Source organism: Pseudomonas sp. MD330_10, assembly GCF_042610415.1.
Lineage (GTDB): Bacteria > Pseudomonadota > Gammaproteobacteria > Pseudomonadales > Pseudomonadaceae > Aquipseudomonas > Aquipseudomonas rhodesiae.
This window is the reverse complement of record NZ_JBHGZU010000025.1, coordinates 1-57,161: the sequence shown is the minus strand read 5'-3', so window position 1 is coordinate 57,161 and position 57,161 is coordinate 1. Positions and strand designations below refer to the sequence as shown.

General features: G+C 61.3%; 53 protein-coding genes (1 of these 53 running past the window's edge). 29 read left to right on the top strand and 24 right to left on the bottom strand.

Annotated elements, in window-relative coordinates:
* The 10 genes from ACFZPT_RS25235 to ACFZPT_RS25190 form a co-directional block, all read left to right on the top strand.
* Positions 1–1,885, top strand: the 3' portion of a protein-coding gene (locus ACFZPT_RS25235; RefSeq protein ID WP_034095354.1) for a Tex family protein. The gene continues 440 nt to the left of window position 1, outside the view; only the last 1,885 of its 2,325 coding nucleotides appear in the window; the start codon falls outside the window, past its left edge; it ends in the stop codon at positions 1,883–1,885.
* A complete protein-coding gene (locus tag ACFZPT_RS25230) occupies positions 1,885–2,268 on the top strand; it encodes a PaaI family thioesterase (protein WP_034095353.1) in 384 nt (127 codons plus the stop codon). The genes ACFZPT_RS25235 and ACFZPT_RS25230 overlap by 1 nt, the downstream gene beginning before the upstream one ends.
* 214 nt (positions 2,269–2,482) lie before the next feature.
* Complete coding sequence (gene gshA / locus ACFZPT_RS25225) at positions 2,483–4,066, top strand: glutamate--cysteine ligase (RefSeq protein ID WP_034095352.1); 1,584 nt, start codon at positions 2,483–2,485, stop codon at positions 4,064–4,066.
* Positions 4,067–4,308: 242 nt separating this feature from the next.
* Positions 4,309–5,286, top strand: coding sequence for a taurine ABC transporter substrate-binding protein (tauA, locus tag ACFZPT_RS25220; RefSeq protein WP_099312105.1), 978 nt, complete (start codon positions 4,309–4,311; stop codon positions 5,284–5,286).
* Positions 5,287–5,303: 17 nt separating this feature from the next.
* Positions 5,304–6,083, top strand: a complete 780-nt coding sequence (gene tauB / locus ACFZPT_RS25215; RefSeq protein ID WP_099312107.1) for a taurine ABC transporter ATP-binding subunit — start codon at positions 5,304–5,306, stop codon at positions 6,081–6,083.
* Complete coding sequence (gene tauC, locus ACFZPT_RS25210; protein WP_034095349.1) at positions 6,080–6,916, top strand: taurine ABC transporter permease TauC; 837 nt, start codon at positions 6,080–6,082, stop codon at positions 6,914–6,916. Before tauB ends, tauC begins: the two co-directional genes overlap by 4 nt.
* Before the next feature lie 13 nt (positions 6,917–6,929).
* On the top strand, positions 6,930–7,766 hold the full coding sequence (gene tauD, locus ACFZPT_RS25205; protein WP_034111315.1) for a taurine dioxygenase: 837 nt from the start codon (positions 6,930–6,932) through the stop codon (positions 7,764–7,766).
* Between the two features lie 386 nt (positions 7,767–8,152).
* A complete protein-coding gene (locus ACFZPT_RS25200; protein ID WP_152331795.1) occupies positions 8,153–9,127 on the top strand; it encodes a hypothetical protein in 975 nt (324 codons plus the stop codon).
* A gap of 54 nt (positions 9,128–9,181) precedes the next feature.
* Positions 9,182–10,114 (top strand): hypothetical protein, encoded by a 933-nt coding sequence (locus ACFZPT_RS25195; RefSeq protein WP_052448290.1) that lies wholly within the window; start codon positions 9,182–9,184, stop codon positions 10,112–10,114.
* Positions 10,115–10,171: 57 nt separating this feature from the next.
* Positions 10,172–10,915 (top strand): hypothetical protein, encoded by a 744-nt coding sequence (locus ACFZPT_RS25190; protein WP_379555894.1) that lies wholly within the window; start codon positions 10,172–10,174, stop codon positions 10,913–10,915.
* Between the two features lie 62 nt (positions 10,916–10,977).
* Here the strand turns inward: ACFZPT_RS25190 and mgrA are convergent, their stop codons facing one another.
* The 3 genes from mgrA to epsC form a co-directional block, all read right to left on the bottom strand.
* Complete coding sequence (gene mgrA / locus ACFZPT_RS25185) at positions 10,978–12,015, bottom strand: L-glyceraldehyde 3-phosphate reductase (protein WP_099312109.1); 1,038 nt, start codon at positions 12,013–12,015, stop codon at positions 10,978–10,980.
* Between the two features lie 139 nt (positions 12,016–12,154).
* Positions 12,155–14,116 (bottom strand): choline transporter BetT, encoded by a 1,962-nt coding sequence (betT, locus tag ACFZPT_RS25180; protein WP_167389851.1) that lies wholly within the window; start codon positions 14,114–14,116, stop codon positions 12,155–12,157.
* Between the two features lie 336 nt (positions 14,117–14,452).
* Positions 14,453–15,379, bottom strand: coding sequence for a serine O-acetyltransferase EpsC (epsC, locus tag ACFZPT_RS25175; RefSeq protein ID WP_034095345.1), 927 nt, complete (start codon positions 15,377–15,379; stop codon positions 14,453–14,455).
* Between the two features lie 166 nt (positions 15,380–15,545).
* On the opposite strand from epsC, the gene ACFZPT_RS25170 reads away from it, so the two are divergent.
* From ACFZPT_RS25170 to ACFZPT_RS25115, 12 genes are all read left to right on the top strand, one after another.
* The gene (locus ACFZPT_RS25170) at positions 15,546–16,541 is read left to right on the top strand and encodes a D-cysteine desulfhydrase (RefSeq protein WP_034111311.1); all 996 of its coding nucleotides are present in this window, start codon (positions 15,546–15,548) and stop codon (positions 16,539–16,541) included.
* 277 nt (positions 16,542–16,818) lie between these two features.
* Positions 16,819–17,613 (top strand): cystine ABC transporter substrate-binding protein, encoded by a 795-nt coding sequence (gene tcyJ, locus ACFZPT_RS25165; RefSeq protein WP_034095344.1) that lies wholly within the window; start codon positions 16,819–16,821, stop codon positions 17,611–17,613.
* Positions 17,613–18,278, top strand: a complete 666-nt coding sequence (tcyL, locus tag ACFZPT_RS25160) for a cystine ABC transporter permease (protein ID WP_034111309.1) — start codon at positions 17,613–17,615, stop codon at positions 18,276–18,278. Before tcyJ ends, tcyL begins: the two co-directional genes overlap by 1 nt.
* A 3-nt stretch (positions 18,279–18,281) precedes the next feature.
* Complete coding sequence (gene tcyN / locus ACFZPT_RS25155; RefSeq protein ID WP_099312113.1) at positions 18,282–19,028, top strand: L-cystine ABC transporter ATP-binding protein TcyN; 747 nt, start codon at positions 18,282–18,284, stop codon at positions 19,026–19,028.
* 316 nt (positions 19,029–19,344) lie between these two features.
* Entirely contained in the window at positions 19,345–20,106 is a 762-nt protein-coding gene (locus ACFZPT_RS25150) for a hypothetical protein (RefSeq protein ID WP_047881479.1), read from the top strand.
* A gap of 186 nt (positions 20,107–20,292) precedes the next feature.
* Positions 20,293–21,534 (top strand): SfnB family sulfur acquisition oxidoreductase, encoded by a 1,242-nt coding sequence (locus tag ACFZPT_RS25145; RefSeq protein ID WP_099312115.1) that lies wholly within the window; start codon positions 20,293–20,295, stop codon positions 21,532–21,534.
* Positions 21,535–21,558: 24 nt separating this feature from the next.
* Complete coding sequence (locus ACFZPT_RS25140; protein ID WP_099312117.1) at positions 21,559–22,752, top strand: SfnB family sulfur acquisition oxidoreductase; 1,194 nt, start codon at positions 21,559–21,561, stop codon at positions 22,750–22,752.
* On the top strand, positions 22,752–24,104 hold the full coding sequence (locus ACFZPT_RS25135) for an LLM class flavin-dependent oxidoreductase (protein ID WP_099312119.1): 1,353 nt from the start codon (positions 22,752–22,754) through the stop codon (positions 24,102–24,104). The genes ACFZPT_RS25140 and ACFZPT_RS25135 overlap by 1 nt, the downstream gene beginning before the upstream one ends.
* 75 nt (positions 24,105–24,179) lie before the next feature.
* The gene (locus tag ACFZPT_RS25130; protein ID WP_099312120.1) at positions 24,180–24,989 is read left to right on the top strand and encodes a MetQ/NlpA family ABC transporter substrate-binding protein; all 810 of its coding nucleotides are present in this window, start codon (positions 24,180–24,182) and stop codon (positions 24,987–24,989) included.
* A gap of 2 nt (positions 24,990–24,991) precedes the next feature.
* Entirely contained in the window at positions 24,992–26,107 is a 1,116-nt protein-coding gene (locus tag ACFZPT_RS25125) for a methionine ABC transporter ATP-binding protein (protein ID WP_099312122.1), read from the top strand.
* Positions 26,097–26,741 carry a methionine ABC transporter permease gene (locus ACFZPT_RS25120; RefSeq protein WP_034095335.1) on the top strand — a complete coding sequence of 215 codons (645 nt, stop codon included), beginning with the start codon at positions 26,097–26,099 and terminating at the stop codon, positions 26,739–26,741. Before ACFZPT_RS25125 ends, ACFZPT_RS25120 begins: the two co-directional genes overlap by 11 nt.
* A gap of 39 nt (positions 26,742–26,780) precedes the next feature.
* Complete coding sequence (locus ACFZPT_RS25115; protein ID WP_379555890.1) at positions 26,781–27,413, top strand: class I SAM-dependent methyltransferase; 633 nt, start codon at positions 26,781–26,783, stop codon at positions 27,411–27,413.
* A 676-nt stretch (positions 27,414–28,089) separates the two neighbouring features.
* On the opposite strand, the gene ACFZPT_RS25110 is transcribed toward ACFZPT_RS25115, so the two are convergent.
* The 12 genes from ACFZPT_RS25110 to ACFZPT_RS25055 form a co-directional block, all read right to left on the bottom strand.
* The gene (locus tag ACFZPT_RS25110) at positions 28,090–30,276 is read right to left on the bottom strand and encodes a glycoside hydrolase (RefSeq protein WP_099312124.1); all 2,187 of its coding nucleotides are present in this window, start codon (positions 30,274–30,276) and stop codon (positions 28,090–28,092) included.
* A gap of 257 nt (positions 30,277–30,533) precedes the next feature.
* Positions 30,534–33,593, bottom strand: coding sequence for an efflux RND transporter permease subunit (locus tag ACFZPT_RS25105; protein ID WP_034111294.1), 3,060 nt, complete (start codon positions 33,591–33,593; stop codon positions 30,534–30,536).
* The gene (locus ACFZPT_RS25100; protein WP_034111293.1) at positions 33,590–34,660 is read right to left on the bottom strand and encodes an efflux RND transporter periplasmic adaptor subunit; all 1,071 of its coding nucleotides are present in this window, start codon (positions 34,658–34,660) and stop codon (positions 33,590–33,592) included. Before ACFZPT_RS25100 ends, ACFZPT_RS25105 begins: the two co-directional genes overlap by 4 nt.
* Positions 34,657–35,739 (bottom strand): efflux RND transporter periplasmic adaptor subunit, encoded by a 1,083-nt coding sequence (locus tag ACFZPT_RS25095; RefSeq protein WP_034095330.1) that lies wholly within the window; start codon positions 35,737–35,739, stop codon positions 34,657–34,659. Before ACFZPT_RS25095 ends, ACFZPT_RS25100 begins: the two co-directional genes overlap by 4 nt.
* A 208-nt stretch (positions 35,740–35,947) precedes the next feature.
* Positions 35,948–36,799, bottom strand: coding sequence for a transporter substrate-binding domain-containing protein (locus ACFZPT_RS25090; RefSeq protein ID WP_034095329.1), 852 nt, complete (start codon positions 36,797–36,799; stop codon positions 35,948–35,950).
* Entirely contained in the window at positions 36,796–37,572 is a 777-nt protein-coding gene (locus tag ACFZPT_RS25085; protein WP_034095328.1) for an amino acid ABC transporter ATP-binding protein, read from the bottom strand. The genes ACFZPT_RS25090 and ACFZPT_RS25085 overlap by 4 nt, the downstream gene beginning before the upstream one ends.
* On the bottom strand, positions 37,569–38,228 hold the full coding sequence (locus tag ACFZPT_RS25080; protein WP_034095327.1) for an amino acid ABC transporter permease: 660 nt from the start codon (positions 38,226–38,228) through the stop codon (positions 37,569–37,571). The genes ACFZPT_RS25085 and ACFZPT_RS25080 overlap by 4 nt, the downstream gene beginning before the upstream one ends.
* Positions 38,209–38,874: an amino acid ABC transporter permease gene (locus ACFZPT_RS25075; protein ID WP_034095326.1), complete on the bottom strand. Its 666-nt coding sequence runs from the start codon at positions 38,872–38,874 to the stop codon at positions 38,209–38,211. Before ACFZPT_RS25075 ends, ACFZPT_RS25080 begins: the two co-directional genes overlap by 20 nt.
* 463 nt (positions 38,875–39,337) lie before the next feature.
* Positions 39,338–40,120, bottom strand: coding sequence for a MetQ/NlpA family ABC transporter substrate-binding protein (locus ACFZPT_RS25070; RefSeq protein ID WP_034095325.1), 783 nt, complete (start codon positions 40,118–40,120; stop codon positions 39,338–39,340).
* Positions 40,121–40,248: 128 nt separating this feature from the next.
* On the bottom strand, positions 40,249–41,175 hold the full coding sequence (locus ACFZPT_RS25065; protein WP_034111285.1) for a sigma 54-interacting transcriptional regulator: 927 nt from the start codon (positions 41,173–41,175) through the stop codon (positions 40,249–40,251).
* Between the two features lie 50 nt (positions 41,176–41,225).
* Complete coding sequence (locus ACFZPT_RS25060) at positions 41,226–41,807, bottom strand: alpha/beta hydrolase (RefSeq protein ID WP_040265266.1); 582 nt, start codon at positions 41,805–41,807, stop codon at positions 41,226–41,228.
* A 126-nt stretch (positions 41,808–41,933) separates the two neighbouring features.
* Positions 41,934–42,776 carry a LysR family transcriptional regulator gene (locus tag ACFZPT_RS25055; protein WP_099312146.1) on the bottom strand — a complete coding sequence of 281 codons (843 nt, stop codon included), beginning with the start codon at positions 42,774–42,776 and terminating at the stop codon, positions 41,934–41,936.
* Between the two features lie 106 nt (positions 42,777–42,882).
* Here ACFZPT_RS25055 and ACFZPT_RS25050 point away from each other — a divergent pair, with 106 nt between their 5' ends.
* The gene (locus ACFZPT_RS25050) at positions 42,883–44,079 is read left to right on the top strand and encodes a CynX/NimT family MFS transporter (protein ID WP_047881488.1); all 1,197 of its coding nucleotides are present in this window, start codon (positions 42,883–42,885) and stop codon (positions 44,077–44,079) included.
* Positions 44,080–44,152: 73 nt separating this feature from the next.
* The gene (locus ACFZPT_RS25045; protein WP_047881489.1) at positions 44,153–44,614 is read left to right on the top strand and encodes an HIT family protein; all 462 of its coding nucleotides are present in this window, start codon (positions 44,153–44,155) and stop codon (positions 44,612–44,614) included.
* A gap of 44 nt (positions 44,615–44,658) precedes the next feature.
* Here the strand turns inward: ACFZPT_RS25045 and ACFZPT_RS25040 are convergent, their stop codons facing one another.
* Positions 44,659–45,738, bottom strand: a complete 1,080-nt coding sequence (locus tag ACFZPT_RS25040; protein ID WP_099312126.1) for a fatty acid desaturase — start codon at positions 45,736–45,738, stop codon at positions 44,659–44,661.
* Between the two features lie 101 nt (positions 45,739–45,839).
* On the opposite strand from ACFZPT_RS25040, the gene ACFZPT_RS25035 reads away from it, so the two are divergent.
* Positions 45,840–46,844 carry an AraC family transcriptional regulator gene (locus ACFZPT_RS25035; RefSeq protein WP_034095319.1) on the top strand — a complete coding sequence of 335 codons (1,005 nt, stop codon included), beginning with the start codon at positions 45,840–45,842 and terminating at the stop codon, positions 46,842–46,844.
* On the opposite strand, the gene ACFZPT_RS25030 is transcribed toward ACFZPT_RS25035, so the two are convergent.
* Positions 46,841–47,206, bottom strand: coding sequence for a response regulator transcription factor (locus ACFZPT_RS25030; RefSeq protein WP_034095318.1), 366 nt, complete (start codon positions 47,204–47,206; stop codon positions 46,841–46,843). The genes ACFZPT_RS25035 and ACFZPT_RS25030 overlap by 4 nt on opposite strands.
* A gap of 100 nt (positions 47,207–47,306) precedes the next feature.
* Between ACFZPT_RS25030 and ACFZPT_RS25025 the strand changes: the two genes are divergently transcribed.
* Both ACFZPT_RS25025 and uraH read left to right on the top strand, forming a co-directional pair.
* Positions 47,307–47,780: a heme-binding protein gene (locus ACFZPT_RS25025; protein WP_099312128.1), complete on the top strand. Its 474-nt coding sequence runs from the start codon at positions 47,307–47,309 to the stop codon at positions 47,778–47,780.
* Between the two features lie 23 nt (positions 47,781–47,803).
* Positions 47,804–48,214 carry a hydroxyisourate hydrolase gene (gene uraH, locus ACFZPT_RS25020; protein WP_099312130.1) on the top strand — a complete coding sequence of 137 codons (411 nt, stop codon included), beginning with the start codon at positions 47,804–47,806 and terminating at the stop codon, positions 48,212–48,214.
* 1 nt (position 48,215) lies between these two features.
* Here uraH and ACFZPT_RS25015 read toward each other — a convergent pair whose 3' ends face one another.
* Positions 48,216–48,902, bottom strand: coding sequence for a Crp/Fnr family transcriptional regulator (locus ACFZPT_RS25015; RefSeq protein WP_099312132.1), 687 nt, complete (start codon positions 48,900–48,902; stop codon positions 48,216–48,218).
* 83 nt (positions 48,903–48,985) lie between these two features.
* Here ACFZPT_RS25015 and ACFZPT_RS25010 point away from each other — a divergent pair, with 83 nt between their 5' ends.
* Positions 48,986–49,513: a DUF962 domain-containing protein gene (locus tag ACFZPT_RS25010; protein WP_099312134.1), complete on the top strand. Its 528-nt coding sequence runs from the start codon at positions 48,986–48,988 to the stop codon at positions 49,511–49,513.
* 79 nt (positions 49,514–49,592) lie between these two features.
* Here the strand turns inward: ACFZPT_RS25010 and ACFZPT_RS25005 are convergent, their stop codons facing one another.
* The 6 genes from ACFZPT_RS25005 to dibA form a co-directional block, all read right to left on the bottom strand.
* A complete protein-coding gene (locus ACFZPT_RS25005; RefSeq protein ID WP_034095313.1) occupies positions 49,593–50,573 on the bottom strand; it encodes a sulfate/molybdate ABC transporter ATP-binding protein in 981 nt (326 codons plus the stop codon).
* Positions 50,574–50,576: 3 nt separating this feature from the next.
* Positions 50,577–51,446, bottom strand: a complete 870-nt coding sequence (gene cysW / locus ACFZPT_RS25000) for a sulfate ABC transporter permease subunit CysW (RefSeq protein WP_034111277.1) — start codon at positions 51,444–51,446, stop codon at positions 50,577–50,579.
* A gap of 13 nt (positions 51,447–51,459) precedes the next feature.
* Positions 51,460–52,278, bottom strand: a complete 819-nt coding sequence (gene cysT, locus ACFZPT_RS24995) for a sulfate ABC transporter permease subunit CysT (RefSeq protein WP_034095311.1) — start codon at positions 52,276–52,278, stop codon at positions 51,460–51,462.
* Positions 52,279–52,354: 76 nt separating this feature from the next.
* The gene (locus ACFZPT_RS24990) at positions 52,355–53,365 is read right to left on the bottom strand and encodes a sulfate ABC transporter substrate-binding protein (protein ID WP_034095310.1); all 1,011 of its coding nucleotides are present in this window, start codon (positions 53,363–53,365) and stop codon (positions 52,355–52,357) included.
* Between the two features lie 65 nt (positions 53,366–53,430).
* Positions 53,431–53,613 carry a sulfur starvation response protein OscA gene (gene oscA / locus ACFZPT_RS24985; protein WP_007941032.1) on the bottom strand — a complete coding sequence of 61 codons (183 nt, stop codon included), beginning with the start codon at positions 53,611–53,613 and terminating at the stop codon, positions 53,431–53,433.
* A gap of 176 nt (positions 53,614–53,789) precedes the next feature.
* A complete protein-coding gene (gene dibA, locus ACFZPT_RS24980) occupies positions 53,790–55,703 on the bottom strand; it encodes a phosphodiesterase DibA (RefSeq protein WP_099312136.1) in 1,914 nt (637 codons plus the stop codon).
* 165 nt (positions 55,704–55,868) lie between these two features.
* Here dibA and desA point away from each other — a divergent pair, with 165 nt between their 5' ends.
* On the top strand, positions 55,869–57,053 hold the full coding sequence (gene desA, locus ACFZPT_RS24975; protein WP_034095308.1) for a delta-9 fatty acid desaturase DesA: 1,185 nt from the start codon (positions 55,869–55,871) through the stop codon (positions 57,051–57,053).
* The last annotated feature ends 108 nt before the right edge of the window (positions 57,054–57,161 follow it).

The window sequence follows — 57,161 nt, the reverse complement described above, 5'->3', positions numbered from 1 at the left end:
AAAAGGCGTCGCCGACACCAAGGCCGCGCTGGAAGGCGCCAAGTACATCTTGATGGAGCGCTTCGCCGAAGACGCCAGCCTGCTGGAAAAACTGCGTAACTACTTGAAGCAAGAAGCCATCCTCAGCGCTCGCGTAATCGCCGGCAAGGAGGAAGAAGGCGCCAAGTTCCGTGACTATTTCGAACACGACGAACCGCTCAAGAGCATGCCTTCCCACCGTGCCCTCGCCATTTTCCGTGGCCGCAACGAAGGTATTCTCAGCTCCGCGCTGAAAGTCGGCGACGAACTGCCGGGCACCATGCACCCGTGCGAAGGGATGATCGGTCAACAATTCGGCATCCAGAATCAGAACCGTCCTGCGGACAAGTGGCTCAGTGAAGTCGTGCGCTGGACGTGGAAGGTCAAGCTCTACACCCACCTGGAAACCGACCTGCTCGGCGAGCTGCGCGACGGCGCCGAGACCGAAGCGATCAACGTGTTCGCCCACAACCTGCACGACCTGCTGCTGGCCGCCCCGGCCGGCCCGCGCGCTACCCTGGGGCTCGATCCGGGCCTGCGCACCGGTTGCAAGGTCGCGGTGGTGGACGCCACCGGCAAGCTGCTGGACCACGCGACCGTGTATCCGCATGTGCCGCATAACAAGTGGGACCAGACGCTTGCGATCCTCGCCGCCCTGTGCGCCAAGCACTCGGTAGACCTGATTGCCATCGGCAACGGCACCGCGAGCCGTGAAACCGACAAACTGGCCGCCGAACTGATCAAAAAATACCCAGCCATGAAGATGACCAAGGTCATGGTGTCCGAAGCGGGTGCGTCGGTGTACTCGGCATCGGAGCTGGCCTCCAAGGAATTCCCGGACCTGGACGTGTCGATCCGTGGCGCGGTGTCCATTGCCCGTCGCCTGCAGGACCCGCTGGCCGAACTGGTGAAGATCGACCCTAAATCCATCGGCGTCGGCCAGTACCAGCACGACGTGTCGCAGTTGAAGCTGGCACGCGGACTGGACGCGGTCGTCGAAGACTGCGTGAACGCCGTGGGCGTGGACGTCAACACCGCCTCGGTGGCGCTGCTGGCGCGGATTTCCGGCCTCAACGCCACCCTGGCGCAGAACATCGTCAACCACCGCGATGAAAATGGCGCCTTTAAAACCCGCGCCGCGCTGAAAAAAGTCGCGCGCCTGGGCGAAAAAACCTTCGAGCAGGCTGCCGGTTTCCTGCGCGTCATGAACGGCGACAACCCACTGGACGCCTCGGCGGTCCACCCGGAAGCCTACCCGCTGGTGCAGCGCATTGCCGCCGAGACCGACCGCGACATCCGCTCGCTGATTGGCGACGCCGCGTTCCTCAAGCGCCTGGACCCGAAGAAGTACACCGACGAAACCTTCGGCGTGCCGACTATCACCGACATCCTGCAAGAACTGGAAAAACCGGGCCGCGACCCACGTCCCGAGTTCAAGACCGCCGAGTTCCAGGACGGTGTCGAAGACCTCAAGGACCTGCAACTGGGCATGATCCTCGAAGGTGTGGTGACCAACGTGACCAACTTCGGCGCCTTTGTAGATATCGGCGTGCATCAGGACGGTTTGGTGCATATCTCCGCGCTTTCGGAGAAATTCATCAAGGACCCGCGCGAAGCGGTCAAGGCCGGTGACGTGGTCAAGGTCAAGGTCATGGAAGTGGATATCCCGCGCAAACGCGTTGGCCTGTCGATGCGTATGAGCGACACCCCCGGTGAAAAAATCGATGGCGCGCGGGGCGCTCGTCCTGGCTCGGCGCCGCGTCAGTCGCAGAACAGCGCACCGCGCAAGGAAACCACCACCGCGGCGCCTAGCAACAACGCCATGGCCTCGCTGTTCGCCAATGCCAAACAGTTGAAGAAGCGTTGATGGAGATCCCGGCCGGCTTGACCCAGAGCGCGTTCAGCGAACTGATCGGCTGCCGCCTGCAACGCCTGGAGCAGGGCGTTGCCGAGGTGGCCCTGAGCCTGGAGCCGCATCTGCGCAACCGCGCGGGCAAGCTGCATGGCGGGGCGATTTTCAGTCTGGTGGACATCACCATGGGATTGGCTTGCTCCAGCTCCCATGGTTTCGACCAGCAGAGCGCGACCATCGAATGCAAGATCAATTACATCCGCGCCGTGGAAGACGGTGAGGTGCTGTGCACCAGCCGCATCGTTCACGCCGGCCGGCGCACGTTGGTGGTCGAGGCGGATGTGTACCAAGGCGAAAGACTTGTCGCAAAAGCACAGGGCACGTTCGCTGTCCTATAGCTCCCCACCCTCGATTTGAGTTAATTTCGGCGCTGCTGAAACAGCGTCGGAATTTTCTCGCTGTGCTATAGCCCAATTCATGGAATGAAGTAGGCTTTTTCAAAGCGGGTCAACTTGACTCAAAACCAGGCGATCACGCCAGTTTTAACTTCACCCTTGTAGACCGTCCTGCCCACCCCCATATTGGGGCGACTGACGCGTGAAGGAATCCAACTTGAGCGAACTTCTCAACCGCCGCCTGGCCCTGCTCGGCAAGCGCGAACACCTCTCCCTGCTAGAGCAGTGCCTGCACGGCATCGAGCGCGAATGCCTACGTGTCACGGGTGAAGGTCGCCTGGCACAGACGCCGCACCCCGAAGCCCTGGGCGCTGCGTTGACCCACGAACAGATCACCACTGACTACTCGGAATCGCTGCTGGAGTTCATCACCCCAGCCCTACCCAACCCGGCCGATACCCTTAGCAGCCTGGAAAAAATCCATCGGTTCGCCTACACCAAGCTGGGCAGCGAATACCTGTGGAGTCCTTCGATGCCGTGCCCATTGCCGGCCGAAGAAGATATTCCGATTGCCTACTACGGCACCTCCAATATCGGACAACTCAAGTATGTGTATCGCAAGGGTCTGGCCCTGCGTTACGGCAAGACCATGCAGTGCATCGCCGGCATCCACTACAACTTCTCGCTGCCGGAAAAATTGTGGCCGCTGCTCAAGCAAGACGAGGGCTATGTCGGCACTGATCGCGACTTCCAGTCCGACGCGTATATTGCGCTGATCCGCAATTTCCGCCGCTATAGCTGGCTGCTGATGTACCTGTTCGGTGCTTCGCCGGCCCTGGATGCCGGGTTCCTGCGCGGACGTTCGCACCAGTTGGAAGTACTCGACGCCGACACCCTGTATCTGCCTTACGCCACCAGCCTGCGCATGAGTGACCTGGGTTACCAGAGTAACGCCCAGGCCGGCCTGACGCCCTGCTACAACGACCTGGCAAGCTACACCGACAGCCTGCGCAAAGCGGTGGCAACGCCCTACGCGCCGTACGTCGAAATCGGCACGCATAAGGACGGTGAGTGGGTGCAGCTCAACACCAACATCCTGCAGATCGAAAACGAGTACTACTCCAACATCCGCCCCAAGCGCGTGACTTACACCGGCGAACGGCCGATCCAGGCGCTGATGGCGCGGGGTATCCAGTACATCGAAGTGCGTTGCCTGGATATCAACCCGTTCCTGCCGATGGGCATCGACCTGCCGGAGTCGCGCTTCCTTGACGCGTTCCTGCTGTACTGCGCCCTCAACGAGAGCCCGCTGTTCGCCAACAACGAGTGCAGCAACGCCACCTCCAACTTCCTCAGCGTGGTCAAGGAGGGCCGCCGTCCGGGCCTGCAATTGCAGCGTCAGGGCCAGGCCGTGGACATGAAGGAATGGGCCACCGAATTGTTGGAACAAATCGCTCCGCTGGCCGCCCTGCTCGATGAAAGCCACGGCATCACCGAACACAGTCACGCGTTGGACGCCCAACTGGCCAAGGTCAATGACCCGTCCCTGACACCGTCGGCCCAGGTGCTGGCGGCGATGGCCGAGCGCAAAGAGAGTTTCGCGCAGTTCTCGCTGCATCAGAGCGAAGTGCACGCCGAATACTTCCGCCGCGAGCCGTTGCCGGCTGAAGAGCAGGCACGTTTTGAGGAGCTGGCACGCACATCGCTGGCGCAGCAGGCGGAACTGGAGCAGAACGAAGTGGGCGATTTCGACGTGTTTGTCGGCTCGTACCAGGCGAGTATTCTGGCGATCAGTAACTAAGACCGAACTCGGTCCATTAGGAGGGGGCTTGCCCCCGATTGTACTGGGCCAGTCAACCCACCAGTGGCTGAACTACCGCCATCGGGGGCAAGCCTCATCCCACATTTACCCCAATCAAGCTCAAGGTTCGCTTCACCCTTACCCACATAAGCTAATTCGAAAAAGTTATTTATTTTTCGATTCTTAGATCATTTAGTCTCCTCTCACGCCGAGCCTCGGCCGCCTGATTGAGGAGATTCCCCTTGAAACTGCTTACCCCTCTGCGCCTGTTGGCCGCATTGTCCCTGGCCGGTGCCAGCCTGTTTGCCCAGGCGGCGGATGTAACCATTGCCTACCAGACCACCGTCGACCCGGCCAAAGTCGCGCAGGCCGACGGCGCTTACGAAAAAGCCACCAACGCCAAGATCGACTGGCGCAAATTCGATAACGGTGCGGACATCATCGCCGCCATTGCCTCCGGCGACGTGCAGATCGGTTACCTCGGTTCCAGCCCACTGACCGCCGCGATTACGCGCAAAGTGCCGGTGCAAACCTTTCTTGTCGCGACGCAGATCGGCGCCGCCGAGGCGTTGGTGGCGCGTGACGGTTCGGGGATCAACAGCCCGCAAGACCTGATTGGCAAGAAAGTCGCCGTGCCATTCGTGTCCACCGGCCACTACAGCCTCTTGGCCGCGCTGAAGCACTGGAACATTGACCCGTCCAAGGTGACCATCCTCAACCTCGCACCGCCGGCGATCATTGCAGCCTGGAAGCGCGGCGATATCGACGCCACCTACGTGTGGGACCCGGCACTGGGCGTAGCCAAGGAAAACGGCAAGGTGCTGATCACTTCCGGCGAACTGGCCAAATTCGGCGCACCGACTTTCGATGCCTGGATCGTGCGTAAGGATTTCGCCGAGAAGCATCCGGAAATCGTCAAGGCTTTCGCCAAGGTCACGCTGGATGCCTACGCGGACTATCGAAAAGACCCGCAAGCCTGGCTGGCCAACACAGGCAACGTCGACAAACTGGTCAAGCTCTCCGGCGCCAAGTCCAGTGATATCCCACAACTGCTGCAAGGCAACGTCTACCCGCTGGCCGCAGACCAAATCACCCTGCTCGGCGCACCGACCATCCAGGCCGTAACCGACACCGCCGCATTCCTCAAGGAACAGGGCAAAGTCGACGCGGTACTGCCGGATTACGCCCCATACGTCAGCGCACAGTTCATTAGCCACTGATTCGGGAGTTCATCGCGATGGCCTTGCTACAACTGGAGCGCATCAGCGCACAGTACCCAGGCGCCCCGGCACCGGTGCTGGCGGATATCTCACTGGACCTGGGGCCCCAGCAATTGCTGGTGGCTCTCGGCCCGTCCGGCAGTGGCAAGACTTCACTGTTGAACCTGATCGCCGGCTTCGTCGAACCCAGCGCCGGGCGTATCAGCCTCGACGGCTTGCCGGTCAAAGGCCCGAGCGCCGAGCGTGGCGTGGTGTTTCAAGACGATGCACTGCTGCCCTGGCAGGACGTGCTGGCCAATGTTGGCTTCGGCCTGGAATTGGCCGGCGTGCCTAAAACACAGCGTGAAGCCCGCGCGCGGGAAATGCTGGCACTGGTGGACTTGGCCGGTTTCGACCACCGCCGCATCTGGCAACTGTCCGGTGGCCAGAAGCAACGTGTCGGCCTGGCCCGCGCATTGGCCGCCGACCCGCGCGTATTGCTGATGGATGAGCCGTTCGGCGCCCTGGATGCCTTCACCCGCGAACAGATGCAGGAGCTGCTGCTGCAAGTCTGGCGGCGCACGGCCAAGCCGGTGTTTCTGATCACCCACGACATTGAAGAAGCGGTATTTCTCGCCACCGATCTGATTCTGCTGGCGCCCAACCCTGGCCAGATCGTCGAACGTCTGCGCCTGGATTTCGGCCAACGCTATGCCGCCGGCGAGTCGGCGCGAGCGATCAAGTCCGATCCGCGCTTTATCGAAACCCGCGAACATGTCTTGGGCAAGGTGTTCTCGCAACGGCAGGTATCCCCATGAGCAGCTACGAACTTCCTGTCATCACCACCGAGCCGGCAACACAAACGCCCATTCCGGTCCGCCGCAGCCTGAGCACGCGCTGGATCAGCCTGTTGACCCTCACTACCTTGCTGATCGCTTGGTGGGCCGTGACTGCCACCGGTGTAATCGAGCCGCTGTTTCTGCCGCCGCCGGCCGCTGTGCTGCAAAAAGGCTGGTTGCTGGCGACCAGCGGTTATATGGATTCCACCTTATGGCAGCACCTGGCCGCCAGCCTCAGCCGCATCGGCCTGGGCCTGGGTTTTGCGGTGTTGACCGCCGTGCCGGTGGGGATCGCCATCGGAGCCAACCGCATCGCCCGTGGCATCTTCGACCCGTTGATCGAGTTTTATCGGCCTATTCCACCGCTGGCCTATCTGCCGTTGATCGTGATCTGGTGCGGCATCGGCGAGCTGTCCAAGGTGCTGCTGATCTACCTGGCGATCTTTGCACCCATCGCGATCGCCACCGCCACCGGTGTACGCACCGTCGACCCGGCCAAGCTGCGTGCGGCGCAGTCCCTGGGGGCAACGCGCGCGCAATTGATTCGTCATGTAATTCTGCCAAGCGCCCTGCCCGACATTCTCACCGGTGTGCGCATTGGCCTGGGGGTGGGCTGGTCGACGCTGGTGGCCGCTGAACTGATCGCGGCCACCAGTGGGCTGGGGTTTATGGTGCAGTCGGCGGCGCAGTTTTTGGTGACCGATGTGGTGGTGCTGGGGATTTTGGTCATAGCCCTGATCGCCTTCGCCCTGGAAATGGGCCTGCGTGCCCTGCAGCGTAAATTAGTGCCCTGGCATGGCCAGGCACACTGACTGTGAGAATCCCATGAGCAACGTTACCGTGAGCCCCTTGAGCACCGCCCTGGGCGCCCAGATCAGTGGCGTCGATATCACCCGGCCGCTGTCCCCCGAACAGCGCGACGCCATTGAACAGGCGTTGCTTACCCACTCGGTGCTGTTCTTTCGCGACCAGCCGATCACCCCGCAACAACAGGCACGATTCGCGGCGAATTTCGGTGACTTGCACATCCATCCGATCTACCCCAACGTGCCGGAACAACCCGAAGTATTGGTGCTCGACACCGCCGTCACCGACGTGCGCGACAATGCGGTGTGGCACACCGACGTGACGTTCCTGCCCACCCCGGCTCTCGGCGCGGTGCTCAGCGCCAAGCTGCTGCCGGCGTACGGCGGCGACACGCTGTGGGCCAGCGGGATCGCGGCGTATGAGGCGCTATCCGCGCCGATGAAACGGCTGCTGGACGGCTTGACCGCCACCCACGACTTCATCAAGTCCTTCCCTCTGGAGCGCTTCGGCAACAGCGCCGAAGACCTGGCGCGCTGGGAAGCTGCCCGCCAAAAGAACCCGCCATTGTCCCATCCGGTGGTACGCACGCACCCGGTGAGTGGGCGCAAATCGCTGTTTGTCAGCGAAGGTTTCACCACCCGGATCAACGAGTTGGAAGCCGCCGAGAGCGAGGTGATTCTGAAGCTGTTGTTTGCCCACGCCACTCGGCCGGAATTTACCCTGCGCTGGCGCTGGCAGGCCCATGACGTGGCGTTCTGGGATAACCGTGTGACACAGCACTACGCAGTGGATGACTACCGACCGCAACGGCGGGTGATGCACCGCGCGACGATTCTGGGAGATGTGCCGTTCTGATTTCCGGCGCCCCGTGCAGTCCAGCTCATTACGCGCCGCCTCGCGTCGGCGCTTTTTATGCTCATAGCGAACTTTAAACAGCCAATATCGACCGCATCCGATTTATTAAAATAAAACTCGCCATATGGCCTACTCTCGGCAACCTCGTTACACAATTAATTAACATCCCCGCCTTGCTATCACTTCAGAAAAATCCTCTATAGCTATCGTTATCTCACGTTACCAATTCCGCACTGGCACTCGGAACCCCAGACAGTTACCAACCACAGATCTCACGACACTGTCGCGACGTGAAAACGCTAACGCCTCACTCATCAATACCGCAAAAGCGATATAAAACTTAATCTTATATCGACAAAAATCTTATTTAATTGAGAAACAAATAGATGAACACATCACTAACATCTACTCACCCGTCAATCGCCGCCAATAGACAAAGCGAGAATTATAACAACACGTTACCCACGGCAACTGCGCCTCACAAGCACTCTAATTCAACATCAATGAAACATACACTTGCTCAGACCACCTCAGCATCCGCACCCTCTCATATAAGTGTCGAAAAAACACTTGCACTGCTTGGCAATGCACTCAATGAAATCATGACATCACTGAATAACCTGCTAAACATACAACCATCGGTAAAAACGTTGGTTGATAACAAGCCTCTCCGGCCAGCCACCGATCTACCCCATACAACATTGGAAACCACCCAGGTAGTTGACGAGGCGACCGCCCCCCAATCACACGAGTTTCTTTCAGCCAAAAAAAGTGGCGAAAAACCGGATGACATCTGGGGCGGGCTGTTTTCTTCACCAGTGCTCACGCTGTATTCGAGCGGCGCCCCGCTCAGTTCCCATGTCGCGGGTATAAAACTGGCCATGCAACGGTTTGGTCAAAGTCCACGGGATATTTTCAGTGAAGTCACCAGACTTGACACGGGCTTCAATATAACGATGCGCGACGGCTTCAAACTTCATATTACGTTTGAAGAACTAAAACTGGCTCAAGAAGGCTGCCAGATGCTCGGTGACGAAGGCATGCTCAAAGATGCAGCCTTTCTTTTCGGCGTCTTGGTAAAACGAAAGCAGATCGAATCATTTAATGCTTCGGCGCCCTCCGACTATGCCATTGCCATGTGGGAAACCAACAAGGGGGAGTCGGCCAAAAACGTGTTGGAGTTATTGGGCATGAAAAACCATATCCAGTCAGCCAAGTCCCATGACATCGCCGCGAATAAAGGTTTAGGCATTGTTGTGAAAAGCCCTGTGGAGTCCCTCGCCATTGTCGATGGGTTGGCAGACTTCAACTGCACACCTTCCGGTGTCCGAAAACATCAACAAGCCTACCTGCTTACTTGACTATTCCTTTGAAACGCCTGGAACAAAAACATCACACCCTTAGGAATTGAGCCGATGAACACGTTCTCCAACTACCGCTCCAACGCCCTGTCCGCCAATGTTTCTCCCTCGCTGGACAACCGCAATGCGCTGCTAAAAAACCACGATTACGAGGCTCCCCAGCAACCCAATGCACACACCCAGCACAGCATCGAGTTGGTCTTAAGTTCGATGTTCACGTTATTGCAAAGCCTTGAAACTGCTCTAAAGAACTTGACCCACCCGCAACAGGCAGCGGTCATCCATCAAGACACTCCGCTTTCCACGCCTGTCCGTCCCGGCGTTGATACAACACGGCAACTCCCGACCCGTCTTAATAGCCTGCTGCAAAAAGAGGTCACGCCAACGAACGACACTGAAAACCCGCAATTCCCGGACCTTTCGTCAAAAACCAACGGCGCAGCGCCCAGCGATATCGAAAAGGGGTTTTATTCCGTGCCCCGCGAGTTTGGTGAAAACCGCTATACGGATCGCTACGCGGCAATGATCAAACTGATGATGATGAGGTTCGGACAGAGCCCTATGGATTGTTTCGAAAAAGTCACCCGAACGGGAGACACCTATGCCGTCGACATGAAAGACGGAGAAAGCGTGAACATCACCCGCGCGGAAATAAAACTTACGGCAGATGCCGCCAAATTCGCCGGCCATGACAACGGAATGATCAAGGACGCCAACTTCATGCTGACCGCTTACGTAAAGCGCGTTCAGAACACCCATGAAGATCCGGTCATTCGCTCCAACTTCGAAGCCGCCTTGCGTAGCGTCATCACTACGCAAGGGTTTGAGAAAAAGATCCTGGAAGACCTTGGCATGGTGCCGTTTATGACTCACGCCAACGCACATGAGATGTCGGAAACCAAGGCACCGTCCTACCTGTATAACCACGGCCTGGTGCTGGATAAAGAGGCGCTGCCGTATGACGGGCACGGCTACATCCTGGTCTGAGCATCCTTGCTCGTTGGCTGTAACACAGGCGGATTTCCAAGCATCAAGGCGCATTGCATGAACTTATCAGCACTCGTGGGCAGCTATGCCCAACCTTATTCCAACCTCGTCCCCCCTGCGATTGAGCACACCGGCACCGCGCGTCCTGGCGCGTATGACAATACGGCGGCACAGGTCAACCGGTTCGACACGGGGTACATGCCCATGTCCAAAACCGCCGCTGGCATCAAGCCCAAGAATATCTGGTCTGCTTTCACGCAAGGCAGGCAGGGGAATTGCGTCACTGTTTCGGCTATAAAAGCGGCGATGATGAAATACGGTCACAGCCCCCATGGCATCTTCAAGTCGGTGACCGAAACACCCACCGGCTTCGATATCGTCATGCGCGACACGTTCAAGCTGAGCCTGACCCATGACGAAATAAAACAGGCGAGGACCGGTTCGGCTTTTCATGGCGATGACCCCGCAGTAATGGCGGATGCGGTGTTTTTATATGCCGCCAGTGCCAAGCGCGCGCAGGTGAAAAACCACGAGGGCCGGGCGAAGCGAAGCTTCGAAGCCGCCATGGGCACGCTCAACGACGGTGAAGGAGACCGGGATGGGTTTAAGCGCCTGGGCCTGTTAGGCAAAACCCGCTGGACTCATTTTCGCGAACTGGACAAAGGCAACACCGGCACCGCCTCCCTCAACAACCATTCGGTGGCCGTGGTCGATGGGCACGTGGACCTCTATGGGGAAAAAATACCGTTTTCAATGTCCGAGTTTCGGCATTGGCGCGGGATGTACCTCAAGCTGGTATAGCGCCCGCGCCTGACCGGATGATCAAACGCCCTCTCGCCGTCCAGGCGAGAGGGCGCCGTGCATTACTGCGCCAGTGACGGCTTTTCCCACAAGTTAATCCCACCTTCCTGGGCAAACCGATCGATTTCCGCCAGTTCTTCAGCGCTGAACGACAAGTTGTTCAGCGCGCCGACGTTCTCAACAATCTGCTCTGGCCGGCTCGCACCGATCAGCGCGCTGGTCACCCGAGGGTCGCGAAGGGTCCAGGCCAGAGCCAGTTGCGCCAGGCTCTGGCCGCGACGCTGGGCGATCTCGTTCAGCGCGCGGACGTGGGCGAGGTTGGCTTCAGACAAGTGCCCGGCCTGCAACGAACCACCGCCGGGACGATTGACCCGTGCATCGGCCGGCACGCCATTGAGGTACTTGTCAGTGAGCAAACCCTGGGCCAGCGGTGTGAAGACGATCACGCCGGTGCCAAGCGCTTCGGTGGTGTCCAGCAGGTCTTTTTCCACCCAGCGGTTGAGCAGGTTGTAGGCCGGTTGGTGGATCAGCAACGGTACTTTCCATTCCTTGAGCAGCGCGGCCATCTCGCGGGTTTTGGCGCCGGAGTAGGACGAAATGCCGATGTACAACGCCTTGCCCTGTTGCACGGCAGTGGCCAGGGCGCTGGCGGTTTCTTCCAGGGGCGTGTCGGGGTCGAAGCGGTGGGAGTAGAAGATGTCCACGTAATCCACGCCCAGGCGTTGCAGGCTCTGGTCCAGGCTGGCCAGCACGTATTTGCGCGAGCCGCCGCCCTGGCCATACGGGCCGGGCCACATGTCCCAGCCGGCCTTGCTGGAAATGATCAGTTCGTCGCGATAGTGCTTGAAGTCTTCGCGCAGCAAACGGCCGAAGTTGATCTCGGCACTGCCGTAGGGTGGGCCGTAGTTATTGGCCAGGTCGAAGTGGTTGATGCCCAGGTCGAACGCAGTGCGTAACAGCGCGCGCTGGGTGGCGATCGGCGTGCTGTCGCCAAAGTTGTGCCACAGCCCCAGGGACAGTGCCGGCAGCACCAGGCCACTGTGGCCTACGCGACGGTACGGGATAGATTCATAGCGGTTTTCGGCAGCAATATAAGTCATCGAATCCTCTCTTGGACATCGGCAAATAAGGCCCGGGAATAAGACTATTCCCAGGCCTTTTAACCAGCTGAATCGCTTAACTTCGCCATTGCTGTTTTACAGCAAAGACCTGCCCGAGAGGAACACGCACGCTTCGTCTCTAGCGCACCAGATGCAGGAACTGCAGGTGACGCTCGTACTGGTCGAGGATGTCGTTGATGATCTGCTCCTTGGTGTAGCCCACCAAGTCGTAATCCTGGCTGCCCTCGCTCAGATGCACTTCCGCCCGGTAATAGCGGCGGTTATTGATAGCTTTCTTGCCCATGCCGCCCAGGGCAAACGACGGCGTGAAGTAGCCGCGCATCTGCACTTGATAGACAAACGGGCGCTCCTCGCCGTGGCCGATTTCCAGGCTGACGCTGTCGTTGGCCGGGTCCGGCTGGGTGACAACGTTCAGGCCCTTCTCGACAAACACCGCGGTCACTTCTTCGATGGCTGGGCGCACGGTCGATTCGAGGAAACGGTACACCTCGTCACGCGATGGAAAGTGCACCGCCTGGCTCAAGCGTTGACGCCAGCCGCCACGGCCCTTGCGTGACGCAGAGATCGGCGCCAGCGAGTGCAACTGGGCGATCTGCTTTTGCGACTCCATGTAGAACGCCTTGTGCAGCCCCCACATCATCAGCAGCAGAATCAGCGAGAACGGCAACGAGGTCAGGACCACCGCCGACTTGAGCGAATCGATACTGCCGGCGAACAGCAACGCGCTGGTCACCAGCGCCGTCATCGCGCCCCAGAACACCCGCAGCCATTTCGGCCCGTCTTCGTCGGCGTTGCCACCCTTGGACGACAGCGTCGACAGCACCACAGTGCCGGAGTCGGCCGACGTCACGAAGAACACAAAGCTGATAAACACCGTGACGGCGATGACGGCCTTGCTCCAAGGATAGGTTTCCAGCAACAGGTAAAGGCTCATCGATGGATTATCGATAGCCGATTGGCCGAGCGCCGCCATGCCGTGGTTGAGCACTTGGTCGATGGCGCTGTTGCCGAAGATCGACATCCACGCCAGGGTGAAGCCGAGCGGGATCAGCAGCACGCCGAATACGAATTCACGGATGGTGCGGCCGCGGGAAATCCGCGCGATAAACAGACCCACGAACGGCGACCATGCGATCCACCAAGCCCAGTAGAACACCGTCCAGCCGCCCAGCCAGTCGCTGGGTTTGTTGTAGGCGTAGACGTCGAAACTCTTGGTCGGCAAGGCGCCGAGGTAGTCGCCGATGTTCTGGATCAGAGTGTTGAGCAAGTGCTGGGTAGGCCCGGCGAACAACACGAACAGCAGCAGCGCGCAGGCCAGCAGCATGTTGATGTCGGACATCACCCGCACGCCCTTGTCCACGCCGGCCACGGCCACCAGGATCGCAGCGCCCATCATCAGGGTGATCAACCCGACCTGGATCCACTGGGTGTGGGCGATGCCGAACAGGTAGTCCAGACCGGAGTTGAGGTGCAGCACGCCGAAGCCCATGTCGGCCCCCAGGCCGAACACCGTGGCGATGATGCCAAAGCCATCCACCGCATAACCGATGGGGCCGTTGATGCGCTTGCCGATCAGCGGGTACAGCGCCGAACGCAACGCCAGCGGCAGGTTATGCCGGTAGGCGAAATAGGCCAGGGCCATGCCGACAAAGGCGAACACACCCCAGCCATGCAGGCCCCAGTGCAGAAACAGCACCTGCATGGCCTGGCGTGCGGCGTCGGCGTTCATCGGCGCGCCTTGGGGCGGTTGCACCAGGTGCGTCAGCGGCTCCGAGACGCAGAAGAAAAACAGCGTGATGCTGATGCCGGCGGCGAACAACATGCCGGCCCAAGACAAGTAACTGAATTCGGGCTCGTCGTGGTCGGCACCGAGTTTTATCTTGCCGTAGCCCGATAACGCGGTGACCACCACGAAGACCAGATACAGGGTCATCGCCAGCATGTAGTACCAGCCGACCGTATTGGCCGCCCAGTTTTGCGCCGCCAGTAGCCAGGCACCGGCCTGTTGTGGGATGGCGATAACGGTCAAGCCGAACAGCAGAATAACCGTGGCGGCAAAGTAGAAAACGGGCGCATTCATGCGCACCAGGCCGCTGGAAGGGGTGGACGATGCACTCATGAGCGATGCACCCCTGGGATGTGAAATGTGGCTGGGAAAAACAGACTCAGCAAAGGTAAGCCTCCTGTTGTGAGCGGGCAGCGAACCACCGGTTTAACTTGAACGAACGTTCAAGTTAAACATGAATAGGTGGTTTTGGACTAATCGCAGGGCTGAGCGGTATGACGGCTGAGCAAAGGAAATCGTTCAGCGACTGCTCACGGAAATACCGCCCCGGTGTGGAATACAGTCAGTGTATCTGTGGCTGACAGGCCACTTGTGGTGAGCCTCCTCCCACAGGTAACCCGTGCAGACTCTCTACTTCTGCGCCCCATCATCATGCTGCAGATTCGCTTGAGTGATATTCGCCCCCGCCGGCACATTGCGGGTCAGCCACACATTGCCGCCGATGGTCGAGCCCTTGCCGATGGTGATTCGCCCCAGAATCGTCGCCCCGGCGTAGATCACCACGTCATCCTCGACGATCGGATGGCGCGGGTGGCCTTTCTGCAGCTGCCCATCTTCATCGGCCGGGAAGCGCTTGGCGCCCAGGGTCACCGCCTGGTAGATGCGCACGCGCTCGCCGATGATTGCGGTCTCGCCAATCACCACGCCCGTACCGTGGTCGATAAAGAAACTCGGGCCGATCTGCGCGCCTGGGTGGATATCGATGCCGGTAGCCGAATGGGCGATTTCCGCGCTGATGCGTGCCAGCAACGGCAAACCGGCGCGGTACAAATGGTGCGCCAGGCGATGGTGAATCACCGCCAGGATCCCCGGGTAGCACAGCAGCACTTCATCCACACTGCGCGCGGCCGGGTCGCCGTGATAGGCAGCCAGCACGTCGGTGTCCAGCAAGCTGCGCAGGGCTGGAAGCGCCAGAGCGAAATCCTGGATCAGGCGAATGGCGTGGGCGTCGATATCACTGTCATCCTCACCGCCCTGGCGCGCGGCGTAGCGCAGCTCCAGGCGTGCCTGGGCGAGCAAAGCATTGAGGGCCACATCTAGGGTGTGGCCGACGTAAAAATCCTCGCTTTCTTCACGCAGGTCCGCCGGGCCCAGGCGCATGGGGAACAGCGCCCCGCACAGCGACTCAAGAATCTGCGCCACGGCCTGGCGCGAGGGCAACTCGCGCCCCCCATGCTCGCCGCTCAGGCGGCCATTGCGGGAGCGCCACTGATCGCGGGCGCCGCGCAGTTGGCTGACGATGGTCTGCAATTGCCAATGGCTGGAACGCTCACTCACGGTTTTCACTCCTGACAAAATGGCCATCACTTTACGGCAAGCGCACCGACCGACATTAAGAACCAATGGTGCGATGCTCATAACCATCGGACATAAGCGATTGACGGTTGCCCGATGAAAAGTGCCTGCCTATAGTCGGCCCATTACTTCGCCACCGTGTTTAACCATGATCAAACAACAGCTCGACCGTTTTGACCGCCTGGAACTGCTGGGCGGTGCCACCGCGCTGGAAAAACTCGAACGGCTATCGGCGTGGCTGGGCCGGGATATCTACGTCAAACGCGACGACACCACCCCGCTGGCCATGGGCGGCAATAAGCTGCGCAAGCTCGAATACCTGGCCGCCGATGCCATCGCCCAAGGCGCCGACACCCTGGTGACCGCCGGCGCGATCCAGTCCAACCATGTGCGCCAGACCGCCGCCCTCGCCGCCAAGCTCGGCCTGGGTTGCGTCGCCCTGTTGGAAAATCCTACCGGCACCGACGATCCGAACTACCTGGGCAACGGCAACCGCCTGCTGCTGGAGTTGTTCGACGCCAAGGTGGAATTGGTGGAAAACCTCGATCACGTCGACGAGCAGCTCAACGCCCTCGCCGACCGCCTGCGCAGCAACGGCAAGACGCCGTACCTGGTGCCCATCGGTGGCTCCAATGCATTGGGCGCCCTGGGCTACGTGCGCGCCGGGCTGGAGCTGGCCGCGCAGATCGAAGACAGCGGCATCGACTTCGCCGCCGTGGTGCTGGCCTCCGGCAGTGCCGGTACGCACAGCGGTCTGGCGCTGGCCTTGAGTGAGGCACTGCCGCAATTGCCCGTCATCGGCGTCACCGTATCGCGCACCGAAGAGGCACAGTTCCCGAAAGTCCAGGGCCTGGCCGAGCGCACCGCCGAGCTGCTGGGCGTGGGCTTGCCCGAGGCGTTCAAGGTGATCCTGTGGGATGAGTACTTTGCGCCGCGCTACGGCGAGCCGAATGCCGGCACATTGGCCGCGATCAAACTATTGGCCAGCCAGGAAGGTCTGTTGCTCGACCCGGTCTACACCGGCAAAGCCATGGCGGGTTTGCTCGACGGTATCGGGCGTCAGCGCTTTGAGGACGGGCCGATTATCTTCCTGCACACCGGCGGCGCGCCGGCGCTGTTTGCCTATGACGCGGTGTTCAACTGAGTAAACCAGTTAAAAGTGGGAGGGGGCTTGCCCCCGATGGCGGCCTATCAGTCAGAGATGCGCTGGCTGGACTATAGCTATCGGGGGCAAGCCCCCTCCCAAATTAGAAACAGTTTATATTCTAAAAAAGAATATGATTTTGAATTTATATTATTTTCAAGTCTTAAAAACCGGCTTTATAGTCGCGCCGCAGGCGAAGACGCGCTTCGCGCTTTAAGGCAGGATACGCCTACTGCGTCACCTGCTTCGCTCACCATAAAAAACACAGGGGCTCTTCATGTCTATTTCTGCATTCCGTCGCACGTTACTGGTTGGCACGCTGGGTCTGGCACTCGGTGCCGGTTGGTTGGGTCAGGCTGTGGCCGGCGAACAATTGGCCAATATCAAGAAGGCCGGCGAGATCAAAATCGGCCTGGAAGGTACCTATCCACCCTTCAGCTTCCAAGATGAAAGCGGCAAGCTCAGTGGCTTCGAGGTGGAGCTGTCCGAAGCCCTGGCCAAAGAGCTGGGCGTGAAGGTCAAGCTGCAAGCCACGCCATGGGACGGCATCCTCGCCGCGCTGGAATCCAAACGCCTGGACGCGGTGGTCAACCAGGTCACCATCTCTGAAGAGCGCAAGAAAAAGTACGATTTTTCCAAGCCCTACACCGTTTCCGGGATTCAGGCGCTGGTTCTGAAAAAGAATGTGGACAGCATCAAGACCGCCGATGACCTGGCCGGCAAGAAAGTCGGCGTGGGCCTGGGCACCAACTACGAACAATGGCTCAAGGACAACCAGCCCAAAGCCATCATCAAGACTTATAACGACGACCCGACCAAGTTCCAGGACCTGCGTATCGGCCGCATCGACGCGATCCTGATCGACCGCCTGGCCGCGCTGGAATATGCCAAGAAGGCTAAGGACACCGCCGCTGCCGGCGAAGCATTCTCGCGCCAGGAATCGGGTATTGCCTTGCGCAAGGGCGAGCCTGAACTGCTGGACGCTGTGAACAAGGCCCTCGACAAACTGCGCGCCGACGGCACCTTGAAGAAGCTGTCCGAGAAGTACTTCAACGCTGACGTCACTCAATAATGGAAGCAAGTTTCCAACTCGCACTGGATTCCGCGCCCTTTCTGCTCAAGGGCGCGTACTACACGGTGATCCTCAGCCTGGGCGGCATGTTCTTCGGTTTGCTGCTGGGCTTTGGCCTAGCCTTGATGCGCTTGTCGCGCTTCTTGCCGGTGCGAGGGATTGCTCGGATCTATGTGTCGTTCTTTCGCGGCACGCCGTTGCTGGTGCAGCTGTTTTTGATCTACTACGGCTTGCCACAAGTAGGCATCGAGCTGGACCCGATTCCGGCGGCATTGATCGGCTTCTCGCTGAACATGGCCGCTTACGCCTGTGAAATCCTGCGTGCCGCCATCGGCTCAATCGAGCGCGGCCAGTGGGAAGCAGCGGCCAGTATCGGCATGACCCGCGCGCAGACCCTGCGCCGGGCCATCCTGCCGCAGGCCATGCGCACAGCGCTGCCACCGTTGGGCAACAGTTTTATTTCGCTGGTCAAGGACACGGCGCTGGCCGCCACCATTCAGGTCCCCGAGCTGTTTCGCCAGGCGCAATTGGTGTCGGCGCGCACCTTCGAAATTTTCACCATGTACCTCAGCGCTGCGCTGATCTATTGGATCCTGGCCAGCATCCTGGCGCATTTTCAGAATCGCCTGGAAGACCGGGTCAACCGGCATGACCTGGAGTCTTGAAGCATGATCGTGGTTGAAAAACTGACCAAACAATTCAACGGTCAGGTGGTGCTCGCCGGCATCGACCTGGAGGTCAAGGAAGGCGAAGTCATCGCCATCATCGGCCCCAGCGGTTCCGGCAAAACCACCTTCCTGCGCTGCCTCAACTTTCTCGAAACACCCACCAGCGGACGCATCAAGGTGGGCGATATCGAGATCGACGGCAGCCGCCCAATCAACCAACAGCAAGGCCTGGTGCGACGCCTGCGCCAGCATGTGGGTTTTGTGTTCCAGAGCTTCAACCTGTTCCCGCACCGCACCGCGCTGGAAAACGTCATCGAAGGCCCGACCGTGGTCAAGAAGATGCCACGCGAGGCTGCGGTGGCACTGGGCCGCAAGCTGCTGGCTCGGGTCGGGTTGGCGGGCAAGGAAGACGCCTACCCACGGCGCCTGTCCGGCGGTCAGCAACAGCGCGTGGCGATTGCCCGTGCGCTGGCCATGGAGCCGGAGGTGATTCTGTTCGACGAACCCACCTCGGCGCTGGACCCGGAGCTGGTCGGCGAAGTACTGGCGACCATCCGCAGCCTGGCCGAAGAGAAGCGCACCATGGTCATCGTCACCCACGAAATGAGCTTTGCCCGGGATGTGGCCAACCGCGTGATCTTCTTCGACAAAGGCGTGATCGTGGAGCAAGGCGAAGCCAAGGCGTTGTTCGCCAACCCCAAGGAAGAACGCACACGGCAGTTCCTGAGCAAGTTTCTCGCTCACTGAGCCTGCCTGTTTGTGGCGAGGGTGCCTGCGCCCTCGCCATACCCCGCGTTCCTACAGCAACGCCCCATCGAGCCGCATAAAACGCCCTGCCTCGCGCCGCCTGAAATCCCCCTCCCAGTCAGACCCTTCTGAATATCCGCAAACCCGCCGTTTAGCCTTTTGCCGCCATTGACGCTCCTTGGCCAACCCTCTTATCTAGGTCTCAGAGGATTGGATCCTATCCCGGCTATTCACTGAATCGTGCCTTTCAGCCCCCCTGCGCACCCGCGCCAAGGGGCCGGAACGATTGCTGCTGGCTGCATCAAGGAGATGACTTATGACGCCCACGCTCACCGCCCCAACGCTGCCCCAGGCCAACCGATATGGCATCAACGCTCGGGCGGCCACCCAGTTGCAGGTTGCCATTGCGCCGTACCTCGGCATGGACGAAGGCGACCTGATCGAATTGTTCTGGAACCGTTGCTTTGCCGCCTCGCGGCGGATCACGGCGTGCAAGGTCGGCACGCCTACGCACCTGCGGGTGCCGGAGAGTTTTGTGCAAGACGGCCTGGCGCAGGTGTATTACCAGGTTATGCAGGTGGGCCACGGCCCGGCGCGCTCGGCCGTGACCCAGGTGCGCGTCAAGACCAACGCCCCAGGCGGCCAGCCCCCGGCGCTGTACAGCGACGAAAACCAGAACCTGGCCCCCGTCGCCCTGCCCGAGACCATTCGCCGCTACGGCGTCAACAGTCGCCAGGTACGCCGTGGTGTGCCGCTGACCATCGAGCCCTACCTGAACATGACCACCGGCGACGCCATCACCCTGCGCTGGGGCGATGTGCGCATGGATCTGCCGAAGATCCAGGCCCGCGGCATCGGCCTGGCCGTGCAGGTTTGGGTGCCGGCGACGGTGATCGCGGAGGCGGGCGACGACTGCCGGCTGGAGGTGACGTACTGCATTCTGGATCGCGTTGGTAACACCTCGCACTGGGCGCCGTCACGCACGGTGCGCATCGCGGCGTCGACGTCGTCACGGCCGACCCGGGCCGTGACGCCCTATCGCCCCAAACCGCTCGGCTCCCCGTGCGAACCGGGCTGATCGCCTTCTATGCATATTCCTAAAAGTTAGTTTATTTAAATATTTAACAAGCTTATGGTATATGCACCGGACCACCGGACATCTCTGAATTTTTGTTTTTAATTTCATTGAATGCGAGGTCGGTATGGTCAGAATTACCCCGGTGCGCAACGCCAGGGCATTGCGTGCAGCCAAGGAGCGGCGCTGATGTCTAACTTGGCTCTTACACCCCCAGTCACTCAGCTGGACGTCGCGCCTTTGCTGTTGCCGGCCGTGGTGCTGCGCAACGACGCAGAGGCGCTCGACGCCGCCCATGAGCTGGCCCAGGCCGCGCGCCTGCAAGCCGCCACACGCGACCAGCAACGCAAACTGCCTTGGGCGCAAATCGAACAGTTCACCCGCAGTGGGCTGGGCAGCATTTCTATTCCCCGCGAGTACGGCGGCCCGCAGGTGTCCTTCGCCACCCTGGCCGAGGTGTTCGCGATCATCAGCGCGGCCGACCCCGCGTTGGGGCAGATCCCGCAGAACCACTTCGGCATCCTGCATCTGTTGCAGGGCACTGCCACCGAGCGCCAGAAAGAGCAGCTGTTCCAGAGCGTGCTCGACGGTTGGCGCATCGGCAACGGCGGCCCTGAACGCGGGACTAAAAACACCCTGGAACTCAAGGCGCGCCTCACCGCCCAAGGCGACGGTTATGTAGTCAGCGGCCAGAAGTTCTACTCCACCGGCGCACTGTTTGCCCATTGGGTTGCGATCAAGGCGCTCAACGACGACGGCAAACAAGTCATGGCCTTCGTGCGCCGTGGCACCCAAGGGTTGCGCATCGAGGATGACTGGTCCGGGTTCGGCCAACGCACCACCGCCAGCGGCACCCTGTTGCTCGATCACGTCCCGGTGGACGCCGACCTGGTGGTGGACAACTGGCGCCTCGGCCAAAGCCCGAACATCCAGGGCGCGGTCTCGCAATTGATCCAGGCCGCCATCGACGCCGGCATTGCCCGCGGTGCGCTGCAAGACACCATCGCCTTCGTGCGTGAGCGCTCGCGCCCATGGATCGACGCCAAGGTCGAACGCGCCAGTGATGACCCGTACGTGATCGCCGATATCGGCAAGCTGACCATCGAACTGCACGCTGCCGAAGCCCTGCTGCGCAAGGCCGGCCAGGTACTCGACCAGGTCAGCGCCGCGCCGATCACTGCGCAGTCGGCGGCACGCGCGTCGATTGCCGTGGCCGAGGCCAAGGTGCTGACCACCGAAGTGTCGCTGCTGGTCAGCGAAAAGCTCTTCGAGCTGGCCGGCAGCCGCGCCACCCTCGCCGAATTCAACCTCGACCGCCACTGGCGCAACGCCCGCGTGCACACCCTGCACGACCCGGTGCGCTGGAAGTATCACGCGGTGGGCGCGTATCGCCTCAACGGCACCTTGCCCGCCCGACACTCCTGGATTTAACCGAGCGGACGTCTGGAGACCTCTATGCCTTTCTCGACCAACGTCGCGGTGATCACCAGCGACGAACATGCCCTTGTGGTGGCCAGCGATCTGGCCGAAGACTTTCGTCGCGACAGCGCCCAGCGCGACCGCGAGCGCCGCCTGCCGTGGCCTGAGCTGGATGCGTTCTCGCGCTCCGGGCTGTGGGGTATCAGCGTGCCCAAAGCCTTCGGCGGTGCCGGCGTGTCCAACGTGACCCTGGCCAAGGTCATCGCGCTGATCGCCCAGGCCGACGCCTCCCTGGGCCAGATCCCGCAGAACCATTTCTATGCCCTGGAGGTGCTGCGCGTAAATGGCAGCGCCGCCCAGCAGCAGCGCCTGTACGCCGAGGTACTCGCCGGCCAGCGTTTTGGCAATGCACTGGCGGAGCTGGGCACTAAAACCGCCCACGACCGCGTGACGGCCCTGACCCGCGACGGCGATGGTTTTCGCATCAACGGGCGCAAGTTCTACGCCACCGGCGCGCTCTACGCCCAACGTATCCCCACCTCGGTGGTGGACGAACACGGCGTGCAGCAACTGGCCTTTGTGCCCCGCGACAGCCAGGGCCTGAACGTGATCGACGACTGGAGCGGCTTCGGCCAGCGCACCACCGGCAGTGGTTCGGTGATGTTCGATAACGTGTGGGTCGCGGCGCAGGACGTGGTGCCGTTCCAGAGCGCCTTCGAGCGCCCGACCCCCGTGGGCCCGCTGGCGCAGATCCTCCATGCCGCCATCGACACCGGCATCGCTCGCGCCGCCTTTGAAGACGCGCTGCACTTTGTGCGCACCAAAACCCGGCCGTGGATCGACGCCACCAGCGACAAAGCCAGCGAAGACCCGCTGACCCTGAAAAGCTTCGGCCACCTGAGCGTGCGTCTGCATGCCACCGAAGCCTTGTTGGAGCGCGCCGGCGAATACCTCGACCGCGCCCAGGCCGACAGCAGCGCCGAACACGTCGCGGCCGCCTCGATTGCGGTGGCCGAAGCGCGCGCCTTGAGCACCGAGGTTTCCCTGGCCGCCGGCAGCACTTTGTTCGAGCTGGCCGGCAGCCAGGCGACCCTGGCTGAACACGGCCTGGATCGGCACTGGCGCAACGCACGCGTACACACCCTGCACGACCCGGTGCGCTGGAAGTACCACGCGGTGGGTAATTACTACCTCAATGACGCCAACCCGCCACTGCGGGGGACGATCTGATGGGCAAAAAGAAAATCCTGCTCAATGCCTTCAACATGAACTGCATCGGGCACATCAACCACGGCCTGTGGACCCACCCTCGGGACACCTCGACCCAGTACAAAACCCTGGCCTACTGGACCGATCTCGCGCAGACCCTGGAGCGCGGATTGTTCGATGGTTTGTTCATCGCCGATATCGTCGGCGTGTATGACGTTTACCAGCAATCGGTAGAGGTGCCGCTCAAGGAGTCGATTCAACTGCCGGTCAACGACCCGTTGCTGCTGGTCTCGGCCATGGCTGCGGTTACCCGTCATCTGGGGTTTGGCCTCACCGCTAACCTCACCTACGAGCCGCCGTATCTGTTCGCCCGACGCATGTCCACCCTCGATCACCTGAGCGAAGGCCGAGTGGGCTGGAACATCGTCACCGGCTACCTGGACAGCGCCGCCAAGGCCATGGGCCTCACCGAGCAAGTCGAGCATGACCGCCGCTACGACCAGGCCGATGAGTACCTGCAGGTGCTCTACAAACTGTGGGAGGGCAGTTGGGAAGACGACGCGGTACTCAACGACCCGCAGCAACGGGTCTACGCGCAACCGGGCAAGGTGCATAAGGTCGAGCATCGCGGCGAGTTCTATCAGGTGGAGGGTTATCACCTGTGCGAGCCGTCGCCGCAACGCACACCGGTGTTGTTTCAGGCCGGCAGTTCCGAGCGCGGCTTGGCCTTCGCCGGGCAACACGCCGAGTGCGTGTTCATCAGCGGGCAGAACAAAGCCGCGACCAAGATGCAGGTGGACAAAGTGCGCGCCAGCGCGCTCAAAGCCGGGCGCAACCCCGAGGACATCAAGGTGTTCATGGGCATCAATGTGATCGTCGGCGCCACCGAAGCCCTGGCCTGGGAGAAACACGCCGAGTACCTGAGCTACGCCAGCGCGGAAGCGGGTGTGGCGCACTTTTCGGCGTCCACCGGCATCGACTTTTCCCAGTACGAACTCGACGAACCGATCCAGTACGTGAAGAGCAACGCCATTCAATCGGCCACCAAGACCCTGCAAAACAACGATTGGACCCGCCGCAAATTGCTGGACCAGCACGCCCTGGGCGGGCGCTACATCACTCTGGTGGGCTCGCCTCAACAGGTGGCCGATGAGCTGGAGTCGTGGATCAACGAAACCGGGCTGGATGGCTTCAACCTCACGCGCATCGTGACCCCGGAAAGCTACGTGGACTTCATCGACCTGGTGGTGCCGGAGTTGCAGCGGCGCGGGTCGTACAAGACTGAATATGAGCAAGGCACCCTGCGTGAAAAAGTCTTTCACGCCAGCGCCCGCCTACCCGACCAACACACCGGCTCTACGTACCGCCACTGATCAAAAGATTTGGGAGGGCCCCTCCCACCGTACAACTGCCTTGTTTGCCCTGATCCCTGATGACTGGAAACCACTATGAAAAAGACACTGATCAATAACCCAGTCAAAGCACTGGCCCTGGCCTTCGGGCTGTTCAGCTCGACGGTGTTCGCCGCCGACGCACCGCTGAAAGTCGGCACCACCGCAGCCTTTGCGATTCCGCTGGAGGCCGCCGTGGCCGAAGCCGGCAAGCAAGGCTTGAAGGTCGAGCTGGTGGAGTTCACCGACTGGATCGCACCGAATGTCAGCCTGGCGGCGGGCGACATCGATGTGAATTACTTCCAGCACATCCCGTTCCTGGAAAACGCCAAGGCCGCCGCCGGGTTTGACCTGGTGCCGTATGCGCCGGGCATCATCAACAACGTTGGGTTGTATTCGAAAAAATATAAAAGCTTCGCCGACCTACCCCAAGGCGCCAGCGTGGCGATTGCCAACGACCCGATCAACAGCGGTCGCGGCCTGCAATTACTTGCCAAGGCGGGCTTGATCACCCTCAAGCCGGGGGTGGGTTACAAGGCCACCGAAGAAGACATCGTCGCCAACCCGAAACACATCAAGATCCTGCAAGTGGAAGCCGTGCAACTGGTACGCGCCTATGACGACGCGGACCTGGTGCAGGGCTACCCGGCCTATATCCGCTTGTCCAAGACCTTCGATGCCGAGTCGGCGCTGCTGTTCGACGGCCTCGACCATCCCGAATACGTGATCCAGTTTGTGATTCAGCCCAACAGCAAAACCGACCCACGGGTGATCAAGTTCGTCGACATCTACCAGCACTCGCCGGTGGTGCGCGCCGCGCTGGATAAATCCCTTGGCAAGCTCTACCAAGTCGGTTGGGAGGGCTGAACATGACCGTCGCCCACGCACATTTGCGCGACCTGGGTTTACCGCCCAGGGACGCCGAGCAGACCGAGCTGCATCCGCACCTGAACCGAGCCCATGTGCGCTTTATCAACCTGGGTAAGACCTACGACGGCAGCGTGCATGCGCTGCAAGGCATCGACCTGGCGATCCAGCGTGGTGAAGTGTTCGGCATTATTGGCCGCAGCGGCGCCGGTAAGTCATCGCTGATCCGCACCATCAACCGGCTTGAACAACCCAGCAGCGGGCGCGTGCTGATCGATCAGGTGGACATCGGCGACTTCGACGAAGACCACCTGGTGGCGCTGCGGCGGCGCATCGGCATGATCTTCCAGCACTTCAACCTGATGTCGGCCAAGACCGTATGGCAGAACGTCGAGCTGCCGCTCAAGGTAGCCGGCGTGCCCAAGCTGCAGCGCGAGCAGAAGGTGCGCGAGCTGCTGGAATTGGTGGGGCTCAAGGACAAGCATCAGGCTTACCCGGCGCAGCTCTCCGGCGGGCAGAAACAACGGGTGGGCATCGCCCGCGCGCTGGTGCACGACCCGCAAATCCTGCTGTGCGACGAGGCCACCTCGGCCCTCGACCCGGAAACCACCCAGTCGATCCTTGGCCTGCTGCGCGAGATCAACCGGCGCCTGGGCCTGACTATCGTGCTGATCACCCATGAGATGGCGGTGATCCGCGAAATCTGCGACCGCGTGGTGGTGCTGGAGCATGGGCGCATCGTCGAGCAAGGCCCGGTGTGGCAGGTGTTCGGCGATCCGCAGCATGAGGTCAGCAAAACCCTGCTGGCACCGCTGCAACAAGGTTTGCCGCCGGAGCTGCAAGCGCGCTTGCAGGACCAGCCAGCCTCTGCCGAAGCGGCGGTGGTACTGCGCGTGCAGTTCACCGGCAGCGCCGCCGACGAGCCGGACCTGGCCGCGCTGTTCAGCGCACTGGGCGGGCACGTGCGCTTGCTGCACGGCGGGGTGGAGCGCATCCAAGGCCACGCCCTGGGGCAATTGCTGCTGGCGGTGAGTGGCTCGGCCCACGGCGCCGACGCCTTGCGCCAACGCGCCGGGCGCTTTGCACAACAGGTGGAGGTGCTGGGTTATGTGGTTTGATCGTTTAGTACAGGGCGCCCTCGACACCCTGCTGATGGTCGGCGTGTCATCGTTGATCGCGTTGCTGGTGGGCATCCCGCTGGCGGTGTTCCTGGTCACCAGCGACAAGGGCGGCATCTTCCAGGCGCCGACGTTGAACCGGGCGCTGGGGGCGTTCGTCAATCTGTTCCGCTCGATTCCGTTTTTGATCCTGATGGTGGCGCTGATCCCGTTCACTCGGCTGATCGTCGGCACCACCTACGGCGTGTGGGCTGCAGTGGTGCCGTTGACCATCGCTGCCACGCCGTTCTTTGCCCGGATCGCCGAGGTGAGCCTGCGCGAAGTCGACCACGGCCTGATCGAAGCCGCCCAGGCCATGGGCTGCCGGCGCTGGCACATCATTTGGCATGTGCTGTTACCCGAAGCGTTGCCGGGGATTGTCGGCGGTTTCACCATCACCCTGGTGACCATGATCAACTCCTCGGCCATGGCCGGCGCAATCGGTGCCGGTGGGTTGGGGGACATTGCGTACCGCTACGGTTACCAGCGTTTCGATACGCAGATCATGCTCACGGTGATCGTGCTGCTGGTGGCGTTGGTGGTGCTGATTCAGGTGAGCGGCGATCGCCTGGCGCGGGTGCTGAACAAACGGTGAGGTATAGTCGGGACCTTTCAGTGCCCGGTATCGCTCGCCATGACGCTCAAACCCGACGACCTCGACCAGATCACCTCCACCACCCTCGGCCACTACAACAAGGTGGCCGAGGACTTTCGCGAAGGCACCAGCGACCACGATGTGAGCCAGAACATCGACGCCTTGCTGCGGCATATCCAGGGTGCGCCGCCGTTTACCGTGTTGGATTTTGGCTGCGGGCCTGGCCGCGATCTACAGACGTTTACGCGCCTGGGCCACATCGCCGTAGGGCTCGACGGCTCCGAGCGTTTCGCGCAGATGGCCCGCGAGGACAGCGGCTGCGAAGTGCTGCAACAAGACTTCCTCAAGCTGCAACTGCCCGCCGCGCGCTTCGACGGCATCTTCGCCAATGCGGTGCTGTTTCATATCCCCAAACAGGAATTGCCCCGGGTACTCAAACAGCTGCATGCCGCGCTGAAACCGGGGGGCGTGCTGTTCAGCTCCAACCCGCGCGGCGACAACCAGGAAGGCTGGAACGGGCCGCGCTACGGGTCGTATCACGACCTGGAGGCGTGGCAGACGTTGCTGACCAGTGCAGGGTTCGTGGAGCTGGAGCATTACTACCGCCCTGCCGGATTGCCTCGCGAACAACAGCCGTGGCTGGCCAGCGTCTGGCGCAAACCTCACCAATAGCTTGGCATTACATACCAATGTGGGAGGGGGCTTGCCCCCGATGACAGTGGGTCAGTCAGTACATCTGATACTGATACACCACCGGCGCCTCCCCCATCCGCAGTGACAACCAGGAAGGCTGGAACAGGCCGCGCTACGAGTCGTATCACGACCTGGAGGCGTGGCTGGCCAGCGTCTGGTGTAAACCTCATTAACAACCTGAAAAAATGCGGTTTTTGTGGTGAGCGGGCTTGCCCCGCGCTGGGGCGCGGAGCGGCCCTCTCTACAGACACTGCGGTGTGCCAGGCAAGAGCTGTTGGCAGGTTTTAGGGCCGCTTCGCAGCCCAGCGCAGGGCAAGCCTGCTCACCACAACAAGCCCCTCCCACATTTACTGCACCTGATACACCACCGGCGCCTCCCCCATCCGCAGTGACAACCAGGAAGGCTGGAACAGGCCGCGCTACGAGTCGTATCACGACCTGGAGGCGTGGCTGGCGAGCGTCTGGTGTAAACCTTATTAGCAACCTGAAAAAATGCGGTTTTTGTGGTGAGCGGGCTTGCCCCGCGCTGGGGCGCGGAGCGGCCCTCTCTACAGACACTGCGGTGTGCCAGGCAAAAGCGGTTGCCAGGTTTTAGGGCCGCTTCGCAGCCCAGCGCAGGGCAAGCCTGCTCACCACAACAAGCCCCCTCCCACATTTACTGCACCTGATACACCACCGGCGCCGCACCCACCGGCAGTGCGGTGACACTGCGCGGGGCATAGCCTTCTCTTCCGGTAGCGGAGAAATTTGCCACCAACCGCGTGCCATCGGCAAAGGTGGTCTGTTGCAGCTGCCTATCCGCCGTCAGCCAGCGAAAATCAGTCATGGCCTGGGTCGCCAGGCGCTGGTGCAACGGACGGAAAAATGCGTCCTGGCGCTGGATCGCCGGCAAGCGCTGCGCCAGGGTGGCGGCGCTCAGGTGATACAGCGGCGGCACGTTGTAGAGCAGTTGGGTCAGTTCGTTCTCGGCCCGTACGTTGCTCAGTTTGAGGCTGTCGAACAACCAGTGATGGGTGGTGATCACCGAGCCATGTAACACCGCCTGATATAACGGCAGGCGCAGGGTCGGATCGAAATACACGCTGCGCAGCGACGCTTTCAATGGCACCGGCTTGAAAAACACCGCCGGTTGTTCGGGCGGGTACCAGTTGCCGACGTAGTACGGCGAATGCTTGTCCTGGGTCATCTCACGGTCGCCCCAACCAAGCACCGGTGTCTGCATGCCATGGGCGAACAGGATGCCCTGGGCGGTGACAGCGTTACCGTCTTCGGAGCCTGTGGGTAACTTCAGCACGGTATTGAGCCAGCGCACGGCGTCGATATTACCCGCGGCGTTTTGCGCCTGGGTCATCGGCGCGCCAGCGCGGTAGCTATCGAACAGCATGCTGGTGGCGTAGGCATCCAGAAACCAGGCATTGAAACCGGCCTTAGCCTGCACTGCCTTCACTCGCGCCTCCAGCAGCGGCCGCATGCAGCGCGGGTCGGTGTAGTGGCCGGATTTCTGGAAACCGCTTTTGTATGTGCCGTCTTGCAACACGATGGCGCAGTCGCGATACGCCTTGCGGCCCAGGTGGGCGGTGGTCCAGTCCGGGTTTTCCGTGGCCGACAGTGCGGTTTCGTAGGAGTCGTAAGGGGCCATCAAGTAGCCGGCCTGCACTGCGGCGCGAATCGCTTCGGGGTGCCAGAGGCCGCCCTCCCAGCCTTCGCCCAGGGTCACCAGCAAACGCGGCAGGCCGCTGTTGCGCAGGGTTTGAAGGGTCTTGCCGCCCCAGGTGGCCGGGTCGGCGCTCAACGCCCCGGCGAACGCCACGGCCAGTTCTGCGCGCAGCTCGCCATAACGTGCGGCCAGTCGGGTCATGTCCGGCTCGTCGACTTGCCAGCTCTGCCGCGCCTTTTTACTGATCGCCGCGTTGAGGCTGCGCAGCACCACGCTCTGCTCGTAGGGATTCAACGGGCGGGATTGCGCCAGGATCTGCGTGGCTTCCTTGTCCAACAACGCCTTGAGTGCATGGGCGCGCAGCCGCTTGAGCAACAGCGGCCAGTCACGCACATCGTTCGGCGCCAGCAGGTCATTGCCCCACAGGTAGACGTGGCTGGCGCCCAGCAATTTCTGCGCCTCGGGGGTCTGTTGCAGCTTGTCGTCGAGCGTCTCATAACGGCCCTGCTCGACCAGCCATTGACGATAGCGTTTGGCGCCGGCGAGGGGGTCTGCATCGCCCAGGTACAGGCGCAGGGTCATCGGGGTATTGGGGTCCAGCGCGGTGAATTCATGGGCCAGCGCCAACCCCACACCGGCACCTTCAGCTTGCCATTGCAGACGGTTGTTGTAGGGGTTGGTGAGCAGCCAGTTCAGCGTGAAACCGCCGTGATCCATACCCCACAGCGGCAGACTGAGGTCCTGGGTGGTGTTGAACGCGCCCTGCTCCAGCAGGAACGCTTGCCATACCGCATTGCCGGTGGGCACGTAATGCCCTTCGGCCAACGGCCAGATCAGTCCGTTGCCCATGGCCCCTGCCGGTTGTTGCAGCAATGCCAAATGCCCTGCTTGGCGCGCGGTGATGCTCAGCAGCAACTCGCGCTGCTCAAGGCGTGCGCTGAGGCGATAGGCACCGTTGTCCCACTGCCAGCTCACTTGCTCGGCGCTGCTTTGCAAGTCGCTGACAGCATGCGCGGTGACCCCGCTGGAGGTTTGCACACTGGCCTGACCCGACGGTGTCACCCGCAGCGCCAGGGTGGCGGGGTCCAGTTCGACGCGCCACAGCGTGTTTTCCAATAGGGCGCCGGCAAACGCCATGGGCGACAGCAAGCAGAAGACCAGCAGGGTAAGACGCAGACGGTTCATGGTGGGCAACCGTTGAAGAGTGAAACCAAGAGGGTAAAACACTCAACGGTAGACGGGGTAACAAATGCCCTGATGACGATCAAACGTGGAGGGGGCGGTGCGACGATTCAGCTTGCACTCGATAGCGATGCGTCAGTGATAGCTGGGCTGGCTGAACCACTGCTATCGGGGGCAAGCCCCTCCCACAGTTTGCGCCGGTTCTTTCAGTTAATACTGAGGAGGGCGACTGGCATTAGTGCAAGCCCCCTCCCCCATTTCTAAACGGTTTTTTCTTCAGGCTTGGGCTCGCGAATCTTGTACCACGCCACATACAGCGCCGGCAGGAACAGCAGCGTCAGCAAGGTGGCGATGATGATGCCGCCGATCATCGCGTACGCCATCGGCCCCCAGAACACTTCGCGGGCAATCGGGATCATGCCCAGGCTCGCCGCAGCGGCCGTGAGCAGAATCGGCCGACGGCGGTGCTCGGTAGCCTCCACCACGGCATCCCACGGCGTGTAGCCGTCGCGCTCATAGGCGTCGATCTGCGTCACCAGGATCACCGAGTTACGGATGATGATGCCGATCAACGCCAGGATGCCGAGGATCGCCACAAAACCCATGGGCGTGCCGGTGGGAATCAGGGCCAGCACCACGCCGATCAGCCCCAGCGGCGCAACACTGGCCACCAGGAACATCTTCTGCACGCTGTGCAACTGGATCATCAGGAACGTCGCCATCAAAAACAGCATCAGCGGCACCACGCTGGCGATCGGGCCCTGGGCCTTGCCGCTTTCTTCCACGGTACCGCCGGTGGCGACTTTGTAACCCACCGGCAGGCCGGCGCTGAACTTGTCGATCTCCGGCTTGAGCTGCTTGACCAGGTCGGTCGGCTGCATCTCATCGCGCACTGAGGCCTTGATGGTGATGGTCGGCAAGCGGTCGCGACGCCACACCAGCGGCTGCTCCAGCTCATAGCGCACGGTGGCAAACGCTAGCAGCGGGATCGACGTGCCGTTGGGCGTGACGATCTGCAAATTCTGCAGGGTTTCCGGCGTGCCGCGCTCTGCGTCTTCGGCGCGGCCGACCACATTGATCAGGTAGATATCGTCGTGCACCTGGGTCACCGACGCGCCGCTGACTACGCTGTTCATCAACTGCGCGACATCTTCGGAGGACAGCCCCAATTGCCGCGCCTTGTCCTGGGCGATGTCGATGCGCAGCACTTTGCCTGGCTCGTTCCAGTCGTAAATGATCTCGCCCAAGTGGGTGTTTTTATCCAGCAGAGTCGCCAGCTCGATGGCGTGTTTGCGCACCTGGTCGGTGTCTTTGCCGGACACCCGATACTGAATCGGACGCCCCACCGGCGGGCCCATTTCCAGCGGCTGCACATAACTGCCAATACCGACGAAGTCATCGCGCAGACGCTTCTGCAAGCGTGCGATCAACGCGCCGCGTTCTTCCAGGCCTTTGCTGACGATTACCAACTGTGCGTAGTAAGGGTTTTCCAGTTGCTGGTCGAGGGGCAGGTAGAAACGAATCGCGCCCTGGCCGATGTAAGTGCTCCAACGGGCGATGTCCGGGTCGTCCTTGATGATCGCTTCCAGGCGGTCGACGGCCTTGCGCGTCTCGTTGATCGAGGCGTTCTGCGGCAGGTTGAGGTCCACCAGGATTTCCGGGCGATCCGACGACGGGAAGAACTGGTTCTGCACGAACTGCATGGAGAACACCGACGCCACGAACAACCCCACGGTGATGCCGATGGCCCACCAGCGGTTGCGCATCGCCCACAGCATGCCGCGATTGAAACCCCGGCCAATGCGCCCAGGCTCGGCGTTGTGCGGCTTCACATTGGCGCTGAGGATATGCACGCCGATCACCGGCGCAAACAACACCGCCACCACCCACGACACCAGCATCGCCACGGCGATCACCGCGAACAGGGTGAAGGTGTATTCCCCCGCCGAGCTGGCATTGAGGCCGATGGGCACAAAGCCGGCCACGGTGACCAGCGTACCGGTGAGCATCGGGAACGCGGTCGAGGTGTAAGCGTAAGTGGCCGCCTGGGCCTTGGTTTCGCCTTTTTCCAGGCGCGTGATCATCATCTCCACGGTGATCATCGCGTCGTCCACCAACAGGCCGAGGGCGATAATCAACGCGCCCAGCGACACGCGCTGCATGGTGATGCCGCTGTATTCCATGAACACGAACACCAGCGCCAGCACCAGCGGAATCGAACACGCCACCACCAGCCCGGCACGCAGACCGAGGCTGATAAAACTCACCACCAGCACGATGATCACCGCCTCGAACAACGCACTGGTAAAGCCGCCCACGGCTTCTTCCACTACTTCGGCCTGGTCGGAAACCTTATGCACGCCAACGCCCACCGGCAGGTCGGCGGTCAGCTCGTCCATGCGCTCATGCAAGGCTTTGCCGAACGACTGGATATTGCCGCCCTTCTGCATGGCGATGGCCAACCCGATGGCGGGCTTGCCGTTGAAACGGAACATCGGCCGCGCCGGGTCGACGTAGCCACGGCTGATCTCGGCGATATCCGCCAGGCGATAGAAACGGTCGTTGAGGCGCAGGTTGACGTCGGCCAGGTCCTTCTCCGAGGCGAACTGCCCCGAGGTGCGCACCGAAATACGCTCCGGTCCGGCTTCGATCACCCCGGCCGGGGTCACGGCGTTCTGGGATTGCAGGCTCTGCACCACTTGGCGCTGGTCGATACCCAGGGCCGCCAGTTTGCGCGTGGAGAAATTCAGGTAAATCACTTCGTCCTGCTGGCCGATCATCTCGACCTTGCCCAGCCCCGGCACTGCCCGGATTTCGGCACGCACCTGTTCCACGTAGTCACGCAGTTGGCGCATCGACAGACCGTCGCCGGTGAAGGCGTACACCGACCCGAACACGTCACCGAACTCATCGTTGAACGAAGGCCCCTGCAAGCCCTGGGGGAAGGTGCCGCGAATATCGTCGATCTTCTTGCGCACCTGGTACCAGATTTCGGGGATGGCCTTGGCGCTGGTGGTGTCCTTGAGGAATACGAACACCGTGGACTCGCCTGGCCGCGTGTAGCTTTTCACGTAATCCAGAGAGTCGAGTTCTTCGAGTTTTTTCTCGATGCGGTCGGTGACCTGCTTGAGGGTTTCTTCTTGGGTTGCGCCCGGCCAGCGGGTCTGGATCACCATGGTCTTGATGGTGAACGACGGGTCTTCTTCGCGCCCCAGGTTCATATAGGAGAACACGCCCATCAGCAGCGCGACGAACATCAGGTACCAGACGAAGGACTGATGCTTGAGGGCCCAGTCGGATAAGTTGAAGCTGCCTTTCATCGCGGGCTGTCCTCGTCGATTTTGACTTTCTGCCCGGGCTTCAGGCTGTTCACGCCGGCGGTGACGATGCGCTCGCCGGGTTTGACGCCGCCGTTGATCAAGGCGCTGCCGGCCTCGCGGCTGATCACCGTGACGTCGCGCGGCTGCACGCTCTGGTTTTGCGTGTCGAGCAGCCAGATGCGAGTGGCGCCGTCCACCTCCTGCAAGGCGCTTACCGGCAGCTCGATGCGCGGCTCAATGGCGGTGCTCAGGGTGACGCTGATGGCGGTGCCGAGGCGGAACGCTGGTGGTGTTTCGGCCAGCGTCAGGCGCGCGCGACGGGTACGCGTGGCGCTCTGGGCCTGGGGCTCGATTTCACGCACGGTGGCGGTGGTATTGACGCTCGGGTCCAGTTGCCCGGCAACCAGAAACACCCCATCCGGCGGCAGGCGCTCGGCCAGGCCGGCGGGCAGGTCGATCACCGCTTCCTTGATATCCGGGCGCGCCAGGGTCACCACTTGTTGGCCGGCGCTGACCACCTGGCCGGCCTCGGCATTCCAGGCGGTGACGATGCCGGCGTGGTCGGTGCGCAGTTCGGCGTAATTGAGCTGATCCTTGGCCTGGTTGACCGAGGCCTGAGCCTGGTCGAGGGAGGCCTGGGTGGTTTTCAGGTCGGTCAGGGCCACATCCAACTGGGCCTGGGCGCCGACGCCACGGTTGAACAGTTCCTGCTGGCGCCGGGCATTGGCCTGGGCATTGATAAATTGCGCCTGCACCCGCGCCAGGTCGCCCTGGGCGGCGCGCAACTGGTTCTGCTGGTCGGTGGGGTCGAGCACGGCCAGCAAGGCGCCCTTCTCCACTTCGGCGCCCACATCCACCAGGCGACGGGCGATGCGGCCGGGCACGCGAAAGCCCAGGTTACTTTCGTAACGGGCCTGGATGGTGCCGGCGAAGCGGCCGAGGTTTTCTTGGTCTTCAGCCTTTACTTGCATCGACAGCACCGGGCGCACCGGCTCGGGCGCGGGCTCTTCTTTGGAGCAGGCCGCCAGCAACAGGCCGGCGGCGAGCATCAATACCAGACGCTTCATGGCTGGGCTCCTGGCTGGGCAATCTCGACGTGCATACCGGGGTGCAACAATTGCCCGCCGGCCACCACGACTTTTTCACCGCCCTTGAGACCCTCGCTGAGGATGACTTTGCCAGTGAGATAGCGGGCCACGGTGACTTTATGCAGCTGCACTTTGCCGTCGCCGTCCACCAGCCACACCGCCGGTTCGTTGAGGTCCTTGGTGAGGGCCGACCACGGCAGTTCCACACTGGCCTTGGCCGGGCCATTGGCAGTGGCGCTGACAACCGAGCCCAAGTGCATGCCTTCGGGCAGCGCCTGCAGGGCGATTTTCACTTGCACGGTGCCGGTGTTGGCGGCCACGGCGGGAGTGACTTCGCGCACCTTGCCCTGCACCTGAATGCTTGGGTTGTCCAGCAGGCTGACGGTGATCGGCGTATCGGTCGACGGTTCGACCAGCAGGGATTCATATACGTTGAACACCGCATCGCGCTCGCCGTCGCGAGCCAGGCTGAAAATCGGCACGGTGGCCTGCACCACTTGGCCTACCTCGGCCTGGCGCGCGGTGATCACACCCGGCGCATCGGCCACCAGCGCGGTGTAGCCCAGTTGTTCACGGGCATTGGCCAGTTGCGCCTGGGCGGCGGCCAAAGCGCTTTGGCTGCTGCGCAACGCCGCCTGGGCCGAGTCGTATTCGCTGCGGCTGGTGTAGCCCTTGGGCAGGAGTTTTTCCTGGCGCACAAAGGCCGCCGCTGTCTGCTTGACCCGCGCCTGTTCAGCCACGACCTGGGCCTGGGCCGAATCGACGTTGGTCTGCAAGTCTTTGGGATCAAGCCTGGCCAGCACTTGCTTGGCGCTGACGCGGTCACCCACATCCACCATGCGCTGGATGATCTTGCCGCCCACGCGAAAGGACAGATCGGTTTGCACCCGCGCCTGGATATCCCCGGTCAGCGTGACCGCCGCGGCGAAATCCGCTGGCTCCACGGTTTGCACAAACACCCGGGAATGCGCCTTGGGCTCGGTGTTTTCCTGACCGCAACCGCTCAAGAACGCGACTAAGCCAAGACCGAATATACAAGTGGAAATACGACCGCCCATGCAGTCTCCTTTTGCGTGATGCCGACGTGCCAGTGTGTATGCGACTGTCAGCTTAGATCAGGGTTCCTTATCTGCATGGGGAAGAGAGTATTGAGGTGATTTCACCGGCCTCATCGGGGGCAAGCCCCCTCCCACACTTTGATTTATGAATACATTCAAATGTGGGAGGGGGCTTGCCCCCGATAGCGGTACAACAGTCAGCGCAGAACTAGCCCTGCCATTTGCCGCCTTCGACAATCACACTGTCAGGCGGGGTGTCATCGCTGAGTTCTTTACGTACGTATTGGTCATACAGTTTGAGCAGGAATTTCTCCTCGCCCAACTTCGCCAACTCGGCGTTCACCCAATCACGCAGTTCGATATTGCCCTTCTTCACTGCCGGCGCAATTGGCGCCTCGTCGCCGAGCTTCTCTTCCAGCACGCGGTAGCCTGGGTTCTGCTTGGCCCAGCTGAACAGCACCAGGTTGTCCTGGGCGTAGGCATCGCCGCGACCGGCCGCCAGCGCTTGCAGGGATTCTGAGTTCTTCTCGAACTTGAGCAGTTTCCAGTCCGGGTGGTTTTTGGTCAGCCAAATATCGGCGGTGGTGCCGGTGGTGACGATGAGGGTGCGGGTCGCCAGGTCATCCAGGTGCTTGACCGGGCTATCGTTGGGCACCAAGGCCTGCACCGCGACTTTCAGGTTGGGGTGGGTGAAGTCCACCGCTTCCTTGCGCTCCGGGGTGACGGTCATGTTGGCCAGGATCAGGTCGACCTTGTCGCTTTGCAGGAACGGAATACGGCTGGCCGGCTCCACCGCGACGAATTCGACTTTGTTCTCATCGCCCAGCAGGTCCTTGGCGAAACGACGGCCAATATCGGTATCGAAGCCGACGTAGCGCCCGGCCTCGTCCACAAAGCCGAACGGCGGTTTGTCAGTGAATACGCCGACGATCAGCTTGTCGCGCGCCTTGATTTTGTCGATGTAACTCGCAGCAGCCACAGGTTTTGCAGGCTCTTCGGCCTTTTTATCGCAGCCGACCAGCAGAGCGACGGCCACCAGGGGCAGTAGTAGTTTTTTCATAGCAATTCCAGTTCCTTGATCTTCTTGGGCAGTGTTGAAACAAAGGAGAACTTCTCCAGAAACTGCTGCGCGCGTGCGGTCTGCGGGTTCGTAAAGAATGCCTCGGGGGTGTTGTGTTCGAGAATGCGACCGGCCTCCATGAACACCACGCGGTCGGCGACGGCGCGGGCGAAGGCCATTTCGTGGGTGACGATCAGCAGCGTCATACCTTCGCGGGCCAGGCCCTGGATCACCTCCAGTACTTCCTTGACCATCTCCGGGTCGAGGGCCGCGGTGACTTCGTCAAACAGCATGACCTGGGGGTTCATGCACAACGAGCGGACGATGGCGATACGTTGCTGCTGACCGCCGGAGAGCTGACGCGGGAAGGCGTCGCGCTTGTCCGCCAGGCCGACACGCGCCAACAGTTGTTCAGCCTGCTCGCGGGCTTCGTGCAGGTTGCGTTTTTGCACTTTCAGCGGGCCGAGCAGCAGGTTGTCGAGCACACTCATGTGCGGGAACAAGTGGTAGCTCTGGAACACCATGCCGATGTCCTGCCGCACCTGGCGCCAGTCGGTGTTTTTATCCAACAGCTCCTGGCCGGCAAACCGCAAGCTGCCGCCGTCGGCCACTTCCAGGCCGTTGAGGCAGCGCAGCAAGGTGCTTTTGCCGCAGCCGCTGGGGCCGAGGATCACCACCACTTCGCCGCTGTGCACGCTCAGGTCGATGCCCTTGAGTACCTGCTGCTCGCCGAAAAATTTGTTGAAACCCTGAAACTCGATCAATGCGCTCATGCTTGGGCCCAGCGCCGTTCCAGCACCTTGGAGGCGGCCGACAACGGGTAGCAGATAAAGAAGAAAAACAGAAACAGCGCGCCGTAGATCAACACCGACTCATAGGTGCGCTCGATGATTTGCTGGCCGACCTTGATCACGTCCACCACGCCGATCAGCACTGCCAGGGAGCTGGTCTTGATGATGCGGGTGTAGACGTTGATGGTCGGCGGGGTCATGCGTTTAAGTGCCTGTGGCAGCAGCACGTAGCCGTACAACTGCGGCGCCGACAAACCAATCGACAAGCCCGCCTCGCGCTGGCCGCGGGGCAACGAGTGCAGGGCGCCACGCACTACCTCACCGACTTCGCTGGCGCCCCACAGCGATAGCACCAGCACCGCGCACCAGAAACTGGGGAGGCTGAGGCCGAAGAAAATCGGCAACCCGAAAAACAACAGGTACAACCACACCAACACCGGAATCGCGCGGAACAGTTCCAGATAGACGCGCAGCACCGCGTTGATCGCCTTGTTATTCAAGGTGCGCAGCACGCCATACAGCACGCCGCCCAGGGTGCTGAAAACGATGCTCAACACCGAGATCGACAAGGTCTGCGCGGCGCCCTTACCCAGTTGTGGCAACGACACCCACAACAATTCAAGACCCGAACTGGCCATGCTGGAGCCTCCTTTCCAAGCGGCTGAGCAGCAGCGACAGCGGTAAAAACAACAGCACGCAAATCAGCGTCAGCACGGCGAGCATTTCGTAGGTTTTGTAATAGAGGGCGATGTAGCTCTTGGTGGTGTAAAGAATTTCCGGCACCGCCACCGCAGAAACTACGGTGGTCTCCTTGAGCAAAAAGATGAAATTGGCGAACAGTGCCGGCAGGCTGAGAATGCCGGCCTGGGGCAGGATCACATGGCGCAGCAGTTGCCAGTCGGACAGGCCGATGGACTTGCCCGACTCGATCTGCGCCAGCGGCACCGCTTCCACGCCGGCGCGCAGCACTTCCGTGAGGTAGGCGCCGCCAAGAAACGTCATGGTGATGATCGCGGCCCAAAACCCGGAGATATTCACGCCCAGGGCAGGCAAGGCGAAGTACACGAAAAACAGCTGGATCAGCAGCGGTGTATTGCGCGCCAGCTCCACATACAACGCCACCAGGCGCGACAGGTACGGCGTGCGAAACACCAGCAGCGCCGCGTTGATCAGCGCTACAAGCAATGAGGTGGCGATGGCGATCAGGCCCACTTGCAGCGTGACACCCACAGCGTTCAAAAACGCCGGCAGGGTGCTGAGGATAAAAGCGAAATCGAAGGTCATTTGCAGTCCATGACGCCGCAGGGTAGAGCGGCGCGTGCTATCCAAGCCAACGTGGGTAACGCTGGGTAGCACGAACTTTAAAGGTATAAAAAGTAAAATTTAAATACCTAAATAGCATATTGATATCACCCAAAAAGATAACCTCGGGATTCGCGGAGTGAACGGGCGGCGGCTATGGTTGAGGGGTCTGTGTTTCGAGGGAATAAACAATGAACAAAGCGAAACCGATTGATCCGCAGGAGCTGGTGAAATGGTTGGTGGCGTTGCGCAGGGCGATCAATAGCCGCGCGCTCTGACACGCTGAAGTTTCACTGTGAGATAAAGATCTAATGTGGGAGGGGCAAGTCGAATCGTCGCACCGCCCCTCCCACATTTTGATTGCACTCCAGATTCCACACATAAAAAAACGCCGACGCTATGTGAGCCGTCGGCGTTGAAACCTTGAAGGGGGTTTTGGCTTACATCAGAACGCCGGCACGACCGCACCGTTGTACTTCTTCTCGATAAAGGCTTTGACTTCCGGGCTGGTCAGGGCCTTGGACAGTTTCTGGATTGCATCGCTGTCCTTGTTGTCCGGGCGGGCTACCAGGAAGTTCACGTAAGGCGACTTGGCGTCTTCGATGATCAGCGCATCTTTGGCCGGGTTCAGGCCGGCTTCCAGGGCGTAGTTGGTATTGATCAGGTCCAGGTCGACCTGGTCCAGCACGCGGGGCAGCAAGGCCGATTCAAGCTCTTTGAATTTGAGGTTTTTCGGGTTGCTGGCGATGTCTTTCGGTGTAGCCAGGGCGTTGGTCGGGTCTTTGAGGGTGATCACACCGGCTTTCTGCAGCAGCAACAGGGCACGGCCGCTGTTGGAGCCTTCGTTCGGGATGGCCACGGTGGCGCCGTCTTTCAGCTCTTCAATTTTCTTGATCTTTTTCGAGTAACCGCCGAACGGTTCAACGTGTACGCCCACCACGGTCACCAGGTTGGTGCCCTTGCCCTTGTTGAAGTTTTCCAGGTACGGCAGGGTCTGGAAGTAGTTGGCATCCAGGCGCTTTTCAGCGACTTGCACGTTGGGCTGCACATAGTCGGTAAATACTTTGATTTCCAGGTCCACGCCTTCTTTGGCCAGGGTTGGCTTGACCAGCTCAAGGATCTCGGCATGCGGGATCGGGGTGGCGGCCACCACCAGTTTCTCGTTGGCCTGGGCGAAGCTGGCAGTCAGGGCAGCGGCGAGTGCGGTAAACAACAGAACCTTTTTCATGCAGTGTCCTTATCGACATTCGGAGGGCGTCTCTGACGACCGTTTGTTAAGTGAGGTGCCAGCGAAGTGCTATCGCGGCATGGAACGGACAATACCTAGATTTTTTATTCCCGAACAATATCTTTTATTCACGTTGATATTCCATTTTGCTCATGTAGGAATTGGCGCAACGTTGCCTGCTCCGCTGGGCTGGCTTGGGCATAGATCCGCCGCACTTGCTCCAGAGGCGAATCCACCACCGGCAGGTTCAGGTGCTCGGGCAAAATTTCGTCGCCGCTACTGACCAGCAACGCGAAGTGAATAACGTTTTCCAGCTCACGGGTATTGCCTGGCCAACTGTGATGTTCCAGTACGCGCTGCGCAGCCTCGCTGATCAGCGGCACCGGCAAATCCAGGCGCTGACTGTAGATGCCCAGGAAGTATTCGGCCAGGGACAGAATATCCCCCACCCGCTCACGCAACGCCGGCAGGTCCAGCCGGCCTTCGCTCAAATAGTGGAAGAGCCGCTCATGGAACTTGCCGGCCGCCACGGCCTGGGCCAGGTCGATGCTGGTAGCGGCCACCAGGCGCACGTCCACCGGGCTCGGTTGATGAGCCCCGACGCGGGTGACTTCGTGGTTTTCCAGCGCGGCGAGCAATTTGACCTGGATCGGCAACGGCAGGTCGCCGATCTCGTCCAGGTACAAGGTGCCGCCATTGGCCGAGCCGAACCAACCGGCGCGGCTGCTGGCGGCGCCACTGTGACTGCCGGCGGCGTAGCCGAACAGCTCGGCATCGGCGTAGGTGGGGCTGATCGCGCCGCAATTGACCGAAACGAACAAGCCACTGCGGTCACTGCCACGGTGAATATGCCGCGCCAGCAGCTCTTTACCGCTGCCGGTTTCGCCGCGGATCAGTACGGGCAAGGCACGCGGCGCGAGCGCTTCCAGGTCTTCGCGCAGCTTGCGCGAGCGCGGGTCGACAAACACCAGGGCCTTGGCGCGGATGCTCAGCGGGCTTTTTTCCGCGTCGGGGAAGGTCAGCAGTGGCTGGCCGAAGGTTTCATGCAGACTCATGACAGGCTCCCGCCCCTATCCACTGCGGGACGGGGGCGTTAAAAAAATGATCAGGCACTGCGCCGGGCGTGATGCTCAAGGCGACTTTGCAGGCGATAGAGGTAAGCGAAACCCTGCTCCCAGCGCTGGTGGCCGGACTTCACATTGATATGCCCGGCACCGGCCAGGATCCCGGCTTCAGCTCCCCAGTTGCGCGCCAACTCCAAGGCCCGAGGGGCACTGACGGCACTGTCGTTGTCGGAGCTGACCACCTGGCTGGGGAACGGCAACAGGTCGGTCGGGATCGGCGCAAAGTTGCGCAAGGCCGGCGAGCAGGCCGGGCGTTCCACATCCGCCGGCGCCACCAGCAAGGCACCGCGCACCTGCCGCAGAAAATGCAGCGGCGCGGTAGCGGCCCAATGGGCCACGGTGATGCAGCCCAGGCTGTGGGCGATCAGAATCACTGGCGTGCTGTCGGCGGCGATCGCCTCGGCCAGCGCGGCTACCCAGTCTTCGCGGCGCGGCGTCAACCAATCGGCCTGCTCCACGCGGGTGCTGTTGGGCAGGCTGTTCTGCCAGTGACTTTGCCAATGATCTTCTGGCGATCCTTGCCAGCCCGGCACGATCAGGTAACGAACCAACTCGCTGTGCATGGGTGTGCCCTCCTGCAGCGTTTAACGTTGCTGAGCAGTATAGGGACGGGGGTTATATTCGTTAAGGAATAAGAAGCTATTTATTAATAACCAAAAATTCAAAATTCTACCCGATTTGCCTTCACGTCACTTCGCGCACAATTCGAACAACTGAGCCTGTAAGCATTGCCCCGCCGCACTCAGGCCATGGCGGGCATACAACGCCAGACGCACGCCTTGCACCTCGGGCAAACCGCTGTCAGGCCCCAGCTCCATATGCCCTGGCTGCACTACCCGGCGCGGCAACAGACTCACCCCCAACCCCGCCGCCACTGCCGAACATACGCTGGCCAAACTCGCGCTGGAGTAACCGATACGCCAGCGCCAACCGCCCACTTCCAGGTGCTGCAGCATTTCATTGCGGTACAGGCCGCCCACCGGAAAGGCCACCAACGGCAACGGGTCGCGCCCCACGGAGGGTGTGGTGCGACTGTCCACCCAGCACAGCGGCTCGGGCCACGAGGCCAGGCAGTCGGCGCTGTCGCCCATTTGTTTGACCAGCAACACATCGAACTCGCCGGCCCGGTATTGGCGTTGCAATTCGGGGCCCAAACCACTGGTGACCTCCAGACGCACCCGTGGATAAGCCTGCACAAATGACGACAACAGCGGCATCAGGCGCTCGGCGGCAAAATCTTCCGGCACCCCCAGGCGCAGCACACCGTCACTTTGTTGGCTGATCAGCACCTCAGCGGCCTCCTCATGCAGCGCGAGGATGCGCCGCGCGTACGCCAGCAAGCGCTCGCCCTCGGCAGTGGCGACCACGCGGCGCTGGTCGCGGTCGAGCAATTGGCACGCCACCGCGTCCTCCAGGCGGCGAATCTGCTGGCTTACGGTGGATTGGGTCAGGTGCAGGCGCTCGGCGGCGCGGGTGAAGTTGCCGCAGTCCACCACGGCGACAAAACTGCGTAATAACACGGGGTCGAACATCCACATCACCATTGTGTTTGCCACTGATTGGCATGGTTATATTTAATTTCAGAATACCCTTAGGGCTGCCCATACTTCACCTCCCATCGTGCCCGGAGCGGCCTGCATGACCCTGAACAAATCCCTCGCCGGCTGGGGACTATTGCTGGTGCTGGGCCTGAACCTGCGACCAATCCTCAGCTCAATCAGCCCGCTGCTGGGCGAAATTCGCCAGGCCACGGGCTTGAGTTTCCAGAGCAGCGCCCTGCTGACCAGCCTGCCGGTGGTGTGCATGGGCCTGGTGGCGCTGGTCGGCGTGCGGGTGGAAGCACGCTTGGGCGAGCGGCGTGGCATCGCCCTGGGGCTGATGATGATCCTGTTGGCCTGCCTGGCGCGCTGGCTGATGGGGCAGGCGTCGGCGCTGTTGGTCACGGCATTGCTCGGCGGGGCCGGTGTGGCGCTGATCCAGGCGCTGGTGCCGGCGATGATCAAGCGCGAGTTTCGTCATCGCGTGCCGGTGGCGATGGGGGTGTACTCGGCGTCGCTGATGGCCGGCGGCGGGCTGGCGGCGTTGCTCAGCCCGGTGGTGGCGACGCACTTTGCGCAGTGGCAGGCCGGGCTCGGAGTCTGGCTGTTGCCGGCACTCGGCGCGTTGCTGTTGTGGGCCTGGCTGCCGCTGGGCGCGGCGCGTAACCCGCAAGTGCCGCCGGCGCTGGAAGGCCTGCGCAATCGGCGCGCGTGGTTGCTGGCGTTGTATTTCGGCCTGGTGAACTGCGGCTACATGAGCCTGGTGGCCTGGCTACCGGCTTATTACCAGCAACTGGGCTGGGGCGTGCTGCCCAGCGGCTCGCTGCTGGCGTACATGACCATTTTTCAAGTGATCGCCGCGCTGCTGATGCCGGTGCTGGCGCAACGCGGTGTCGATCGTCGTCCGTTGCTGGTCATTAGCCTGCTGGCGCAAACCGTGGGTTACCTCGGCCTGATCTTCGCGCCGCTGGAATATCCCCACCTGTGGGTGGCCCTGTGCGGCTTCGGCCTGGGCGCCTGCTTTGCCCTGAGCCTGCTGCTGACCCTCGACCACCACCGCGACCCACGCCATGCCGGGCAACTGGCGGCCTTCGTGCAAGGCGTGGGTTTTTTGATCAACGCCATTTCACCGTGGATGACCGGTTGGCTGCGCCAGCTTACTGGCGACTTCGTCAGTGCCTGGTGGGTGCTGACCGTGACAGTGCTGGCGATGCTGGCCGTGACGCGGGTATTCAGCCCGGCAAGCTATCGCGTCGAACTGGCCGTCGTGGCCCCCAGCCAGCGCTTTACACACTAGCGACACACACCCATGTCAGATTTACACCACTGAACTCCACCCGCCCCTTTGACGAAAACGAGGACGTCGTCTGATGGACTGTATCTTCTGCAACATCGCCCGCGGCACCGCCCCTGCCCACTTGTTATGGGAAGACCAGAGCCACATGGCTTTCCTCTCCATCTTTCCCAACACCCCAGGGTTCAGCGTGGTGATTCCCAAGGCTCATTACGGCAGCTATGGGTTTGCCCAGTCGGACGAGGTGCTGTGCGAATTAGTGGTTGCGGCCAAGAAGACCGCACTGCTGATTGACCGGGCGCTCGCGGGTGTGGCGAGGACCGGCATGATTCTGGAGGGTTATGGCGTCGATCATTTGCACGCCAAACTGTTCCCGATGCACGGAACGGGCGAGGACAGCGCCTTCAAAAAAATCAGTTCCCGCGTGGATAAGTTTTTTGATCGCTATGAGGGCTATCTCTCATCCCATGACTGCGCCAGGGCCGACGATTCGACGTTGGCCGAGCTGGCCGCCCACATCCGTGCCGTCAACGACTGAGCACGGGGGTGGCCAGACTCGCCACCTCAACCGGCCGCCGCACCTTAGCGCAGCACCGTTTCCGCCGGGTTGAGGCCTGCATTGGGCGCCGCCATGGGCTCAAGCCGATTGGCCCGCGCAAATGTGCCGAAATCATTGAAGCGCACGCCCATGTCGGCCATGACCTTATGCGCCACCTTGGCCGTCATCTGGCGGATATAGAACGGTTCCTTCACCACAAAATGATGAATCCCGTGGGTGCTGCCAAAGTTGAAGCAGAACGCCTGCAACGGCCACATCCACCATGGATTTAGCACCTGGGTTTGCTGGATCACATTGCCCGGTTCCACATCGCCGTAGTAGTGCATGTTGGAGCTGACAAAGTGCAGGCAGAACGTGCGCAGCACATTGGGCCCGATGATCACCACGGCGGCGATGTCGATCACGTGCATCATCTGCAAGGTGCCCGCCGACCATTCGATGGGCGCGCCGAGCAGGCTGGCGACACCGTTGGCGGCGTGGAACCCGAGAAACACGTACCACGCGCCCCAATGCAGCAGCGCCAGCGGCGCGTAGACCAGCAGCGCGCGCTTGAGGATCTTGAATTTATGGCTCCAAGTCTTGGCCCGCAGCATGCGGATAAACGCCGACATCACGTTATCGCCCACCATCAACAGGCGCGCCAGGCCCCACGGTTCGCCGTTGGTGATTGCGCGCTCCTCCATGTCGGCCTCGGTGCCGGAGACCTTGTGATGATTGAGGTGCAAGTGGCGGCGAATCCATGGGTTGATGGTGCTCGGCCGCGCCAGCCACACCAGCGCCATCATCAGGTTATGCGGCACACGTTGCTTGCGAAAGTACATGCTGTGGATCAGGTCATGTTCCAGCTCATGGGTCAGTGACGCAAAAAATGCGTTAAGCAGCAGGCACACCCACCAGGCCATATGCCCGGTAATGTAGAGCGCCGCCGAGCCGAGCATGCCCAGCAACGCAAAGGCCAGGATGCCCGCACCCAGCGCGTCCTGATGCAGCAGCCAGGGGTGTTGCTGGCGCAAGCGCACACCTTCGGCGAGTACGACTTCGCGAATGTGCGCCGAACGTTGTTGTGCATTCAGCGATTGGGGACTTGCAGAAGTACCGTCCATGCTCCCATCCTCTTGTTTATCGAGGTTTACATCCTGCACCAGGCGCTCGCGCAGGACGCTAGCCCCACACGCCAACCTGTTGACCGCACACGCCAATCGCCATGACCGAACCCACCTCCCTCGCCAGCTGGACCCGCGCCTTGCGCAAGCAGCTCGATGCCTTGGGCCTGGACAGCGCCGCGCTATGCCGCGAGGCCGGGCTCGATCCGCAGCTGATGGAGGACCCCAACGCGCGCTACCCGCTGTCGGCCACCACGCGCCTGTGGGAATTGGCGGTGCAGGCCAGCGGCGATCCGGCGATCGGTCTGCGGGTGTCGCGGTTTGTCAGCCCCACCACGTTTCATGCGTTGGGCTATGCGCTGGTGGCCAGCGGCAGTTTGCGCGAGGTGTTCGAACGCATCGTGCGTTACCACCCGGTGGTCAGTGACGCCTTGACCCTGGAGTTGAGCGGCGATGGCGAGCGTTATCGGTTTCGCCTGCTGCAACCGCCAGGCAGCCCGGCGCCAGCGTTGGAGGCCATTGATGCGTTCGCGGCGATTTACGTGCGCACCTGCCGCAATCGCCTGGGTCGGGATTACGCGCCGTTGGCCGTGTACCTGCGCCGCCCGCCGCCGGCCGACCCGACGCCGTGGCAAACGGTGTTCCGCGCGCCGGTATTTTTCGCCGCCGACGAAGACCGCCTGGAATTCGCCGCGCGCGACTTCGACAGCCACCTGGACGACGCCAACCCGGAGCTGGCCGAACACAACGAAACCGTGCTCAAACGCACCCTCGCCCAACTGCAACCGCTGACCTGGGAGCGCAAGGTGCGGGCGGTTATCGAAGCGCAATTACCGGACGGCGAGCCCAGCGCCGAACGCGTTGCCCAAGCCCTGCACCTGAGCCTGCGCAGCCTGCAACGGCACCTGGCGGATGAAGGCTGTCGGTTCGATGCGCTGCTCAACCAATGTCGGCAGAACCTGGCGTTGCAGCACCTGCGCGATCCGCAGTGTTCGTTGGCCGAGATCAGCCATTTATTAGGGTTTGCCGATACCAGCAGCTTCAACCGCGCGTTCAAGCGCTGGACGGGGATGACGCCGGGGCAGTTCAGAGAAGGCCTGGGTTAGCGCCCACGCTCGCGCCGCAACAGCTTCTTGACCCGCGCGACCAGAGCCTTGTCATCAAAGGGCTTGAGCAGGTAGTCATCCTCATGCAGTTCCAACCCGCGCAGGCGATCTTCGATCCCGCCCGGTGTGGTCAAGAACAACAGCGGCGTGTCGCCCTGCTGTCGGATCGCCTGCTGCAGCGTCCAGGCATTCAGGCCCGGCAACATCACGTCCAGGATCACCAGGTCGTACACGCTGCTTTCCACAAAGCGCTGCGCGGCCATGCCGTTGGCCGCGACTTCTACGGCGAAACCCGCCTCGCTCAAGCCTTGGGCCATGCGTTGCGCCAGCTGCGGCTGGTCTTCCACTAACAACACCTGCATGCCTTACCTCTGGGTTTAATGACAAACCTGTCATCCAATTGTGCGGCTTCTGACCCCGTTCACTGGCTACCGTGGTGGCCTGTTCAACGGAGCTTTCACCATGTATCGCACTGCTTTGTTTCTGAGCCTGGCCCTGACCGGCGCCGCCCAAGCGGCACCGCAATTGCCACGCCATGCCGATTTGGATCTGCGTACCGCCCGCCAATTGGCCGATGCCAGCCTGGCCCACTGCAACGCCGCGCTGACCGTGCTCGATCGCGGCGGCAATTTGCTGGTGGCCCTGCGCGCCGACGCTGTCGGGCCGCACAACAGCCTCGCCAGCCAACGCAAGGCCTACACCGCGCTGTCGAGCAAAACCGCCACCCGGCTATTTGCCGAGCGCGCCCGCAACAACCCGGAAGCGGCCAACCTTAACACCTTGCCCGAATTGCTGTTGCTCGGTGGCGGCGTGCCGTTGTTTGCCGACGCCGAACTGGTCGGCGCGCTGGGTATCGCCGGAGCCGGTGGCGCAGCGCAGGACGAAGTCTGTGCAGTCCAGGCCGCCGAGCAACTGGGCCTGAAAACTTCTCTGTGATTAACCCTCGAAAGGACCTCCCCATGAAAACCCTGAGCATGACCCTCGCCGCCCTCAGCCTGAGCGGCCTGTGCAACCTGGCCCTGGCCGCCGGCAACCCGCTGAGCGTGCACGTTCTCAACCTGGAAAACGGCCTGCCGTCGGCGGGCGTCAGCGTCACCCTGGAACAGCAGGTGGGCGATCACTGGCAAGCGCTGTCCGAGGGCGTGACCAACCAGCAAGGGCGCATTGCCGAACTGTTCCCCGCCGACCGCAGCCTGACGCCCGGCGAGTACCGCGTGGTGTTCAAGACCGGCGACTATTACAAAAAAGCCAACCGCGAGACGTTCTTCCCGGAAGTGCCGGTGATTTTCCAGGTCAAGCAGACCGACCAGCACTACCACATTCCGCTGCTGCTCAGCCCGTACGGGTTCTCCACCTACCGCGGTTCCTAGTTCACGCGCCTGCGGCACGCCGCAGGCCAGGCAGGTCGAGCACTTCGATTGCGCCGTAACTCAAGCCGATAATGCCCTGCTGCTCCAGGCTCTTGAGCAAGCTGTTGATGGTCTGGCGCGACAGGCCCAACATTGCCGCCAGGTCTTCCTGGGGCAGTTGCAGCACGCGGCGTGCCTGTTCGATTTCGCCGTAGCCTTCGGCAATCATCAGCAACCGATGGGCCAGACGCGCCGACGCGGGCATCAGGCTCATCTGTTCGATATTGATCAACGACAGCCGCAGTTTATGGCTCATCAACAGGGCCACTTCCCGCCAGTACACCGGCTGGCGCTCAAGCAGCGCGAGCATCGCTGCCTGCGGCACCTGCAGTAACGTGCACGGCCCCATGGCCAGCGCATCATGGGTGCGCGGCAGGCCGTCGAACAGGCAGATTTCACCGAACCAGTAAGGGGTTTCCACCAGGCTCAATACTGCTTCCTTGCCTTGGGCATTGACCGCGCTGATACGCACCGCGCCGTGGAGCACGGCATACAGGCCACAGGGCGGATCGCCGCGTTTGAACAGCAACTGTCCCGCCGCCAACGTGCGCAACCGAGCGGCCGCCAGCAGGCTACGCTGAAAATCGTCCGGTAAATGGCTGAACCAGTGGCCGGTGACCAATTGGCGGTGCCAGTTCTCTGGGTTCATGAGCGCTCCGAAGATTGTCGCCCAGCTGACAGTCAGGCGTGGTCCGACAGGGCATGATCAAACATCCTACAGGAGGAACAACAATGAAAAGCCTCGTCGACCACCTCAGTCAATACGCCGCCTACCACCGCGACCCGCGCAATATCGCCAGCCATTTTGTCGGCATCCCGTTGATCGTCATCGCCGTCGCCGTGCTGCTGTCGCGCCCCACCTGGGCTATCGGCAGCCTGTGGATATCTCCGGCGCTTATCGTGGCGCTGCTATCGGCGTGGTTTTACCTGCGCCTGGAACTGGCGCTCGGCGTGTTGATGAGCGCGCTGATGGGCTTATCGGTGTGGGCCGGACACACACTCGCCGCGCACAGCACGCTGGTGTGGCTGAGCAGCGGCGTCGGGCTGTTTGTGGTGGGCTGGGTGATTCAGTTTGTCGGCCACTATTACGAAGGCAAGAAACCGGCGTTTGTGGATGACATCTCGGGGTTGATCGTGGGGCCGCTGTTTGTGGTGGCGGAGGTGGCGTTTTTGCTGGGCTTGCGGCAGGCGCTCAAGCGGCAGATCGAAGAGCGCTCGGGCCCCGTGGCGCGCCGCGATCTAAAGCCGAGACAGGTCTGAATATGGGAGGGGCGGTGCGACGATTCGACTTGCCCCCTCCCACATTGGCCCCATTCTCACATTGGGTAGCGCAGGGTTCTCAGGTTTTTTGCCAGACCTTGGGCTTGAAGAACAGGGTTTCGCCACGGGCCAGGCCGATCAGGCTGTCGTGGTCTTTCACCACTTCGGCTTCGATCAGTTCGGGCTGACCCTCCACCTTCAAGGTCACTCGCGTCGTCGCTCCCAACGGGCGGATATCGCGGACTTCGGCGGCGTGGTGGTCTTCCAGTTCATGGCGCGACAGCGACACTTCATGGGGGCGGAACAGCACGTGCTGGTCTTCGCCCAAGTGCAGGCGATTGGAGTCGCCGAGGAAGTGGTACACGAAGTCACTCGCCGGGTTTTCGTACACCTCGCCCGGTGAGCCGATTTGCTCGATCACGCCCTTGTTCATCACCACGATACGGTCGGCGACTTCCATGGCCTCTTCCTGGTCGTGGGTCACGAAAACCGACGTGAGGTTGATGTCCTCATGCAAGCGCGCCAGCCAGCGGCGCAGTTCTTTACGCACCTTGGCGTCGAGGGCGCCGAAGGGTTCGTCCAGCAGCAGTACTTTGGGCTCCACCGCCAGGGCGCGGGCCAGGGCGATGCGCTGGCGTTGGCCGCCGGAGAGTTGTTCCGGGTAGCGGTCGGACAGCCAATCGAGCTGCACCATGTTCAGCAGCTCATGGACTTTCGCCGCGATCTGACTTTCGCTGGGCCGTTGGTTTTTCGGTTTCATACGCAGGCCGAAGGCGACGTTGTCGAACACGGTCATATGGCGGAACAGCGCGTAGTGCTGGAACACAAAACCGACGTTGCGATCACGCACATCATGGCCAGACACGTCTTCGCCGTGGAACACGATGCTGCCGTCATCAGGAGTTTCCAGGCCTGCGATAATGCGCAGCAAGGTGGTCTTGCCGCAGCCGGAAGGGCCGAGCAACGCCACCAGCTCGCCGCTCTGGATATCCAGATTGATGCTGTCCAGGGCCTTGAAGGCGTTGAAGTTCTTGCTGACGTTACGGACTTCGATCGACATGACTTATTCCTCTGCCGCACTGGCGCGCAGGCGATTGATACGGTTCTCGCTCCACTGCTTGAGCAGCAGGATGAAGAGCGCCAGGACCAGCAACAGACTCGCCACCGCGAACGCGGCGACGTGGTTGTATTCGTTGTAGAGAATCTCGACATGCAGCGGCAAGGTGTTGGTCACGCCGCGAATGTGGCCGGACACCACCGACACCGCGCCGAATTCCCCCATCGCCCGCGCCGTGCAGAGCACCACGCCGTAGATCAGGCCCCATTTGATGTTCGGCACGGTGACATGCCAGAACATCTGCCAGCCGTTGGCACCGAGCAGGCGCGCGGCCTCTTCTTCCTGAGTGCCCTGCTCCTGCATCAGCGGGATCAACTCACGGGCCACGAAGGGCACGGTGACGAAAATGGTCGCCAGCACGATGCCCGGCAAAGCGAACACGATCTGGATGTCGTGCTCTTGCAGCCACGGGCCAAAGAAGCCCTGGGCGCCGAACATCAGCACATACACCAGACCGGCAATCACCGGCGATACCGAGAACGGTAGGTCGATCAGCGTCACCAGAATGCTTTTGCCACGGAACGAATACTTGCTCACGCACCACGCCGCGCTGACGCCGAACACCACGTTGAGCGGCACCGAAATGGCCACGGCGATCACCGTGAGTTTCAACGCCGAGAGCGCATCGGGTTCCAGAATCGCGGTAAAGAACGCGCCGAGGCCGTTCTTCAGGCCCTGGGACACCACGATAAACAGCGGCAGCAGCAAAAACAGCACGAACACCAGCCAGCCGAAGCCGATCAGGATGCGCCGCGACGCTGCGCTGCCACGTCGGGCGGCGTTGGAGGACGCGGCGGAAATAGACGATTGGGACATGTTCCGCGCCTCCTTAAGGACGTTCGATACGCCGCTGCAGCAAGTTGATCAGCAGCAGCAGCACAAAGGAAACCACCAGCATCAGCACCCCGATGGAGGTGGCGCCGCGGTAGTCGTATTGGTCGAGCTTGACCATGATCAGCAGCGGCAGGATCTCGGTTTTCATCGGCATATTGCCGGCGATAAAAATCACCGAGCCGTACTCCCCCACGCCACGGGCGAACGCCAAAGCGAAACCGGTCAGCCAGGCCGGCAACAGCGCCGGCACGAGGATGTAGCGGAACACCTGCAACGGCTTGGCGCCCAGGCAGGCGGCGGCTTCTTCGACTTCGCGCGGGATATCGGCCAGTACCGGCTGCACCGTGCGCACCACGAACGGCAGAGTCACGAAGGTCAGTGCCAGGGTGATGCCCAACGGCGTGTAGGCGATCTTGAAGCCCAGGTCGGCGGCGAACTGGCCCACCAGGCCGGTCGGCGTATACAGCGCGGTCAGCGCAATACCGGCCACGGCGGTGGGCAAGGCGAATGGAAGGTCGATCATCGCGTCGATGATCTTGCGACCGGGGAAGGTGTAGCGCACCAGCACCCAGGCCAGCAGCGTGCCGATCACGCCGTTGATCAACGCGGCGTACAGCGCGGTGCTGAAACTCAGCTTCAATGCCGCCAGCACGCGGGGTGCGGAAATAATGGCCCAGAACTGATCCCAGGTGAGTTGAGCGGCGTGAACGAACATCGCCGCGAGGGGGATGAGCACGATCAGGCTGAGGTACACCACGGTGTAACCCAGCGTCAGCCCGAAGCCGGGTATGACGGGGGAGATACGACGCGACATAAGAGTCCTTGGTTAGCGTAACGGACACACAAAACCCGCAGCTGAATGCGGGCTCTGTGGGCGGGTTGTTGCTGGCTTACTGCGCCGTGTAGATCTGGTCGAACACGCCACCGTCATTGAAGAATTTCGGTTGGGCAGTTTTCCAGCCGCCGAAGTCTTTGTCGATAGTCACCAGGTCCAGTTTCGGGAACTGCTGGGCGTATTTGGCGGCGACTTTCTCATCCCGTGGACGGTAGAAGTTTTTCGCCGCAATCTCCTGGCCAGCGGGGCTGTACAGGTGCTTGAGGTATTCGGTGGCGATTTCGGTGTTGCCCTTCTTCTCGGCGTTCTTATCCACCACCGCTACCGGCGGTTCGGCGAGGATCGACAGGGACGGTACGACGATATCGAATTTGTCTTTGCCGCCGTCTTCCTTGAGCGCCAGGAACGCTTCGTTTTCCCAGGCCAGCAACACGTCGCCCTGACCGTTGTTGACGAAGGTGATGGTCGAGCCGCGCGCGCCGGTGTCCAGCACCGGTACGTGCTTGAACAGCTCCTTCACATATTCCTGGGCCTTGGCTTCGCTGCCGCCGGCCTTGAGGCCATAGGCCCAGGCGGCGAGGAAGTTCCAGCGGGCGCCGCCGGAAGTTTTCGGGTTTGGCGTGATCACCGAGACGTCCTTCTTGATCAGATCGCCCCAGTCCTTGATGCCTTTGGGGTTGCCCTTGCGCACCAGGAACACGATGGTCGAGGTGTACGGAGTACTGGCGTCTGGCAGGCGGGTCTGCCAGTTTTCCGGCAGGGTTTTGCCCAGTTTGGCGATTTCGTCGATGTCACCGGCCAGGGCCAGGGTCACTACGTCGGCGCGCAGGCCGTCGATCACCGCACGGCCTTGCTTGCCAGAACCGCCGTGGGATTGCTGGATCTTGACGGTGTCGCCGGGATGGGACTGTTTCCAGAAGCTGGTGAATTCCGCGTTGTAATCCTGGTACAGCTCGCGGGTCGGATCGTACGAGACATTGAGCAACTCGTAGTCCTTGGCAACCGCGGAACCGGCAAACACGGCGCTGGCCAGGGCGGCCAGGGCATAACGGCGAATCGACGACATAGAAGCTCCTGAAATTCTGGGGTGTTGGCTTTTTCTTATAGTTGCGGGTCTATCGCCGTCAGCGCTTAGCTCGGTTTGTTACCGGGGTTCTGCAAACGGAATTTTTCCTTGCGCTCGATCTGCACCACTTGGGCGTTGTGCACGGTGATTTCCACCGCGCCAAAACGCAGATCGCGCAGGGCGCTCTGGATCTCACGCAAGATGGTTGCTTCGTCCTGGCCGTCGACGCTACGTAGAGATGCGCTCATGGTCTCGCTCCTGAAATGAATAGTGCCTGGCAGTGGCGGCACTGCTTGCGGCGTGAGAGCGATAGTAGATAAGCGTGAATATTCTTAAAAATACTATTTAAGAATTTTTATATAACCAAAAAGAATTTTCTGCAAGGCGTGGAGCGTTAGAAAGGAGGCAAGCCCCCTCCCACATTTCAAGTTTGGATGAGGGGCGCGCGGTGCCAATCTATTTCGGACGCTGACATCGGCCGGCCAAACCAATACCCTTGGCCCAGATCACAGCCCTGCTCCAACAGGAACCGCGCCTGCTCCACCTGTTCGATACCCTCGGCCTGCACCTGCATGCCCATGCTTTTGGCCAGGGCGATGACCACGCGCACGATCGCCATGTCGTCTTCATCCCATGGCAACCCGGCGACAAACCCCTGATCGATCTTGAGCTTCTGCACGGGCAGGCGCTTGAGGCGCAGCAGGGAGGAATAGCCGGTGCCAAAGTCGTCGATCGCCAGGCGCAAACCCAATTCGCGCAGGCGATGCAGCTGTTCCAGGGCCGCCTCGGGGTCGTCCATCACCGCGCTTTCGGTGACTTCCAGTTCCAGGAATGCCGGGTCCAAACCGGTGTCATGCAGCACCTGGGCGACTTGCTCGTACAGCTCGCGCCGGGCGAACAGGCGGCTGGACACGTTGACGGCGACAAAGCTCAGCCTTAGGCCGTCGGCCAGCCATTGGCACATCTGGCGGCAGGCTTGGTCCATGACCCAGGCGTCGATCTCTGCGATCAGGCCAGTGCGTTCGGCAATCGGGATAAATTCGATGGGCGGCACCAGGCCGCGCTCCGGGTGCTGCCAACGGACCAACGCTTCCAAGCCCACCAGGCGGCTGCCCGTCAGGTCGTGCACTGGCTGGTAATACACGCGCAGTTCCTGCTGTTCGAGGGCGCGACGCAGCTCGCTGGCCACCTCCACGCGGTTCTGTGCATGGGCCGTGAGTTCCTCGGTGTACAGCGCGTAGCTTTCGCGACCGACGCCCTTGGCTTTGAACAGTGCGGAATCGGCGTTGCGCAACAATTGTTCGGCGCTGAGGGCGTCGTTGGGGAACAAGCTGATACCGATGCTGGCACTGACAAACAGCTGATGGCCGTCAAAGATGAACGGTTGCTTCATCACATCGAGCATGCGCTGAGCCAATGCCGCGGCCTGCACCACCTGTGGACAACTTTCCGCCAGCACCGCGAATTCATCCCCGCCCAGCCGCGCTAGGGTCACGCCGGGGCCGAACAGGCTCTGCAGCCGCTCGGCGACCAGTTTGAGCAATTGATCGCCGACGTTATGGCCGAGGCTGTCATTGATGATTTTGAAGTGATCCAGGTCGAGCAACAGCAAAGCACAACCGCGTTTGTGGATTTGCGCCGAGGCCAGCGCCTGTTCGGTGCGGTCGGTGAATAGCAGACGATTGGGCAGATCGGTCAGGGGGTCGTGGTGCGCCAAGTGAGCCAGCTCGTGCTCGGAGTTCTTGATGGCGCTGATATCGGAAAACACCGCGACGTAATGGCTGATGTGGCCATGATCATCGTGAATCACCCGGATGGTTTGCCATTGCGGGTAGATTTCGCCGCTTTTGCGCCGATTCCAGATTTCACCGCTCCATTCGCCCGTGCGCTCCAAGGCCTGGAACATCTGTTGGTAAAAAAGCGACGAATGGCGCCCGGACTTGAACAAACTCGGCTGCTGGCCCATCACGTCGTCGCGCCGGTATCCGGTGATCTCCATAAACGCACGATTGACGTGCACGATCAGGCCCTGGGCATCGGTGACCAGCACGCCTTCACGAGTGCAATCGAACACGGCGGCGGCCTGGCGCAGGCGCTCGCGGTGCTCCTTGGTCGGCTGCAACAGCAGGTGAGCCCGGGCGAAGTGCGCGCATATCAGGGAGATCACCAGCGCTGTAATGGCCACCCACACGTAGCCGCGCACCTGCATCCATTGACTCATGTCGCTGGGGTTATCGAAGAACTCGATCAATACACGCTGCGTGAGCCCGATCCATAAGACGGAAACCAGCAGATATACCAGCCCCGCGCGCAGGGCACCTCGGTATGAAAGCAGCATAGGTTCAGTAATCCTTACCCAAAAAACAGAATCGCCCCACGAAGCTGCGGATTATAGAATAAGAAACATCCAGTAAGTCTTATCTGAAAGGGCGGCTGGTTTTCTCTGTAGGCTTAGTGATAATGCGTGAGCTGTTCTTTTCTTTATCTGAGGGCCATACAGCCTATGTGGTACAACGGTTTTCTTGACTTGTCGGCCTGGCAACTGGTGGCAGTCACTCTGTTGATGACCCACGTGACCATCATTGCGGTCACCGTCTATCTGCACCGCTATTCCGCCCATCGCTCCCTGGAGCTCAATGCCGGGCTTAAACACTTCTTCCGCTTCTGGCTGTGGCTGACCACGGCGCAGAACACCCGCGAGTGGACCGCCATCCACCGCAAACACCACGCCAAATGCGAAACCGTCGACGACCCCCACAGCCCGGTGATCAAGGGCCTGTCTACCGTCCTGCGCAAGGGTGCCGAACTCTACCGCGCCGAGGCGGAGAACCCCGAGACCCTGCGTATCTACGGCAAGAACTGCCCGGACGACTGGCTCGAACGCAACCTCTACACCCCCTACCCACTGCTGGGCGTGGCGATCATGGGCGTGATCGATCTGCTGCTGTTCGGCACCATCGGCATCACTATCTGGGCGATCCAGATGATGTGGATCCCGTTCTGGGCTGCCGGAGTAATCAACGGCCTGGGCCATGCGGTGGGCTATCGCAACTTCGAATGCCGTGACGCGGCCACCAACCTGGTGCCGTGGGGCATCATCGTCGGCGGTGAAGAACTGCACAACAATCACCACACCTACCCGAACTCCGCCAAGTTGTCGGTGAAGAAATGGGAGTTCGACCTGGGTTGGGCGTGGATCAAGGTGTTCAGCTTCCTGCGCCTGGCCAAGGTGCAGCGCGTGGCGCCGATTGCCCATCGCGTGGAGGGCAAAGGCCATTTGGACATGGACACCGCCATGGCGATCCTCAACAACCGCTTCCAGATCATGGCCCAGTACCGCAAGTTGGTGATTGGCCCGCTGGTCAAACAGGAACTGGAAAAAGTCGATCACTCGGTGCGGCACCAATTCCATCGGGCCAAGCGCCTGCTGTCGCGGGAAACCAGCCTGCTGGATGATCGCCATCACTTGCGCATCCAAAGCATGCTGGAGCACAGCCAGGCGCTGAAGGTGATCTACGAGAAGCGTCTGGCGCTGCAACAGATCTGGGTCAAGACCAGCGCCAATGGTCACGACATGCTGGCAGCCATCAAGGAATGGGTACACGAAGCCGAAGCCAGTGGCATCCAATCCCTGCGGGATTTTGCCCACCAGTTGAAAACCTACTCGCTGCGCCCTGCCGCCGTGTGACCCTGCCGTGGGGGGGGGGGGCCGCCCCCGCCCCCCGGGTTTGGGGGGCTTTGACGGGCGCCGCCCCACCAGACCCAGGAAGGGAAATCAACCCCAAACGCCGCGCAC

Bases quoted from the DNA above. Each gene is read 5' to 3' on its own strand.
- ACFZPT_RS25230 (WP_034095353.1), top strand. From the start codon at position 1,885: ATGGAGATCCCGGCCGGCTTGACCCAGAGCGCGTTCAGCGAACTGATC.
- tauB (WP_099312107.1), top strand. From the start codon at position 5,304: ATGGCCTTGCTACAACTGGAGCGCATCAGCGCACAGTACCCAGGCGCC.
- tauC (WP_034095349.1), top strand. From the start codon at position 6,080: ATGAGCAGCTACGAACTTCCTGTCATCACCACCGAGCCGGCAACACAA.
- tauD (WP_034111315.1), top strand. From the start codon at position 6,930: ATGAGCAACGTTACCGTGAGCCCCTTGAGCACCGCCCTGGGCGCCCAG.
- ACFZPT_RS25200 (WP_152331795.1), top strand. From the start codon at position 8,153: ATGAACACATCACTAACATCTACTCACCCGTCAATCGCCGCCAATAGA.
- ACFZPT_RS25195 (WP_052448290.1), top strand. From the start codon at position 9,182: ATGAACACGTTCTCCAACTACCGCTCCAACGCCCTGTCCGCCAATGTT.
- ACFZPT_RS25190 (WP_379555894.1), top strand. From the start codon at position 10,172: ATGAACTTATCAGCACTCGTGGGCAGCTATGCCCAACCTTATTCCAAC.
- mgrA (WP_099312109.1), bottom strand. From the start codon at position 12,015: ATGACTTATATTGCTGCCGAAAACCGCTATGAATCTATCCCGTACCGT.
- betT (WP_167389851.1), bottom strand. From the start codon at position 14,116: ATGAATGCGCCCGTTTTCTACTTTGCCGCCACGGTTATTCTGCTGTTC.
- ACFZPT_RS25170 (WP_034111311.1), top strand. From the start codon at position 15,546: ATGATCAAACAACAGCTCGACCGTTTTGACCGCCTGGAACTGCTGGGC.
- tcyJ (WP_034095344.1), top strand. From the start codon at position 16,819: ATGTCTATTTCTGCATTCCGTCGCACGTTACTGGTTGGCACGCTGGGT.
- tcyL (WP_034111309.1), top strand. From the start codon at position 17,613: ATGGAAGCAAGTTTCCAACTCGCACTGGATTCCGCGCCCTTTCTGCTC.
- tcyN (WP_099312113.1), top strand. From the start codon at position 18,282: ATGATCGTGGTTGAAAAACTGACCAAACAATTCAACGGTCAGGTGGTG.
- ACFZPT_RS25150 (WP_047881479.1), top strand. From the start codon at position 19,345: ATGACGCCCACGCTCACCGCCCCAACGCTGCCCCAGGCCAACCGATAT.
- ACFZPT_RS25145 (WP_099312115.1), top strand. From the start codon at position 20,293: ATGTCTAACTTGGCTCTTACACCCCCAGTCACTCAGCTGGACGTCGCG.
- ACFZPT_RS25140 (WP_099312117.1), top strand. From the start codon at position 21,559: ATGCCTTTCTCGACCAACGTCGCGGTGATCACCAGCGACGAACATGCC.
- ACFZPT_RS25135 (WP_099312119.1), top strand. From the start codon at position 22,752: ATGGGCAAAAAGAAAATCCTGCTCAATGCCTTCAACATGAACTGCATC.
- ACFZPT_RS25130 (WP_099312120.1), top strand. From the start codon at position 24,180: ATGAAAAAGACACTGATCAATAACCCAGTCAAAGCACTGGCCCTGGCC.
- ACFZPT_RS25125 (WP_099312122.1), top strand. From the start codon at position 24,992: ATGACCGTCGCCCACGCACATTTGCGCGACCTGGGTTTACCGCCCAGG.
- ACFZPT_RS25120 (WP_034095335.1), top strand. From the start codon at position 26,097: ATGTGGTTTGATCGTTTAGTACAGGGCGCCCTCGACACCCTGCTGATG.
- ACFZPT_RS25115 (WP_379555890.1), top strand. From the start codon at position 26,781: ATGACGCTCAAACCCGACGACCTCGACCAGATCACCTCCACCACCCTC.
- ACFZPT_RS25110 (WP_099312124.1), bottom strand. From the start codon at position 30,276: ATGAACCGTCTGCGTCTTACCCTGCTGGTCTTCTGCTTGCTGTCGCCC.
- ACFZPT_RS25105 (WP_034111294.1), bottom strand. From the start codon at position 33,593: ATGAAAGGCAGCTTCAACTTATCCGACTGGGCCCTCAAGCATCAGTCC.
- ACFZPT_RS25100 (WP_034111293.1), bottom strand. From the start codon at position 34,660: ATGAAGCGTCTGGTATTGATGCTCGCCGCCGGCCTGTTGCTGGCGGCC.
- ACFZPT_RS25095 (WP_034095330.1), bottom strand. From the start codon at position 35,739: ATGGGCGGTCGTATTTCCACTTGTATATTCGGTCTTGGCTTAGTCGCG.
- ACFZPT_RS25090 (WP_034095329.1), bottom strand. From the start codon at position 36,799: ATGAAAAAACTACTACTGCCCCTGGTGGCCGTCGCTCTGCTGGTCGGC.
- ACFZPT_RS25085 (WP_034095328.1), bottom strand. From the start codon at position 37,572: ATGAGCGCATTGATCGAGTTTCAGGGTTTCAACAAATTTTTCGGCGAG.
- ACFZPT_RS25080 (WP_034095327.1), bottom strand. From the start codon at position 38,228: ATGGCCAGTTCGGGTCTTGAATTGTTGTGGGTGTCGTTGCCACAACTG.
- ACFZPT_RS25075 (WP_034095326.1), bottom strand. From the start codon at position 38,874: ATGACCTTCGATTTCGCTTTTATCCTCAGCACCCTGCCGGCGTTTTTG.
- ACFZPT_RS25070 (WP_034095325.1), bottom strand. From the start codon at position 40,120: ATGAAAAAGGTTCTGTTGTTTACCGCACTCGCCGCTGCCCTGACTGCC.
- ACFZPT_RS25065 (WP_034111285.1), bottom strand. From the start codon at position 41,175: ATGAGTCTGCATGAAACCTTCGGCCAGCCACTGCTGACCTTCCCCGAC.
- ACFZPT_RS25060 (WP_040265266.1), bottom strand. From the start codon at position 41,807: ATGCACAGCGAGTTGGTTCGTTACCTGATCGTGCCGGGCTGGCAAGGA.
- ACFZPT_RS25055 (WP_099312146.1), bottom strand. From the start codon at position 42,776: ATGTTCGACCCCGTGTTATTACGCAGTTTTGTCGCCGTGGTGGACTGC.
- ACFZPT_RS25050 (WP_047881488.1), top strand. From the start codon at position 42,883: ATGACCCTGAACAAATCCCTCGCCGGCTGGGGACTATTGCTGGTGCTG.
- ACFZPT_RS25045 (WP_047881489.1), top strand. From the start codon at position 44,153: ATGGACTGTATCTTCTGCAACATCGCCCGCGGCACCGCCCCTGCCCAC.
- ACFZPT_RS25040 (WP_099312126.1), bottom strand. From the start codon at position 45,738: ATGGACGGTACTTCTGCAAGTCCCCAATCGCTGAATGCACAACAACGT.
- ACFZPT_RS25035 (WP_034095319.1), top strand. From the start codon at position 45,840: ATGACCGAACCCACCTCCCTCGCCAGCTGGACCCGCGCCTTGCGCAAG.
- ACFZPT_RS25030 (WP_034095318.1), bottom strand. From the start codon at position 47,206: ATGCAGGTGTTGTTAGTGGAAGACCAGCCGCAGCTGGCGCAACGCATG.
- ACFZPT_RS25025 (WP_099312128.1), top strand. From the start codon at position 47,307: ATGTATCGCACTGCTTTGTTTCTGAGCCTGGCCCTGACCGGCGCCGCC.
- uraH (WP_099312130.1), top strand. From the start codon at position 47,804: ATGAAAACCCTGAGCATGACCCTCGCCGCCCTCAGCCTGAGCGGCCTG.
- ACFZPT_RS25015 (WP_099312132.1), bottom strand. From the start codon at position 48,902: ATGAACCCAGAGAACTGGCACCGCCAATTGGTCACCGGCCACTGGTTC.
- ACFZPT_RS25010 (WP_099312134.1), top strand. From the start codon at position 48,986: ATGAAAAGCCTCGTCGACCACCTCAGTCAATACGCCGCCTACCACCGC.
- ACFZPT_RS25005 (WP_034095313.1), bottom strand. From the start codon at position 50,573: ATGTCGATCGAAGTCCGTAACGTCAGCAAGAACTTCAACGCCTTCAAG.
- cysW (WP_034111277.1), bottom strand. From the start codon at position 51,446: ATGTCCCAATCGTCTATTTCCGCCGCGTCCTCCAACGCCGCCCGACGT.
- cysT (WP_034095311.1), bottom strand. From the start codon at position 52,278: ATGTCGCGTCGTATCTCCCCCGTCATACCCGGCTTCGGGCTGACGCTG.
- ACFZPT_RS24990 (WP_034095310.1), bottom strand. From the start codon at position 53,365: ATGTCGTCGATTCGCCGTTATGCCCTGGCCGCCCTGGCCAGCGCCGTG.
- oscA (WP_007941032.1), bottom strand. From the start codon at position 53,613: ATGAGCGCATCTCTACGTAGCGTCGACGGCCAGGACGAAGCAACCATC.
- dibA (WP_099312136.1), bottom strand. From the start codon at position 55,703: ATGCTGCTTTCATACCGAGGTGCCCTGCGCGCGGGGCTGGTATATCTG.
- desA (WP_034095308.1), top strand. From the start codon at position 55,869: ATGTGGTACAACGGTTTTCTTGACTTGTCGGCCTGGCAACTGGTGGCA.